This window comes from Alphaproteobacteria bacterium (genome assembly GCA_035625915.1).
Lineage (GTDB): Bacteria > Pseudomonadota > Alphaproteobacteria > JACZXZ01 > JACZXZ01 > DATDHA01.
In genome coordinates, this window is record DASPOR010000013.1 from 1 (window position 1) to 55252 (window position 55252).

The following is a 55252-nucleotide window of genomic DNA, read 5'->3' on the forward strand; positions in this document are numbered from 1 at the left end:
ACCCGCGAGTCTCGACACGGTTCGAATCGCCGTTCAACGCTCACCGCTCAATCTGGACTACTACGCCGACGCGGCTTGGACGGACCGCGTTCCCGCGATGATACAAACGCTGCTAGTCGCGTCCTTCGAAAACACCGGAAAGATCGTTGCGGTCGGGCGCGAATCCGTGGGTCTACGCGCCGACTTCTTGCTCAAGACCGAGATCCGGAATTTCGAAGTCGAGTATGACTCGGAAGGTGTGTCCCCCCGGGTTCATATCGTTGCCAAACTGATCAAGATGCCGGAGCGCGAGATCATCGCGGATCGCACTTGCGACTACAAAGTAGCCGTGAACGGCGACCAGCTTGAGCAGATCGTGGAAGGTTACAATGACGTTCTTGGCCGCTGCATGCGCCGCATCGTGGAATGGACGTTGCGGACGGGCGCCTCCTACAAGCCGGGAAGTTGACGCTTAGCCGCGCGCAAGAATTTTGGGGCGGCCCAAGGGGCCGCCCCATTGAAATCCTGAACCCGCTGGCTGGGATTGCCACTTATCGAATGTGGAATCCGAGGCCGATATTGATGGCCGGTGCTGCGATGACAGGTGCGGGTGCGTACGCGACCGGCCCCGGCACGTAGGCGACCGGCGGCGGAGCGACGACCACTGGCGGCGGTGGCGCATAGACGACCGGCGGGGCCACGTAGCCGTAGACAGGTGCTGGCGCTACGATCACCGGGCCGGGGAAGAAGACGCCGTGAACGTATGCACCATGAACGAATGGGCCGTGAAAGAAATGGCGCCCCTCATCGGCGGCGGCCGGCTGGATCGACGCCGCCCCCAGGACGGCGGCAGCCAAGGCCACCGCGGCAAGCGTCGGCGCGCGATTTTTCAGGCCTAACTTCAGCGACTTCATGACACCCTCCTTTCAGGGCGACTCAATCTCGGTCAACATACGCATTACGGCCAACCGGCGTTGAGCCTGCGCCCTACATTGAGGCATTTCCTGGGCAGGCGGCGTCTGTGCCGCACCGGGTAAGCTAGGCATCGGACGAATCACAGGATTTAACCCGCGATACAGTTTTCGGGAGGAAAAATGAATGGCTGTTAATCTGGTCGAGGCAAGGCAAGACACCCCCGGCGTGACCAATGTGCTCCACTTCAACAATGCGGGTGCCGCACTCATGCCGAGGCCGGTAACCAAGTCCGTTGTCGACCACATCCAGCTTGAAGCGGAGATCGGAGGATACGAAGCGGCCGAACGGCAGCATGCAAAGCTTGAGCATGCCTATGCTGCCACGGCACGGCTTCTGAATTGCGCACCCGACGAAATCGCGATCGTCGAGAATGCCACGCGGGCCTGGGACATGGCATTCTATGGATTCAAATTCGCGGCCGGCGACCGCATTCTCACCGCGGTCGCCGAGTATGCGAGCAATTTTCTCTCCTACCTTCAAGTCGCAAAGCGCACGGGCTGTAAGATCGAAGTCGTACCGAACGATGAAACCGGCCAGCTTTCGCTCGGGGCGCTCGAGCGCATGATGGACAAGCGCGTGAAACTGATTTCCGTGACTCACGTGCCGACCAATGGCGGCCTCGTCAATCCGGCGGTCGGTGTCGGCCGCATTGCCAAGACGTGGGATGTGCCCTTTCTCCTCGATGCCTGCCAATCGGTCGGGCAGATGCCGCTCGACGTCGAGGCGATCGGCTGCGATGCGCTTTCGGCAACGTCGCGGAAATACCTGCGCGGGCCGAGAGGGATCGGATTCCTCTATGTGCGGCGAAGCCTTCTCGAACGCCTCGAGCCGCCGATGATCGACCTTCATGCCGCACGCTGGATCGCCACTGACCGCTATGAGCTTTGCCGCGACGCTCGTCGCTTCGAGAATTGGGAGTGTAATTTCGCCGGCAAGATCGGGTTGGGCGTGGCAATCGACTACGCGCTGGCGATCGGCCTCGATGAAATATATGCGCGTGTCACGACCGTCAGCACCCTCCTGCGCGAACGCCTCGCCGACATACCCCGCGTCGCCGTCCGCGATGTCGGGGCTGAGCGTTGCGGTATTGTGACGTTTACCGTCGAGGGCAGGGACCCAGCCGAAATCAAGCACGTGCTTGCAGCAAAGCGCGTCAACGTCACGACCTCGACCCGGCTATCGACACGACTCGACATGGAAGCGCGCGGGCTCGAATCGATCGTGCGCGCCTCCGTCCACTACTACAACAGCGAGGAAGAGGTAGAGCGGTTCGTGGGTGAAATTCGATCGATCGCCGCTTAGCGTCCAGTCTGCCGCACGCGAGCGGATCAGGACGCGAACGTCGCCTCGGCGCGCATCGCCAAGCCGCCATCGGCGCGCTTGATCCATACGACGGCACCACGGCCGTTGCCATCAGGTATCCCCGTGACGGTGAAAGGCGCTGTATCGAACACAGGCGCCATTGCGCGAAAAGCGAAGCGCGCGAGCGTTGCGTTGGGCGCCTCCCGTCGCACAAGATCCAGGAGAAAAGTGGCGAGAAGCGGACCATGCACGACGAGGCCGGGGTAACCTTCGACGTTCGTCACGTAGGGATAGTCGTAATGGATGCGGTGCCCGTTGTAGGTCAGCGCCGAATAGCGGAACAGCATGACCGGATCGGGTGTCACGACACGGCGCCATGGCCCGTCGGGAGGGGCTTCCTCCGGTGCCGGTGGCGGCCGCGAGGGGTCCGGCGCTTCCCGATAGGCGATGTCCTGCTCTTCTGTCATCGCGACGCTGTCGTCGACTCGATAGAGGCGTCGCACTTTCACGAAAACGAGGGCGCCGCCACGCCCCTCCTTGATCGTGACATCGACAATCTCCGACTCTCGGACGACCGTGTCGCCGACGCGGAAAGGTTTCGTGAAGTCGAGCCGGCTGCCCGCCCACATGCGGCGCGGAAGCGGCACGGCTGGGGCGAAATCGCCCCGCTCGGGATGGCCGTCCGCACCGAGTGTCGATTGCCGGGCCCAGCGCGGCCTGATCAGCCAGTGCACGCCGGGGGGTGCCGGTTCGCCCTCCCGCGGAAGGGCGCCGGTGCGGTCGAGCATTGCCTCAAGTCCCGCGACATGAAGTGGCAGGAGAATGTCGCCGGTCTCCTCGCGCCGGCCGATCCAGCTCCGGAGTCCTTCAAGCTTTGTCCTCTGCGCCGTATCCATCGCTATCCTCTCTGTCCACACCCATTCCCGCCCGCTGCATTCCGAAGAGCGTCAAACGGTCAGCCCCAGAGTTCTGCAGCCGGCGGAAAGACGCGTCCGTCGGCATAACGCAGGCCGTGCGGCCGATCCTCGGCGAGAAGAAGCGGCCCATCCAGATCGACGAAGCTCGCGGCATCGCCGAGGAGTGTCGCAGGCGCCATGGAAAGCGACGTCCCCACCATGCAGCCGACCATGACGCCGAGCTTTGCAGCGCGCGCCGCGTCGATCAGCTTGATCGCTTCGGTCAGCCCACCCGTCTTGTCGAGCTTGACGTTGACGACATCGTAGCGACCGACGAGCTTCTCGATATCCGCGCTCGTGTGACAGGACTCATCGGCGCAGATCGGCACCGGATGGCTCACCCGGGAGAGGGCTTCGTCACGGCCGGCGGGAAGCGGTTGTTCCACGAGCGAGGCACCAAGGCGCGCCATCTCGGGCAGGAGCTTCGGCAGAGTTTCGGCCGTCCAGGCTTCGTTCGCGTCAACGATGAGGCGTGCGAGTGGCGCCTCCGCGCGAATGGCTTCGAGCCTTGCCAAGTCGCCCTCCCCCCCGAGCTTGATCTTGAGAAGTGGGCGATTCGCGTTCTCCCGCGCTGCCTGTCCCATCGCCTCGGGTGATGCCAAACTCAGCGTGAAAGCGGTAACGACGGGCTTCGGTTCCGGCAAGCCCGCAAGACGCCACACGGGCGTCCCGGTTCGCTTGGCTTCGAGATCCCAAAACGCGCAATCCAGGGCGTTCCGTGCCGCGCCGGGCGGCATCGCTTCCTGGAGGCTTCGGCGGTCGAGTCCCGTCGCAATTTCGTCCGTGCGGGCCGCTATTTCCGCGATGACACCGTCGACCGACTCGCCATAGCGCGGGTACGGCACACATTCTCCCCGTCCACGAAGAGCCCCCTCCTCGATTTCAGCGACCACGACGTCCTGGACCGTGCGCGAGCCGCGCGAAATCGCAAATACGCCACGAATGGGAAACCGCTCGTGTCGAACGGAGAGCTTGCGCACGGTCTCAACCCCTCAGCAACGCATCGACGAGGCGGGCGACGCCCGTCCTGATCGGATCGACGGTCGGCAGCTTCAACCGGGACTCGGTCTCCTTGAGAAAACGCTCGGCCGCATCCGGCGTAAGCTTCGAGGTATTGACGCTGACGCCGACGAATTTCACCGCCTTGTTCGTGAGCCGTGCCGTCTTGATGCAGAGGTCGATCGTTTCTTCAAGGCCCGGCATCGGCTGTTTCGGCAACCCGCGCATGTGGGTGCGCGTCGGCTCATGGCAAAGGACGAGCGCATCGGCCTGCGCACCGTGAATGAGTCCCAAGGTGACGCCCGCGAACGATGGGTGGAACAGCGAGCCCTGCCCTTCGATCAAATCCCAATGGTCGGGGTCATTCGCGGGAGCAAGCCATTCAACCGCACCCGGAATGAAATCCGATACCACCGCGTCGATCGACACACCGCTGCCCGCGATGAGAATCCCGGTCTGGCCCGTGGCGCGGAAATCTGCCTTGATTCCTCGGGCGCGCAGTTCCTTCTCGAGCGCAAGCGTTGTGTACATCTTGCCAATCGATGCATCGGTGCCGACTGCAAGGAGCCTCTTGCCCGGCCGCTTCTCGCCGGTGCCAAGGGGAAATTCCTGCTTTGGATGTCGCACGTCGTGAAGCTGTCTTTTGTGCTTATCCGCGGCTTCGACGAGACCGGGTACGGACTCGAGCCGGCTGTGGAGGCCACTCGCAAGGTCGAGGCCGAGATCGACAGCGCGCAATAATGTCTTGGCCCAACTTGGCCCGATGACGCCGCCGCGATTGGCGACGCCGATGATGAGCGTTTTCGCACCCTTTGCCGCCGCCTCCTCGAGCGATAGGTCGGGAAGACCGACAGTCGTTTTGCAGCCGTCGAGGCGCAACTGACCGAGACACCAGTCCGGGCGCCAGTCCTTGATTCCACGTGCGGTCTTTGCCGCGAGATCGTCATGGGCATCGCCAAGGAAAAGCAGGTAGGGTCGTTCGATGTTCACGTCGCACCTCTCTCGTTGTGGGCGCGATCTTATCGGAAACGGCATGGCCCTGCATTATCGAGCGCATGGCTCCGAAGCGACGGTCCGTTGCCGGCCAAGGTGCGCCACCTTATAGTTTCGGCCCGGATCGGTTCAGCCAAGCCCGTTCTGCTCGGATCCCGCTTGGCGGAAGGAGCCAAGGCCAATGTTCACCACGCGTCCCGAGATCAAGGGCGTCTTCGGCGTCGTCTCCTCGACTCATTGGATTCCCGCGAGTGTCGCGATGGCAGTCCTTGAAAAAGGTGGGAATGCGTTCGATGCGGCGGCGGCGGCGGCGTTCACCCTTCAAGTGATCGAGCCTCACCTGAATGGACCGGGGGGAGACGCGCCGATCCTCCTTTGGAACGCCAAAGCAAAGCGCGTCGAAGTCGTCTGCGGACAAGGTCCCAGCCCTCGGGGTGCGACCATCGAGCGCTATCGGGCCCTTGGCCTCGACCTCATTCCAGGCACGGGCCTCCTCGCGGCCGTGGTGCCCGGTGCATTCGGCGCCTGGTTGCATCTCATACGCGACTACGGCAGCGCCAAACTCCGCGACGTACTCGAACCCGCGATCGGTTATGCACGGCATGGCTGGCCGGTGACCCCAAACTTGAGCGATTCGATCGCTGCCGTGGCCCCGCTCTTCAAGCAAGAATGGCAAAGCTCGGCGGCCATATTTCTCAGGGGCGGGTCGGCGCCCGAGGCAGGCCATGCAATGGCGAACCCGACGCTGGCCGATACCTTCGGGCGCATTCTTGGAGAAGCCGAGCATGCGAGCAGCGACCGCGCCGAACAAATCGAGGCTGCACATCGAGCCTATTATCGAGGCTTCGTGGCCGAAGCGATCGACACATTTTGCCGCACCCAACACGTACTCGACAGTTCGGGCCAGCGCCACACGGGTATCCTCACCGCCGATGACATGGCGAGCTGGCGAGCGACGGTGGAAGCGCCCGTTACCTACGATTATCACGGCTACTTGGTTGCAAAGACCGGTCCCTGGGGCCAGGGACCGGTCTTTCTTCAAGCCCTCGCACTCCTCAAGGATTTCGATCTCGCGTCCCTCGACCCGATCGGCGGCGAATTCGTCCACACGGTCGTCGAGGCGTTGAAACTCGCCTTTGCGGACCGAGAAGCTTGGTACGGCGATCCGAACTTCACGAACGTTCCGATGGCGGAGCTTCTTTCCGAGGGCTACAACGCGCCACGCCGTCGCCTCATTGGCCGCGACGCATCCTACGATCTGGTACCCGGCACCGTAGGAAGCCGCGTACCTCGGCTATATCAAGGCGACGTTGACAAGCGCAACCCACGAACCGGCATCGATCGGGGTGCCGGCGAAGGGGAGCCCGATCGTGCGGCAATGGCGCGGGAGCGCGCGCAAAAGGATCTCGCAGCACGGGGTGCCGTGTCCGGCGACACTGTGCATGTGGACGTGATCGATCGCTGGGGCAATATGGTCGCGGCCATGCCGAGTGGCGGGTGGATGCAGAGCTCGCCGGTCATTCCAGCACTTGGTTTCTGCCTCGGCACGCGCGGGCAGATGTTCTGGCTCGAGGACGGCTATCCAGCGAGTCTCGCACCCGGAAAGCGGCCGCGCACGACCCTTAGCCCTACAATCGCGCTCCGCGACGGCGAACCCTATCTCGCCTTCGGCTCCCCTGGCGGTGACAGTCAGGATCAATGGGCGCTCACCTTCTTCCTGCGTCACGCGCACCATAAGCTCAATCTTCAGGAGGCCATCGAGGGGCCGAACTTCCAGTCGACGCACTGGCCCGACTCATTTTATCCGCGCAAGGCGAACCCGGGTGCATTGGCACTCGAGGCAAATTTCCCGCGCGGGACAGTTGCGGATCTGCGCCGGCGCGGCCATAAGATCACCGTCGCCCCCGAATGGTCGATGGGTCGCATGTGCGCAGTCGGCAAGGACGCGGCGTTCCTCAAGGCCGCGGCCAATCCGCGGAACATGCAGGGCTACGCCGTCGGGCGCTAGATGCAGTCGCCAGCACTATCGAAGGAGTGGCATCGGCGCGTCTGGCGATTGGCGGGGCCGATCATTCTCTCGAATATCACAGTGCCGCTCATGGGTGCGGTGGACACCGCCGTCATGGGGCAGTTACCGGACGCCAAATACATCGGCGGGGTCGCTCTCGCCGCGACGGTGTTTGCCTTTCTTTATTGGAGTTTCGGTTTCCTCCGCCTCGGTACGACGGGAATCGTGGCGCAGGCATTCGGCGCCCGTGACGATGTGGAGGTGTTCGCTTCGCTCATTCGGCCGCTCCTCATTGCCGTTTCCGCCGGCGTTATGCTTGTGGCCCTCCAGGCCCCGCTCGCCCGCGTTTCCTTCTGGCTCCTCGACGGAAGCCCTGCATCGACGGCACTTGCGAAGCAATATTACGCGGTCAGGATCTGGGGCGCTCCGGCGGCACTTGCCAACTATGTCCTTTGGGGCTGGCTCCTCGGTGTGCAGCGTGCGCGCGAAGCGTTCGTGCTGCAGTTGGCGCTCAATAGCGTCAATATGGCGCTCGCAATTCTTTTCGTGATCGGCTTCGGCTGGGGCGTTTCGGGTGTGGCATCTGCCACTTTGATTTCGGAATGGCTCTCGGTCGCTGCCGGGCTATCGGTGACACTTGTCGTCGTGCGCCGCATTGAAACCGGTACGCTGCTAGGCTGGCGGCGAATTCTTGACCGCGACAGGTTAGCGGCACTCTTTCATGTCAACGGCAACATCTTTCTGCGCACGCTTTGCTTGATTCTGGCCTTTTCGTACTTCACGGCGCGCAGCGCTCGGATGGGCGATCTCGTACTCGCGGCCAACGCGGTGCTCATGCAATTTCAGCAGTTGATGGGCTATGGTCTCGATGGGTTCGCCTTTACAGCATCTGCCTTGGTCGGCGAGGCGTTCGGCGCCCGCGACCCCGTGAAATTCCGGAATGCGATCGCGGTCACCACCTTTTGGTCGGGCCTTGTGGCGGTCCTGTGCGTCATGGGTTATGCGGCATTCGGAGGGGCGATGATCGACCTCTTGACCGGCCAAGAGCCCGTGCGTGAGGTCGCCGAGCACTACTTGCCGTGGATGGTCGCCTCGCCGCTCGTGTCCTTTTGGGCCTTTCAGCTGGACGGAATATTCATTGGCGCCACGGCCGGCAAAGAGATGCGCAACGCAATGGCTGTATCGCTTGTCGTCTGTGTCGGCGCCGTGTGGATGTTTGTCCCGCTTTGGAACAATCACGGACTCTGGCTATCGCTCATGATCTTCATGGCCGCGCGCGGCGCCACACTCGGTTTTTATTTTCCACGACTAGCGCGGCGCCTGCCGTTGGCGGAACTGCCCGCATCGAGATTCGTCTTTCGCTAATGTGGTGGAGTCGAGGCGCAAACGCCGCGGTTCTTGCTCCGACAGCGAAAATCGCCGAAAAATCCAAGCAGAATGTTCCTGTTGCGTTCGGAAACGTACCGGCTGGAAGAAATGCCTTCCGAGCGGCTAAACCTCAGAGTAAAAGCAGGCGGTGCATTTGCCGTCGAGCACCCGCTCCCTTGGAACGGCCATAACCAACCGATTGGCGCCGTTGGGTATTCTGCGCCATTGAGAGTAGGGATTAGGTCCGCCGCACAATGAGCCTGGCATTGCAGATCTTGACTGTCGCAGGTTACGGAGTCGTCGTGGTATCGCTCGCTTATGCGGCTGTCGCCCTTGTGCGCCTGACGATCCTCTCCCCCCGCATGGCGGGTGCAACCGGTCCACAAGCGCCGATCAGCATCCTCAAGCCGGTATGCGGGCTCGAGCCGCGACTTTACGAAAACCTTCGCTCGTTCTTCGAGCAGGATTATCCACAATTTCAAATTCTCTTCGGCGTGCGCGATGCGAACGATGCGGCGATCCCGACGATCGAGCGGTTGATACGGGAATTTCCCGGGCACGACGCCGCTTTGGTCGTGAATGCGCACGCACATGGCAGCAATTACAAAATCAACAACCTCATCAATATGATGCCACGCGTGCGCCATGACATCGTCGCGATCTCTGACGCCGATTGTCGCGTCGGGCCGAACTACTTGGCCGATCTTGCCGCCGCCTTCGACACCGCGACGGTCGGGGCGGCGACATGCCTCTATTGGGGCGTGCCCGCCTCAAAGCGCCTCGCCGACCGGCTTGGAGCCATGTTCATCAATGAATGGTTCCTGCCATCCGTCCTCGTGGCCCTCCTCTCCGAGCCGCTTGAATACTGCTTCGGCGCAACAATGGCGGCGAGGCGGGAAGTTCTGGAAAAGATTGGAGGAATCGAATCACTTGCTTTTTATCTCGCCGACGATCATATGCTGGGACGCCTTGCGGCAGCCCATGGATACAAGGTAGCGCTGGCGCGGCACATCGTCGAAATCACCGTCGATGAGCCGTCGCTGGGCGCGCTGTTCCGACACGAGCTGCGCTGGGCAAGGACGATGCGCGCGGTTCGTCCGGTCGGGTATGCGATGAGCTTCTTGACCGATACGTTGGCGCTTTCCGTCCTCGTGGGATGTGCGGCAGGGCTGCGGCCGGTTGGGGTCGCATTGATCGGCCTCGCTCTTTTGCTGCGCATCATGACGCACGCGATCGCAGGCGTCAGGCTGGGTGCGGAGAAGGCTTTCCGACCTTGGCTGGTGCCGATCCGGGATGCCATGACGTTCGCGGTCCGTGTGGCAAGCTTTGTCGGACGCGACGTCAGGTGGCGCGAACATGAGTTTTCAGTCCGCGCGGACGGACATTTGGTTGTCAATAATTGAGTGTGCTTGAGGTGCAAGGATGAAAACGTTGTTCCTGAATCCCCCGTCCTTCGACGGCTATGACGGCGGTGCCGGGTCGCGCTATCAGTGCAAGCGCGAGGTCAGATCGTTCTGGTATCCGACTTGGCTTGCGCAGCCCGCGGCCCTCGTGCCCGGCAGCAAGCTTATCGACGCGCCTCCCCGCGGACTGCGCCTCGAGGACATTCTTCACCACGCCAAGGCGTACGAACTGCTTGTCATGTACACAAGCACACCTGCCTTCCAGGCCGACGTCAAGATCGCCGAGGCGTTCAAGCGCGAGAATCCGAAGCTCATGATCGGAATTTGCGGCGCCCACGTCGCCGTCTCGCCGGGACCGTCGCTCGAAGCGTCGGTGGCGATCGACTTCGTGGCCCGGACCGAGTTCGATTTCACCATCAAGGAGATCGCCGAGGGCAAGCCGCTCGCCGAGGTCGACGGGATCAGTTACAGACGCGATGGCGAGATCGTTCACAATCGCGAGCGCGCAATTATCGAGAACATGGACGTGCTGCCGACCGTCATCGAGGTCTACAAACGCGATCTGGTGATCGAGGATTATTTCGACGGCTACCTGATGCATCCTTATATGTCCATCTACACGGGACGAGGCTGTAAATCGCGCTGCACCTTCTGCCTTTGGCCGCAGACGATCGGCGGCCATCGCTACCGCACGCGCAGCGTGCAAAGCGTGGTGGACGAGATCGCGCTCGCCAAGAGTTATTTCCCGCAAGTGAAGGAGTTTTTCTTCGACGACGATACCTTCACGGACAACCTCCCGCGTGCGGAGGAGATCGCACGGGGTCTCGGCAAGCTCGGGGTGACCTGGTCATGCAACGCCAAGGCCAATGTGCCGTATGAAACACTCAAGGTCTTGCGCGAGAACGGCCTCAGGCTTTTTCTCGTCGGTTACGAGTCGGGCAACCAGAAGATCCTTCACAACATAAAGAAGGGGTTGCGCATCGACGTGGCGCGCAAGTTCGCCGAGGATTGTCGCAAACTCGGCATCGTCATCCATGGCACCTTCATCGTCGGCCTCCCCGGCGAGACCCATGAGACGATCGAGGAGACGATCCGCTTTGCCAAGGAGGTCAACCCGCGCACGATCCAGGTCTCTCTGGCCGCTCCCTATCCCGGCACCGAACTCTACCGCCAAGCGGTCATGAACGGCTGGCTCCATGACAACAGCGATAGTCTTGTTGCCGACAACGGAATGCAAATCAGCTCGCTCCAATACCCGCACCTCTCCAACGAGGAGATTTTCGAGGCGGTCAAAGTCTTCTACAAGCGCTTCTACTTCCGCCCGAGCAAGATCGCGGAACTCACCTGGGAGATGGCGAAGAGCACGCAGATGATGAAGCGTCGGTTGCGCGAAGGCGCCGAGTTCTTCCACTTCCTGAGGCAGCGCGAAAATCACGCCTGACCCCGCGGATGGAACGCGAGGTATGGGGCGGCTCACGCGCCCCATATCTCCACTTCGCCGAACGCGGCGCATGCGGCAACGGCCGAAAAATCGAACGTGACGAAATGAAGTTCAGCCTCGGTATCGCCATGCTGGCCGGCTTTGGGCTGGCGGCAGGCCTGATCATCTACCAGGGTGCGGGCCAAGTCCTCGGTATGCTGCTCTCACTCGGCTGGGGTTTCGTTCCGGTCGTCCTCGTCCACGTCATCCAAATGCTGGGCTCGGCACTTGGCTGGCGGGTGCTCATTCCACGGCCTTGGCCGCGCCCGCTTCTCGTCCTCCTCAAGATTCGATGGATCCGCGAGGGTGCGAACGCCCTTCTGCCGGTCGCCCATATCGGCGGCGAAATCATCGGCGCGCGCATGCTCTCCTTCCACGGCGTGCGTGGCGACGTCTCCGGCGCCAGCGTCGTCGTCGATCTGACGGTTGAAATCGTCACCCAGGTTCTTTTCACCGTCGTCGCCTTGGCATTGCTCCTGCTCGCCGGGCACGGAAGCGCCGAGCTTGCCGACGTCGTGACCGGGGTCGCGATCGGTGCGATCGCGATCGGTGGGTTCGTGATCGCTCAGCGTGTCGGCCTGTTCATGCTGATCGAGCACGCCCTCGATCGGATGATGGAGAAAGCCCAATGGTTGTCCATCGCGGGAATTAAGGGATTGCACGATGCGATTCAGGCGATTCACCGCAATCCCAAGGTGCTTGCGGGCAGTGCCGCCTGGCACTTCCTGAGCTGGATGCTCGGCGGCGGCGAGGTCTGGCTTATTCTTCATTTCATGGGTATCGATGTGGGATTGCGTGAGGCTCTCATCCTCGAAAGCCTTGGGCAGGCAGCGCACAGCGCTGGCTTCATGGTTCCCGGTGCGATCGGAATTCAGGAAGGGGGCTTGATGGTTTTTGGCGCCCTGCTTGGCGTCAGCCCGGAGGCGGCACTAGGCCTTTCGCTCGTGAAGCGTTTGCGTGAGCTTGTCCTCGGCGTTCCCGCCATAGCACTATGGCAGTGGGTCGAGGGCAGACGCCTTATCGGCAACGCGCGTACGAAAGCGGCGGCTGGAGAAAACTGACGCGCGAGCGACCCAGATTGTCTTCCCCCACGGTTCCGCTAAAGGCGGGAGGGAAAGACGACAGTCGCCACCCGGTTCAGCCGAATCGGCCGGTGACGTAGTCCTCGGTCTGTTTCTTTGTTGGCCGCGTGAAAATCGTCTCGGTGTCGGCGAATTCGACCAGTTCGCCGAGATACATGAGGGCCGTGTAATCCGAAACGCGCGCCGCCTGTTGAAGGTTGTGGGTAACGATCACGACCGTATATTCCTCGCGCAACTCCTTGATGAGCTCCTCGATCTTTTGCGTCGAAATGGGGTCGAGTGCAGAGGCAGGCTCGTCGAGCAGGAGCACTTCGGGATTGAGTGCGATCGCTCGGGCGATGCACAGGCGCTGCTGCTGACCGCCGGAGAGACTTAGCCCCGAGGCGCGGAGCTTGTCTTTTACCTCGCCCCAGAGTGCCGACTTCGTGAGCGCGCGCTCGACACGCTCATCCATATCGACCGTCGGCAGGCGTTCGTAAAGCCGGATGCCGAAAGCGATATTATCGTAGATCGACATGGGAAAGGGCGTCGGCTTCTGGAACACCATACCCACACGGGAGCGCAGGCGATTGAGGTCGATTTTCGAGCTGAGAATATTTTCGCCGTCGAGGATCACTTCGCCCTCGGCCCGCATGTTCGGATAGAGCTGGTAAATGCGGTTGAGCGTTCGAAGCAGCGTCGACTTACCGCACCCTGACGGTCCAATGAGTGCCGTCACCCGCGCATCGTGGATCTTCATATTGACCGATTTCAAGGCAAGCGTTTGACCGTAATAGAAATTGAGATTGCGAATGTCGATCTTGACCTCCGTCGCTTCGTTCGCCGCGGCGCCCGCGTGCGGGAGGGGGGCCGGTGATCGAGGTGTCAGGTTTCCGCGCGGATCGCGGGGCGATTCTTGGTTGAACATGTTCGGTTCCTCTAGGTCCGCTTCGTCTGCTTGCCGAGGGTCATTCGCACGATGATGTTGATGGCGAGGATGATCGCCGTGATCAAAAGAGCACCCGCCCACGCCAGTTGCCGCCAATCGACATAGGGGCTGTTGGCGTAGTTGTAGATCACGATGGGAAGGTTTGCCATTTGGCGATTGATGTTGATCGACCAGAACTGATTACTGAGCACGGTGAAGATCAAGGGTGCGGTCTCGCCGGAAATTCGAGCAACGGCGAGCAGGATTCCCGTCAAAATGCCCGCTCGCGCTGCACGGTAGGACACCAACACGATGACCTTCCAGCGAGGTGCGCCGAGAGCCGTAGCCGCCTCGCGAAGATCGTTGGGTACGAGCTGCAGCATGTCTTCGCTCGTGCGCACCACCACCGGGATCGCGATGACCGCCAACGCCAGCGCACCCGCCCACGCCGAAAAATGGCGCGTCGGCACCACCGCTACTTCATAAATGAAAAGCCCGATCAAAATTGAGGGCGCTGAGAGCAGGATATCGTTGATGAACCGGGTCGCGTCGGCAATCCTGCTGTTCTTGCCGTATTCCGCGAGAAAGGTGCCCGCCAGCACGCCGACCGGCGCACCGATCGCGATCCCGAAAACTGTCAGGATCGTGCTCCCGACGATGGCGTTCAAGAGACCCCCGGACTCGCCGGGAGCAGGCGTCATTTGCGTGAACAATGCGAGGTTCATTCCGCTTATGCCATAATGCACGAGCGTTATGAGTATCGACGCAAGCAGGAAGATACCGAGTGCCGTCACCAGCACCGACGCGGTCATATTGATTTGATTGACGATCCGTCGGCGGCGATAGATCGAGAGCATTATTCACCGCACCTTGCTTGCGAGCTGGCGCAGCATCAGCTTGGCGATCACGAGCACCACGAACGTTATGACGAACAGCGTGAGGCCAAGCGCGATCAGCGAGGAAGAGTAGATATCGGAGTCGGCCTCGTTGAGCTGGTTCGCGATGGATGCCGAAATCGTGGTCCCCGATGCGAATAGCGATGCGCTGATTCTGTTCGAGTTCCCGATCACAAAGGTCACGGCCATCGTCTCGCCGAGTGCGCGGCCGAGCCCAAGCATGACGGCGCCCACCACGCTGGTACGCGTGTAGGGCAGCACGATTTTCCACACGACTTCCCACGTGGTGGCGCCGAGGCCGAAAGCAGATTCGCGCAGAAATGGCGGCACTGTCTCGAATACGTCTCGCATGACCGCTGAGATGAACGGCAGGATCATCAGGGCGAGGATCAGCCCCGCCGGCAAAATGCCGCCGCCGTTCGACTTCTCGCCGAACAGCACACCAGGCCCGCTGTCGCTGCCGAGCAGGTCATACAGCACCGGTTGGATGTGGTTGTTATAAAACGGCACAAAAACGAAAAGGCCCCACATGCCGTAAATGATGCTGGGAATCGCGGCCAGAAGCTCGACCGCAGTCGAAATCGGCCGCCGCAACCATTCAGGGGCAAGTTCGGTCAATACGATGACGATGCCGAGGCTGACCGGAATGCCGACGAGGAGTGCAATGATCGAGGTGACGATCGTGCCGTACATTGGCGCGAGGGCGCCGAACTTTTGAGTCACCGGATTCCAGGTACTCGTCGTGAAAAAGCCGAGGCCGAACTTGCCGAATGCGGGGGCGCTGCCCTGGACAAGCGAAAAGATGATCCCGCCCAATATGACGAGGACAAAGATTGCGAAGAAGAAGGTGAGGCCAAAGAAGACTTTATCCCCGACACGACCGGTGCCGCGCTCGGTTTCGCCATTATTGCGGGCCTTCATATCGTTCGAGGCGGCTTCGGCGACTGCCATCGGCTTCCTCATTTTGGACCGGCGAACTCTCCTTGGCATCGTCGACTGCGCAGCCGACGACGTTCCTGCCACGGGTCCCGGCTCCGTCGGCGAAGCGCGCTATGGACGCACGCCTCGCACGACCGGAGTTACGCGATCTAGTTCTGCACCATGCTTGCGGTGAATACGGGTTTGCCGTCCGCGGTCTTGATGTCCCGCTCCCATGTCCGCTCGACAAGCTCGATCACGTTGGCGGGCATCGGAATATAGTCCAATTCCTCCGCCATCTTTGCGCCATTGTGGTAAGCCCAGTCGAAGAACTTGAGCACTGCGGCCGCAGTGTCGGGCTTGTCCTGCTTCTTATAAAAGAGGATGAACGTCGCGCCCGTGATCGGCCAACTCGCATCGCCCGGCTGGTCCGTGAGGAGGAGGTTGAACCCCTCAGCCTTCTCCCAATCCGCATTGGCGGCAGCCGCCTGAAATGCCGATGCTTCCGGCTTCACGAATTTCCCTGCCTTGTTTGAAAGCTGGGTGTACGCGAGTTTGTTTTGGAGCGCATACGCATATTCGACGTAACCAATGCCACCGTCGATCTGCTTTGCGGACCCGGCGACGCCTTCGTTCCCTTTTGCACCGACACCGGTTGGCCACTCGACCGACGTGTTGACGCCGACCTTTTCCTTCCATTCCGGGCTCACCTTCGCGAGATAATTGGTGAAGATGAACGTCGTACCCGACCCGTCGGCGCGGTGAACGACCGTTATCGCCTCGTCGGGCAGCTTGAGGTCCGGATTGAGCTGCGCAATGGCTGGGTCGTTCCATTTGGTGATTTTATTGAGATAGATATCGGCCAGCACCGGCCCCGTGAGCTTCATCTGGCCGGCTTCTATCCCCTTGATATTGACGACCGGCACAACACCACCCATCACCATGGGGAACTGCATGAGGCCGGCTTCATCGAGGTCCTTGACCTCGAGCGGCATATCCGAGGCGCCAAAGTCGACCGTTTTTGCCTTGATCTGCTTAATGCCGCCGCCGGACCCGATCGACTGGTAGTTCATGCCAATACCGGTCTTGGTCTTGTAGGCATCTGCCCATTTGGCATAGATCGGATACGGAAACGTGGCCCCGGCACCTGAAATATCGGCAGCACGGGCTTGACCGACGCCAACGAGCATGGCGGCGCCCACCAGGACGCTCATTGTAATGCGTTTCATCTTGGGACTCCCTGCAAGTGACTCGAGCCACCTTCTCGCGCACGATCGGTGAGGGACGAGCGCCGGGATCGTAGGCGGTACTCGTTTCAATCGGGTGGCAAGTCTACTTAGGAAAAATTACGCTTATGCGTCATATTTATGACGATTAGGTCACCTCTGCCGGGCTGCGTAAACCGGCATCCATTCGCGAAAACCCAGGCCATTGCAAGCACTCGCCATCGAGGGCATTGTCTTTTGCATACCAACGGCATAGACGTTTCGGATTGCTATCGGGAAGAATTGGATGCGGATTGCGAAATTTCGGATCGGGCAACTGGTGCGCCACCGGGTCCACCCCTTCCGCGGGGTGATCTTCGATGTCGACCCGGTCTTTTCCAATACCGAGGAATGGCTCTTGTCGATTCCGGAGGACGTTCGTCCGCACCGCGACCAGCCCTTTTACCATCTGCTCGCGGAGAACGCGCAAAGTTCCTACGTCGCCTATGTCTCTGAACAGAACCTCCTGCCCGATGACAGCGGCAAGCCGATCGCCCATCCGCAAATCGGCGAGCATTTCGCCGGCATGGAAAACGGGCGGTACCTGCCTAAGAAAATCGTGCCGAATTGACCTGCCCGCGGGGGTGCGGCCCCCCGGGGGCCGTCACGCGAGGTAAATGGTTCCGTTGTCGGCCAGACGCCGAATTTCTGCGTCGTCGATGCCGTGCTCCGTCAGCACTTCGCGAGTATGCTCGCCGAAGCGAGGAGCGCCATGGCGCGGGCCGCTCGCCGAGGCGGAGAATTTGATCGGCATCCCAAGCGTTTCAAGCGGTCCGAGGCGACTGTGCGTCACTTCGGTCACCATGGCCCGCGCCCGCACCTGAGGATCGGCGTGCATAGCCTTGACGTCGAGGACCGGGCCGGCAGGCAGCCCAGCAGCCTCGCACTTCGCGAGCCATTGGGCGCTCGTTCGAGTCCGGAATTGCCGGGCCAGAATATCGTCGAGGGCCGCGAGGTTGGCCATGCGCCCCGCATTTTCTTTGAAACGCGGATCGCGCACGAGTTCGGGAACTTCAAGTATTTCGACCAAGCGCTTCCAGTTCGCCTGGTTGGCCGCCCCCACGTTGATCCAGCCATCCGCGGTTGGATATGCTTGATACGGCGCATTGAGAGGGTGGGAAGAGCCCATGGGCCCGGGTGCTATCCCGGTCGCGAAGCAAATCGCTGATTGCCAATAGGTGTGGATGATCCCCGCCTCGAACAGCGAGGTATCGACGCGTTGTCCCTTGCCTGTCTTGAGGCGTTCGACGTAAGCCGCCAAGACGCCGAGGGCGGCAAGGATCCCCGCGGTGATGTCCGTTATCGGTGCGCCCACCTTGACCGGCGGTCGGCCGGGCCCTTCCCCTGTGATGCTCATGAGGCCGCTCATGCCCTGGGCGATGAGATCGAAGCCGCCGCGGTCCGCATAGGGGCCCGTCCGCCCGAAGCCGGAAATCTCGCAGTAAATCAGCGCGGGATTGATCGCCGCGAGCCGTTCGTAGCCGAGGCCGAGCTTGTCCATGACGCCGCGACGGTAGTTTTCCGTCAGGATGTCGGCGCCGGCCACAAGACGGCGCAGAACGGCCTTGCCGTCTTCGCTCTTGAGGTTGAGGGCGATACCGCGCTTGTTCCGATTCATCATCATGAACGCGGCCGACTCGCCGCCGATTTCGGGTGGGACCATCCGACGGGCGTCGTCCCCGCCTGGATTGCGCTCAATCTTCACGACGTCCGCGCCGAGGTCGGCAAGCATGAGCCCGCAAACCGGCCCCGCCATCACGTGCGCCAGTTCTAAGACCTTGAGACCGTGAAGGGGTCCCGCTTGCCGGCCCGCCATGGCTCCCTCAAGCTCCTTCCGAGATTGCCTCTGTGTGCGTTCCAGCGAGCGCGCGCTCCGGGTGCATCCAGAATGCGAGCACCGCGCCCGCGAGGAGCAAGCCGATAGAGCCCCAGAACGGCACATGCCAATCGCCCGTGAGGTCTACCAGCCAGCCGAACACAATCGGCGAGACGAAACCCGCGATCGCCGAGCCTGTGTTCATGATTCCGCTCGCCGTGCCCGAGAATCCGGGCGCTATGTCCATCGGCACCGACCAGATCGGACCGATCGTCAACTCGAGGCAGAAAAACGCGCAACCGAGCGCCACCGTTATGATCGTGAGGTCCTTGAGCAGCAGAACTGGGAGAAGAAAGCAAAGAGACGTCAGGAGGCTGACGACAATAACATTTCGCCGCGCGATCGCCAGGCTTCCAGTCTTGCGAAGCAGCCAATCGCTGATGATCCCGCCCACGGTATCCCCAACGGCGCCGAAGGCCGTGACGCCAAAGGTGAAAAGTGCGGTCTTGGTGATTTCGAGGTTATAACCCACGCGAAAGAATGACGGAATCCAAGTGAGATAAAGCCACAGCGTCCAGGCGTAGCAGAAATAGACGATCGTCGTCGGCATCATACGCGCGAGCAATCGGCCCCAGGGCACCGGCTCGGCGTCGACCGCGCGGCCGTCACGGTAGGCGGGAAGCTCAGCAAGCTCGAATTTTGTCATGCCTTTGTGCTCGCGCGGGTCGTCTCGGAAATACCATGCCCAGGACAGCACCCACAGAAGGCTTACTAGGCCGACAACGATAAACGAGCTGCGCCAACCCCAGTTGACGATGAGCCACGCGACGACGAGCGGCGTGATCGCTATGGCGGCCCGCGCGAAGCTGTGGGTGATGCCCTGGGCAAAGGCGCGTTTACTTTTCGTGAGCCAATTCGACATTGCGCGCGTCGCGGTCGGGAATGTCGCCCCTTCCCCGAGGCCGAGCACGAAGCGGACGAGAAGGAGGGAGACAAAGCCGTTCACGAACCCCGTCAGGATGGTCGCGGCGGCCCACACGAATCCGCAAATACTCAATGTCAGGCGTGGACCCAGCCGATCCCCGATCCAGCCGCCGACGATTTGAAAGAGGGCGTAGGCATATCCGAAAGCGCCGAAAGCGTAACCCAGCTGGGTGTTGCTGAGGCCAAGCTCGACCTTGATATCCGTGGCCGCAGTCGCCGTATTTACGCGGTCGACATAGGTGATGAAATACATGGCACAGAGGAACGCCAAGAATATGTTCGTCGCCGTGAACAGCCGCCGCGGGAGCGGCTCTGCCAAGTTCATGTTTCCTCCCTGCTTGGCTACTTCATTGCGGCCGATTGTTCTCGGATTTTTTTACTTCACCTCCGACGCATCGCTCGGTCGTGCGCTCGTGAGACTATACTGTGGCGCCGCCCTGTACCCCTCGCGGGGTTTCATCAGTAGTTGCCTCCAAGATAGCTCAGGGCGGCGGAAACACCGCTTGCCTTGATCGGCACACCTGCCGCTTGCAGGCCCATCTCGACGCCACAGAGGGTCCCGGCAAGCATCAGATCGTTGAAGTCGCCGAGATGGCCGATGCGAAATACCTTGCCCTGAAGCTTGCCGAGCCCGTTTCCGAGCGAGAGGTTGTAGCGTTCGAGAGTTACTTTCCGGAACGCGTCGGCGTCGTGTCCAGCGGGAAGCAGAACCGCGGTCAGCGAACTCGAATATTCCCGCGGCTCGAGGCAAAGGATTTCGAGGCCCCACGCACGCACCGCCCGGCGCGTCGCTTCGGCATGGCGGTCGTGACGCGCGAAGACATTGTCGAGGCCTTCCTCGAGCAGCATCGCAATGGCCTCCTTGAGCCCGTAGAGGAGATTGGTTGCGGGTGTATAAGGAAAATAGCCGGTCGCGTTCGAGGCCAGCATCTCCTCCCAATTCCAGTAGGAACGCGGGAGCTTGGCTGTCTTGCCCGCGGCGCGCGCCTTGTCGCTCACGGCATTGAAGCTGAGCCCGGGCGGCAGCATGAGTCCCTTTTGCGACCCGGCAACCGTCACGTCGACGCCCCACTCGTCATGGCGGTAGTCGATCGAGGCGAGGGAGGAAATTGTATCGACCATGAAGAGTGCCGGATGCCTTGCACGATCGATCGCGGCGCGCACGTCGGCCACGCGGGAGGTAACGCCTGTCGAAGTCTCGTTGTGGACAATGCAGACGGCCTTGATCTTTTTCGCGCGGTCCTCGGCAAGCTTCGCCTCGACCGCCGCTGGATCGACGCCGTGACGCCAATCGCCGGGGATCAAATCGACCTCGAGGCCGAGCCGGCCCGCCATTCGAAACCAAAGGCTCGCAAAATGACCTGTCTCGGCCATCAACACCTTGTCGCCGGGGGATAACGTATTCACCAGTGCGGCTTCCCAGGCGCCGGTGCCGGAGGCGGGAAAAATCACGACCGGCCCGTCTGTCTTGAAGATTTTCCGAACAGCTTCGAGTAGCTCGTGGCCCATGCGGCCGAAAGCGGGCCCGCGGTGATCCATCGTGGGATTGTCGATCGCGCGCAATACGCGATCCGGCACATTGGTCGGGCCTGGAATTTGAAGGAAATGGCGGCCGCTGTGATAGGTCATGAGTTCTCTCGCTCGTGCCAATCAGGCTGAAAAGTTAAGGAGAATTGGTCTCCGTGAGATTATGCATTCAAAATGACAGCTGTCAATTGAATGCTGGTTTGTAGTCAAAGCATTGATAAAATGCAGATTAACAAGAATCCGGCAAAATTCTCGGCTCGCCAAACTTGCTAATTGCATTCAATTTTGGGATCGGCGATGATAATGGAAACGACCCTGCGGAGAGCATGACGGCGCATGGACGAGGCATCGACCGAACGCAAACGCGAGAGTGCCGCGATCACAGCGCATATGCATCGCGCGCTTGGCGGCGGCACCCGTGCCATCAAAACTCGCATTGGGGATCCGGCCCTTGCCGCCCGACTCCGGCAAGAGATCGAGGGCGTGGTGCGCTTCGATCCCTTCACGCGCGGGCGCTATTCGACCGACGCTTCGATCTACCAGATCGAACCGATCGGCGTCGTCATTCCGAGGACCGAGGCCGACATTGTCCGCGTCGTGGAGATCGCTGCGGCGGAAGGTGTGCCGGTGCTGCCGCGCGGCGGCGGCACGTCCCAGTGCGGCCAGACGGTCGGTGCAGCGATTGTCGTCGATGTAAGCCCAACGCTCAACCGTGTGATCGAGCTCGATGCGCCGAATCGTCGCGCCGTCGTCGAGCCCGGCATCGTGCTCGACCGGCTCAATGCCCTCCTGCGACCGCATGGGCTTTTTTTCCCTGTCGACGTGTCGACCTCGAGCCGAGCGACCATCGGCGGCATGACCGGCAACAATTCGTGCGGCGCGCGCTCGATCCGCTTCGGCACCATGCGTGACAACGTGCGCGCAATCGACGCAACTCTTGCCGACGGCACGAGCATGCGCTTTGGCGAGCTTGACGCCGCCGGAGACCCGACGCCGGCGCAAGGCAGGATGACCGCGGCGCTCCTAGACCTCGGACGGCGCGAGGCGGACGAGATCGCAGCGCGGTTCCCGAGCCTGCAGCGCCGCGTGGGCGGATACAATATCGACGCCCTCACCCCGCGCGGCGCCAATGCGCCACCGATCAACTTCGCGCATCTTCTCGTGGGCTCGGAGGGTACTCTTGCCTTTTCGCGCCGGATCGAGCTTCGCCTGCATTCGATCCCGAAGCACAAGATCCTTGGAGTTTGCCATTTTCCCACCTTTTACAAGGCGATGGCGGCAACCAAGCATATCGTCGCCCTCGGCCCCGACGCGGTCGAGCTTGTCGACCGCACGATGATCGAGCTTGCGCGCGATATTCCAATCTTCCGCCCGACGATCGAGCGTTTCGTGCGCGGCGAACCCGACGCCCTCCTCCTTGTCGAGTTCGCGGGTGAAGAACTCGACCCGCAAATTGCACGGTTGCGCGGTCTCGTCGAACTCATGGGCGATCTCGGATTTCCCGGCGGCGTCGTAGAAGCGATCGACCCCGCGTTCCAGCGCGATGTGTGGGAGGTGCGCAAATCCGGGCTCAACATCATGATGTCGATGAAAGGCGACGGCAAACCGGTATCGTTCATCGAGGATTGCGCCGTTTCGCTCGACGATCTCGCCGACTACACCGCGCGCCTTACGGAAATTTTCACCAAGCACGGCACGACCGGCACCTGGTACGCCCACGCCTCGGTCGGCTGCCTCCATGTCCGCCCGATCCTCAACATGAAGGACGCGGAGGGGGCCAGGAAAATGCGCGCGATTGCGGAAGAGGCGTTCGAGATCGTGCGCGAATACAAGGGTTCCCACTCAGGCGAGCACGGCGATGGGCTCGTGCGGTCGGAATTTCACAAGCCGATGTTCGGCTCCCGCATGGTCGCGGCGTTCGAGGCGGTCAAGGACATACTCGACCCGAAGGGTGTGTTCAATCCCGGCAAGATCGTGCGCGCGCCGAAAATGGACGATCGCACACTCTTTCGATTCAAGCCGGATTATGTGACGCCGGCATTCGACACAGCCCTCGATTGGTCTGCATGGGGTGGGTTCGGCGGCGCCATTGAGATGTGCAACAACAACGGCGAATGCCGCAAATTCGACGCGAGCGTGATGTGCCCGTCCTACCGCGTGACGATGGACGAACAGCACGTCACACGCGGCCGCGCCAACAGCCTGCGCCTGGCGATCTCGGGCCAGCTCGGACCCGATGCCTTCGCCTCGGATGCGCTCGCAGACACGATGAAGCTCTGCGTCGGCTGCAAGGGCTGCAAGCGCGAATGTCCGACTGGCGTCGACATGGCGCGCATGAAGACCGAGTTTCTTTACCATTACAGCAAGCGTCACGGACTTTCGGCGCGTGATCGCCTCGTCGCCTACCTCCCCCGTTATGCGCCTTACCTCGCGAGACTGGCGCCACTGGCGAACCTGCGCAACGCTGGTTCGTTCTTGGCCGAGCTGGGCGAACGCTGGTTCGGCATCGCGGCCGCCCGCAGCCTGCCCGAATGGCGGCGCGATATTTTCAACGTCTCGCCAGTGACTTCACCCGGCCGGGACGCACAAGAAGTCGTTCTCGTGGCCGACACCTTTTCGACCTATTTCGAGCCCGAGAATGCATACGCCGCACTCGACGTGCTCAAGGCGGGGGGTTACGGCGTGCATGTCGCCGCAGCGCGAGACGGCGGCCGCCCGCTTTGTTGTGGACGGACCTTCCTCGCCGCCGGTCTCGTCGATGAAGCGCGCAAGGAGGCCAATCGTCTTCTCGATGCCGTCGCACCGTTCGTCGAGCGCGGTGTGCCAATCGTGGGGCTCGAGCCCTCCTGCCTCCTCACTCTGCGCGACGAGATGACAGCCATGCACTTGGGGCCGAGGGCAACCGCCCTCGCGAATTGCGCCAAGCTCTTCGAGGAATTTCTCGCTGCGGAGATGAAGGTCGGAAGGCTCGACCTCCCACTCCGTGCCATCCCCTACAAGAAGGCGATCCTCCACGGCCATTGTCACCAAAAGGCATTCGCCGCCATGAATACCGTCGAACGCATCTTGCGCCTCGTTCCTGGACTCGAGGTCGAGACAGTCGCGTCTTCCTGCTGTGGCATGGCCGGCGCCTTCGGCTTTCAGGCGGAGACCTACGAAACGTCCATGCGCATGGCGGAAGCGGCCCTTCTTCCCGCCGTGCGCAAGGCGGGCGAGGACACCCTTATCGTGGCGGACGGTACGAGCTGCCGCCATCAGATCAAGGACGGCGCCGGCCGAGAGGCCATGCACGTCGCCCGGGTGCTCGCCATGGCGCTATCGCCGAACGAGACCGTCGGTCGAGACGACACGAAGAATGGGTCGGCATCAACCCCGAACGATGGGCGCTGAGGCCATGGCCAGGTCCGATTCCGCCGACTTGGTGCTCGTCGAGGAGATGCCCGCTTCGCCATTCAAGCGCGGCAACTTCGCCCAGGTCGCAGCAGACCGCCTGCGTGAAATGATTGTCGAGGGGGCACTGGCGCCGGGCAGCAAGCTCAGGGAGCGTGAGCTATGCCAAAAAATGGGCATCTCGCGCACGCCCCTGCGCGAGGCGTTCAAAGTGCTCGCGGCCGACGGGCTCGTCGTACTTCACCCAAGTCGTGGCGCAACCGTTTCACGCCTCCGGATCGATGAAGTCGAGGAGATGTTCGCGGTGATGGCGGCGCTCGAAGCACTTTCGGGCGAGCTTGCCGCCGAGCGAATCACGGACGAAGAGATCGCCGAGATTCGTGTCATCCACGCGCAGATGCTGCTTCACTACACGCGCGGCGAGCTCGCACCCTACTTTCAGTGCAATCAACGGATTCATGAGAAAATTTTAGCGGCTGCCCGAAATCCGACCCTCGCCAGCACTTATCGCGCACTCTCGGGCCGAGTTAGGCGCGCGCGCTACATCGCCAACATGTCGCGGGCGCGTTGGGCGCAGGCGGTCGCCGAGCACGAGCAGATACTCGCAGCACTCGTTGCACGGGACGGGGCAAATCTCTCGGCCCTCCTCAAGCGCCACCTCAAGAACAAGGGCGAGACCGTAAGGGAATCCCTTCTCGCCGAGTCCCCACGTCGCGCGGCTGGCGGATTGACTTCTTGAAGAACGCCTCAAACAGAAACGCCGACGTTGAGACACACTTGCGATTGATGTAAGAGCTTTTCACATGAGCTGGTCGAGACATGGGCGCGGTCCTAGCCGGGGCACCTATCACCACGGCGACCTCAAGGAGGCGCTCATCCGTGCAGCGCTGGCGCTGATCGCCGAGAAAGGCCCGGCGGGCTTCACGTTTGCCGAAGCCGCACGTGCGGCAGGCGTGAGTGCGGCCGCCCCCTATCGTCACTTCCGCGACCGGGATGACGTAATTGCCGATGTGGCGCGACGGGGATTCGAGCGATTCGAGTCGGCGCTTGCGAAGGCCTGGGATGGCGGCCGTCCCGACCCGCTCACGGCGTTCCAACGGCTCGGCAAAGCTTATCTTGCCTTCGCACGTGAAGAGCCCGCGTATTATTCGGCCATGTTCGAGGCGGGGATTGCACCCGATGCAGACCCGGCACTTGCGCAAGCGGGCGAGCGCGCCTTCGCCGTCTTGCGCGAGGCGTCGCAAGCGCTTTGCATGCTCGTGCCCACACCACAGCGACCACCCCCGCTCATGATGGCGCTTCATATTTGGGCGCTCGCTCACGGCGTCGCCTCGCTTTTCGGTCGAGGCGACGCCGCACGTCGCAAGCTCCCCATGTCGGCGGAAGACCTTCTCGAAGCCGCGGTACTCGTTTATTTGCGCGGCCTCGGCCTTCATGCGGAGCGGACCGCGGCGCGGTAGAAGGACTACCACCGCCGGATTGCCCTCGGCTCGTCAGGGCTATCCATCCGGACCCTTGACAGGCCATGCCCGCATCGATATCTATGTTAATGTAAAAAACATTAACATGAGGCCACCATGGATATCGCGGCGCGCATGGACGATTTTGGGAAGCCGGCCTGGATCGGTCTTATGGTCTTGGGCTTCATCTTCTTCTGGCCGCTGGGCCTTGCGGTCCTGGCCTATCTTTTATGGAGTGGACGAATGGGACATTGGAGATGCGGACGCGCATATTGGGAGCGTTACCACGCGGAGCACCGCGAGGGCCGGCATGGTGACGACGCGCGCGAGCGCTGGTTCGGTTGCGGACGGCGTTCGGCGTCGAGCGGCAATCGCGCCTTTGACGAATACCGCGCCGAGACTTTGCGACGCCTCGAAGAGGAGCAGCGCGAATTCATGGAGTTTCTCAACCGCTTGCGCTTCGCCAAGGACAAGGCGGAGTTCGACGAATTCCTCGCCGAGCGCCGCCGTGGCGCTCACGGCCCCGACCCGCAGCCGCAAGCTCAAACCTGAACGCACCTCAGTCTTGAGCGCACGCGCCGCGACTTGAAGACGCATTGATATCTCAGGCCCTTGTCCGAAGCGATGAGGGCCTGAGCACATTCAATCGTCCTTGCTGAATTCAGTAGCTGCTTGCCACGCTATTCGACATGCGCTCGGCAAAACAGGCGCTATCGTCAGGCGATTTCGCCGAGATACCACTCGACGAATCGGTTCGTGAAATGCTCCATCGGCGCATAGGGACCCGGCTCGTAATAACGGGAATTGATGCCGAGCTGGTTGTCTTCGACGATGCGCTTGTCCTCCTCGCTCGTCACCTTCCAGAGCCAGGTAAGCCGGCCCGGGTCGTAATCGACGCCCTCGCGTGCGTCGGCGCGCACGAGCCAGATGACCTCCATCTCGCACGTCGCGACGGTGCGAGGGACGAAGCGATAGATAACGCCGTGGTCCGTGTATGAGACAAGGAAACTCGCCGGCCCGAGGTGGATCGACGTGACCCCGCCGTCGAACCCGTTGAAGCGGCCGAGTAGGGGAGCCACGGCCTTGCCGTCCATGCTGCCGGTCTCGACACCGTCATAGAGGGCGTAGCGGAATCCGCGCACGGCCTCCTCGCCGTCGGCCGACGGTACCCAATGATCGTAAGCCGGGATATCGACGCCGAGGGCCTCGGCGCGTTCCCGCATGCGGGCGTTGAGCTTTTCAATGCGCGGTAGCGGCTGCTCGAGCGCATGGAACCTCGAATATTCCGGATGCGAGGGTGAGCAGTGGTAGCATTCGAGATAGTTCTCGACCGCGAGCTTCCAGTTGGCTGCGATCGGATAACGCTCCCGGTGTGCAATTCGCACGCGCGTCCATTCATAGGGGCCGAAGCAGTCGCCGACTGTCCGCTCCATATGGCCAAGCCCTAATGGCATCGCAGCGAAGGATATGAGGACGATTCCTTCGATCACGCGCAAATTGACGGGTTTGAGACCGTGGGTCGATTTGTCGAAATCCGCCGGCATGTGCCGCGCCGCGCGCAGGCCGCCGTCGAGACCATAGGTCCAGGCGTGATAAGGGCAGACAAGATACCTGGCGTTGCCCGACGCCGCCGTCGCGATGCGCGAGCCGCGATGGCGGCAGACATTGGCGAAAGCGCGCAAACGACCGTCCTCCCCGCGCACGACGATCGCCGACTCCGACGCGATCTCCACCACAAAATAATCGCCGGCATTGGGCGCACTGCTCTCGTGACCGGCGCAGAGCCAGTGGCCGATGAAGAGACGCTCGATCTCGCGCGCAAAAACGTCGGGGTCGGCATAAAATGCCTGACGCAAGGCGTGCCCCTGCGGCTGTGCCGCAATCAACGCGGCGATCTTGCCGTTGCCGCTTCCGCTTCGTTCACTCTGCGCCATACGCATCCCTTCCCTTCGATCGGCGCATGACATTAATGGATTCGGCGACACACTACCATGCCCGCCGCACCGGTGCGCCGATGCGGACGCGTGCACTCGGTGATCCGAAAACTCGCCCGTGGACAACCGGAGCCGAGGAGGGCAAGCTCCCTCCCGTTTCATGGAAACGGAGACGCACCCATGCTGACTCTTTACTATTCGCCTGGCGCTTGCTCCCTGGCATCCCACATCGCCCTCGAAGAGACGCGCACGCCTTACGAGCCGCGCCCGATCCTGATTGCGAAAGGCGAGCAGCGGAGCGAGGCATACCTCAAAATCAATCCACGTGGCAGGGTGCCGGCATTGGGTATCGACGGCAAGATCTTGACCGAAAACGTCGCGATCCTGACCTACGTCGCCAAGTGCTTCCCCGAAGCTCGGCTCCTTCCGGTGGATCTTTCCGATGAGGTGCGCTGCACCTCCACGATGGCGTGGTTCTCCAATACCGTACACCCGTCTTTCACGCACATCGTCCGGCCCGAGCGTTTTGCAGAAGATGCAACAGCGCACGGAGCCGTCAAGGAGACGGGGCGCAAGGCATTCTGGGCGAACCTCCAGGAAATCGACGGCCTGCTCAAGAGCAAAGACTGGATGATGGGTGCGCAATATACCGTGTGCGATCCCTATGCGCTCGTCTTCTACGGATGGGCTCTGCGGGCTGAGCTTCCCGTGAATACTCTTCCCGCCTTCACGGCTCTCAAGGAGCGGATGCTGAAACGCCCGGCGGTGCGCAAAGTGCTCGAGCGGGAAGACAGCATCCTCCTCAAGGCCGCGTAGGCGTGGAGCCGCCGCCCGTCCGACCGAAGTGGTGGGAATTTCGCGAGCGAGGGAGCACGCACGGTTGAGGGCCCGAGACATGGTGCTGGCGACGCTCACCTCCGTCGTTTGGGGGTTTGCGTTCGTCGCGACGAAGTTGGGCATTGACGGCTTCTCGGCACCTCAGCTCACAGCCCTTCGCTTCCTCATTGCGTGCCTGCCGGTGTTCTTCGTGCCGCGGCCTCGGATACCTTGGCCAACGCTCATCCTGATCGGCCTCACGCTCTTCACGGGGCAGTTCCTGCTGCTCTTCTTCGCCTTTGCGCACGGCATGCCGCCCGGCCTCGCGGCCGTCACGCAGCAGATGCAGGTGTTCTTCACGGTCCTCCTCTCAGCGCTCTTTCTCCGCGACGTGCCCAGCGCGCGGCAATGCGCGGGCATGGCCGTTGCGTTCGTGGGCCTTGCCCTCATCGCCTCCACGAAGGGCCGCGATCTCTCGTTCGTGGCACTCGGCTTGGCGCTTTCGGGAGCGCTGAGTTGGGCGATCGGCAACGTGCTCGTGAAACGCGCGCGCAACACACCCATCTTTCCTCTCGTCGTCTGGGCAAGCCTTGTGCCTCCGCTGCCCGCCCTCGCCCTCTCGACGGCGTTTCGCGATCAGCACGGCAACCTTTACGAAGCGGTTGGGAGTGCTTCGTGGAGTGCGGTCGGTGCTGTCATTTATCTCGCCGTCTTCGCGACGGTGTTCGCCTATGCCGCCTGGGGGAGCCTGCTTCAGCGCTATCCGGCGGTCGTCGTTGCCCCCTTCGCTCTCCTCGCACCATGCACGGGTGTTGCGTCCTCCGCGCTGATTTTTGGCGAAGCGTTCAGCCCGATCCGCTACGCTGGCATGGGACTCATTTTTCTCGGCCTCGCCGTCATCGTGCTGCCTGCAGGGGTTGCAAGAGTGTTGAGGCCGCTTCGAGGGCTGCGGTCGTGATGCGAGCCTGAAAGACGCAAACGCGGCAAATGACTTCGAAGGCGTTCGACTGTATTCGTCAGCTCCGGCAGGTTCACTTCCGTCCGCAGCACTTGCCGCCCGATGGGTGGCATATCCGCATGATGAGGAGATCATATGACGCGCATATTGAGCTACCCCTTCGTTTTCGCGGCCGGCTGGCTGTTCAATTTTGTCTTCGATATCCATTTTGCGGCCGGGTTCGCGAGCGGCTGGCTGGCCCACACCTGGCTCGGCGGGTTTTTCAACTAGCGCATGCCGCGAGGCTTGGGGCGATGCGCGGCCCGAGCGCGCACGCGTCGTTTCATCTTTTACGAGCCAACGCGCCACGATTTCCTTGCCGCCGCGGAGCGATCTGCTAAGTTTGCCGGTGTAAAAATAGCGTTTCGTGAGGCTGTTTCGACGCCCAAGTCTTCCCCGATAGCGGCCAGCAACCGCTGCAGAAAATTCCCGAATATTTCGCCGCAAGCTCCGAAGGGTCGTTCTCGATGCTTCTTTATCAGGCCTATCGTGCGCAACAATCGCTGCTCGAGCCTTGGCGGCAGCTCGCCGATTTGGCGCGGCCCTTTACGGTCCAGCCCTGGCCGATCGATGCGGCCTTTCCCTTCCTCGACTATATCGGCGCCGCTTTCGAGCTCGTCGCCGAGACAAAAATCCGCCACGAGCGACCGGCCTTCGGCATCGATCATGTTTTGAAGAACGGAGAACCGACTGCCGTCGAGGAAGTCGTTGTCTTGAGGAAGCCGTTTTGCCAGCTCCTCCATTTCAAGAAAGCCCATCCTGTCGAAACCCCACGCGTTCTCGTGGTGGCGCCGATGTCGGGCCATTTCGCGACTCTCCTACGCGGAACGGTCGCGGCCCTCCTCGCAGACCACGACGTCTATATCACCGATTGGGTCAATGCCCGCAATGTGCGGCTCTCCCAAGGTCGGTTCGATCTCGACGACTATATCGACCACGTGATCGAGTTCACGCATCTGCTCGGACCCGACCTGCACGTCATCGCCGTGTGCCAGCCGGCGGTTCCCGTGCTGGCCGCGACCGCGATCATGAACGCGGACAACGACCCGTTGGCGCCGCGCTCGATCACACTCATGGGCGGGCCAATCGATCCGCGCGCCAATCCCACGAAGGTCAACGCGTTCGCCATGAAGCGCTCGATCGAAACCATCAAGCGCACCGTGCTCACCCACGTGCCGCTTCCCTATGCCGGCTTCATGCGCCGTGTTTTTCCGGGGTTTCTGCAGCTTTCGGGGTTCATGGGCATGAATCTCGGCCGGCATCTGCGCGCCCATTCGGACATGTTCCGGCACCTGACCAAGGGCAACGGCGACGATGCCGCCGCGATCCGCCGCTTTTACGACGAATATCTCACGGTGATGGACATGACGGCGGAATTCTATCTCCAGACCGTCGAGACGGTGTTCAAGCGCTTCGACTTGCCGCAGGGCCGCATGATCTCACGCGGCAGGCCCATCGAGCCACGTGCCATCGTGCGCACGGCCCTCATGACCGTCGAGGGGGCCGATGACGATATCTGCGCGCCCGGCCAAACCTTCGCGGCGCAAATCCTGGCAAGTGCCCTCGATGCGGACAAGCGACGCCATCACCTTCAGGAGAAGGTGGGGCATTACGGCGTCTTCAACGGCCGGCGCTGGCGCGAGGAAATCATGCCGCGCATGCGCGACTTCATCCGCGAACACGACTCACGTCGGCCCCGATCAAGTTAGCGGTAGCCGCCCTTCCTCCACCCCGTGGCAGGCCACGAGCACACCGTCGGCTGGGCGCAGCTCCGGCCGCTCCCGCTTGCAGCGCTCGTTCGCGAAGGGGCAGCGCGGGTGGAAGCTGCATCCGCTCGGCGGGTCGATGGCGCTCGGTACTTCGCCGGCAACGGGCGTGCGCGCCCGCCCCGAAAGTTCGAGATCGGGAATCGTGTCGACCAGCATACGCGTGTAGGGATGGCGCGGCAGACGAAAAAGTGTTTCGGCATCCGCCAATTCGGCGAGGCGGCCGAGATACATCACGCCGACCCGGTCGGACATATGGCGCACAACCGCGAGATTGTGCGAGATGAAGAGGTAGGTGAGGCCGAGCGTTCGCTGGAGATCTTTCATGAGGTTGAGGATTTGCGCCTGGACCGACACATCGAGTGCGGAGGTCGGCTCGTCGCAGACGAGGAACTCAGGGGTACTCGCGAGTGCGCGCGCGATCGAAATGCGCTGGCGCTGGCCGCCCGAGAACTCATGGGGATATTTCTCGCCGTCGACCGCGGCGAGTCCGACCTCGCCAAGCAGTTCCTCGACCCTCGCACGTATCGCCCCTTGACCCTGCAAGAGTCGGTGCACGCGGATCGGCTCCGCCACGATATCCCGCACGCGCCAACGTGGATTGAGGCTTGCATAGGGATCCTGAAAAATGATCTGGAACCGCCGACGAAGGGCCGCGATCTCGGCCCTCCCCTTGATCGCCGAGATGTCCCTTCCGTCGAACTCGATCGAGCCGCGTGTGGGGACGTAAAGACCGACGACGAGCCGGGCCACCGTCGACTTGCCGCAGCCCGACTCGCCAACGATGCTCAAGGTCCGGCCACGGGCAATCTCGAAATCGACGCCATCGACCGCGTGAAGCACGCGGCGCCCCTCGCCGGCCAAGAGGCGATTGAGGAGTGGTGCGGAGGCGTCGAAATATCGTGCGAGCGCCTTGACGCGGACGAGCGGGTGGACCGGGACGGAACGGGTCGATCCCGTGCTGGCGCTTTCAGCCATGACCAGCACTCCCGGTCCGAGAGTCGAACAGCCAACAGGCGACTTGCGACGGCCCATTCGTCATCAGCTCGGGCCGTTCCGACATACAGCGCGCGAATGCCTCATGGCAGCGCGGATGAAAGGCACAGCCCGCCGGGATGCGGTTGAGGCGCGGCATGCTGCCCTCAATCTGGGTAAGGCGCTCGGCCTTCTCCCGGATCGATGGTATGGACCCCATGAGACCGACCGTATAGGGATGCCGCGGGTGCTTCACCACTTCGCGCAAAGGCCCAACCTCGACGATGCGCCCGGAGTACATTACCGCCACCCGATCCGCCGTCTCCGCAATCACGCCCATGTCATGCGTGATCAGCATGATCGCCGCACCACGATCCCGGCAGCGCGCTTTAAGGACTGCGATGATTTGCGCCTGGATCGAGACGTCGAGTGCCGTCGTCGGCTCGTCGGCGATGACAAGGCGCGGATTGGCGCAAAGGGCAAGCGCGATGACGACCCGCTGGCGCATCCCGCCCGAGAACTGGTGAGGATAATGTTCCATGCGTTGGACGGGCGACGGGATTCCGACTTCGCCCAGGAGTTCGATCGCGCGCGCACGTGCGTCCGCCGCACTGAAGTCGGCATGGGTGAGGATCGTCTCCGTCAACTGTCGCCCGATCGTGTAAAGCGGATTAAGACTCGTAAGCGGGTCCTGAAAGATCGTACCGATACGCTTGCCGCGGATATGGCGCAGCTTCTCGTAGGGCAAGTCGTCAATCCGGCTGCCTTCGAAATAGATTCGCCCGCCCGCAATCCGCCCGGGCGGTTCGATTAAGCCAATGATCGCGGACCCCGTGATCGATTTTCCCGCCCCCGATTCGCCGACAACCCCAAGCACCTCGCCTTCTCCAATCTCGAAGGAGACGTTATCGACCGCGGTAAGCGTGCCACGCCGCGTGGGAAACTCGACTCGCAATTTCTCGACCCGGAGCAAGGGCCGGCGGTCGGGAGGCGTTTCAGCCATGACCGCATCCCTCGTCATCGGAGCTTTGGATTGAGGGCGTCGCGAAGCCAGTCGCCCAGCATGTTGACCGCCAGAACCAGGATCACGAGAGCGATACCCGGGAAAATCGAGATCCACCATTCGCCCGAAAAGAGGAAATCGTTACCGACCCGGATGAGCGTGCCGAGCGAAGGCTCCGTCGGTGGAACGCCCACGCCGAGGAAGGAAAGTGTGGCCTCGGTGATAATTGCGATGGCAAGCGTGATCGTTGCAATCACGAGCACAGGCCCCATCACGTTCGGCAAAACATGGCGCAACATGATCGCGACCGGATGCCGCCCAATCACACGAGCCGCCTGGACGTAATCCTTGTTGCGTTCGACCATGGTCGAACCACGAACGGTGCGCGCGAAATGCACCCAATAGGAAAGCCCGATCGCGAGAATCAGCACATAGACCGCGACTTGATCCTGATACTCGCGCGGCAGCACGCCGCGCATGATACCGTCGACGAGGAGTGCGATGAGGATTGCGGGAAAGCTCAGCTGCACTTCGGCGATGCGCATGATTACCGTATCGACGAAGCCCCCGACATAGCCCGACACGAGGCCGAGGACCACGCCCACGGTCGCGGCAAAGATCACGGAACAGAATCCCACGACGAGGGAAAGGCGCGAGCCGAAGAGGATCGTCGAAAACACGTCGCGCCCGAGATTGTCGCTGCCGAGCGGGAAGTCCCAGCTTCCGCCCTCGCTCCACACCGGCGGATTGCGTGCATCGAGAAGGCTGACGGAGGCAAGATCGAAGGGATTGTGGGGGGCGATCAAGGGTGCGAATGCAGCCCCGCAGAATATGACGAGCGTCGCCACCGCACTCGCCACAGCCACGGGCGAATGGCGAAAACTGTAGGCAAGATCGCTGTCCCAGGCGCGCGCCAATGCCGAACTTCGACGGCTGGGCTCATGCGCGCCCAACCCGGCATCGTTGCCGAGTGCGGGCTCAGCCATACCCGCCCCCGGCGATGGCTCGGTCGACCCTGAGGCGCGGATCGACGACGTAATAAAGAATGTCGACGACGAGATTGATCGCCACGAAAAGGAAGCCGACGAGCACCAGATAAGCCGCCATCACCGGAATGTCGACGAAGGCGACCGCCTGGATGAAGAGGAGCCCCATGCCCGGCCACTGGAAAACCTGCTCTGTGATGATCGCGAACGCAATAATCGAACCAAGCTGAATGCCGGTAATGGTGATGACGGGTACGAGCGTGTTTTTAAGCGCATGGCCGAAATTGATCGCGCGGTTGGAAAGGCCGCGCGCGCGCGCAAACTTGATGTAATCGGTTCGCAGGACCTCGAGCATCTCGGCACGCACGAGACGGATAATCAGCGTCATCTGGAAGAATCCGAGGGTCACCGTCGGCATCAGGAGCGCGCGCAGGCCCGAGACGGTGAGAAGTCCGGTTGTCCACCAGCCGAGGCGGACGACCTCGCCACGGCCGAAGGCGGGCAGCCAGCCCAGTATGACCGAGAAGAGCAGGATCAGGAGTATGCCAATAAGGAAGGTGGGCAGCGATACGCCCACCAACGAAAGTCCAAGAAACAGCTTGCTCTGCCATTTATTGCGGTTGAGCCCCGTATAGACGCCGAGTGGTACGCCGATAACGAGTGCGAAGATGGCCGCGGCGAAACTGAGCTCGAGTGTGGCCGGCAGACGCTCGGCAATGAGGGTCGAGACCTTGCGGCCTTGGCGGTAGGAGACGCCGAACTCGCCTTTCACGGCGTTGCCCGCGAAGCGCGCGAACTGCACGACGAAGGGATCGTTGAGGCCGAGCTGCTGGCGCAATGCTTCCCGGTCGCGGTCGCCCGTATCCTGGCCGACCATGTTGTTGATCGGGTCGCCCACATAGCGGAAGAGACCGAACGCGACGAGGCCGACGACCAGCATCACGCCGATCGACTGGACGAGTCGGCGGAGGATGAACGCAATCACGCCGCCCCCGTGCGTGTACTGCGACGCGAGCCCGCCGCGATTCCGACGAATGCAACGGTCTTGTCCACCAGGATCGTGCCCCGACCCGGCACCCTATTTGACTTGCACCCAGTTCCAGTTGAACACGTTGTCCGGTAGCTGAACCAGGGTCACGTTATCCTTGACACCCCAGGCGAGCGCTTGCTGGTGGAGCGGGATGTGCCCGAACTCCTCCTTGTGGATCTTGAAGGCTTCGCTGATTTCGGCCTGGCGCTTCTTGGGATCGACCTCGCCCTGGATTTGTCCGGTCAGTTCGTCGACCTTGGCATTGGAATAGCTGCCGTAATTGAAACGACCCCGGCCGAGCGCCTGGTCATGGGTGCCGATCAAGTTCCACAGCGGATTCCATGAATCGTATGTGTCGGGCGTCCAGCCGAGCATATAGAAGCTCCGCTGATAATCCTGAAGCTTGGCGAAATATTTGCTCTTGGTTTCCGCGAGGAGGTTCACTTTGACGCCGACTCGCGCAAGCATCTGCGCCACCGCCTGGCAAATCTGCTCGTCATTCACATAGCGGTCATTCGGGCAATTCATTCCGACGGTGAAGCCGTTCGGATATCCGGCATCGGCGAGAAGTTTTTTCGCCTCGTTCGGATCGTAGGCGTAGCGGTCGTTGAGCGACTTGTCCCAGCCATTGACGGAGGGTGCAACCATCAGGCCGGACGGCGTCGCAGCCCCGCGCATTACCTTGCTCACGATCGCATTCTCGTCGATTGCAAGATAGAACGCCTTGCGCACCCGCACGTCCTTGAAGGGGTTCTTGCCCTTGACATCGGAGTCGGTCAGTTCGTTCAACGTCTGATTCATGCCGAGAAATATCGTGCGCATTTCTGGGCCCTGGAGAACCTTGCGGCCCGGCGTTTTATTGATGCGATCGACGTCCTGGATCGGCACCGTGTAGACCATGTCGACTTCGCCCGAAAGAAGGGCCGCGACGCGCGTTGCGTCCGACTTGATGACGCGGAAATCGACGTCGGTCAGGTCGTGCTCGACTTGACCCCACCAGTCGGGATTTGGGACGGCGACCGTGCGTACGTCGGGCTCGCGGGACTTCACCATGAAGGGACCGGTGCCGTTCGTGTGCAGGATGGCGTAGTTCTCTTCCTTCGAGCTTGCGGTCGTCGCCTTCACCGCCCCGTTCTTCTCCGCCCATGCCTTGGACATGATGTACCACTGGGAGAACTGGCCAGGCAGGAGAGGGTCTGGTGCCTTGGTGATGAAATCGACCGTCATCGGATCGACGATCTTGACCTCGCGCACGGAACCGAGCTTGCCCTTGAGGTCGGAGCCGTCCCCTATCACGCGCTGATAGGAAAAGAGCACGTCGTCCGCCGTGAAGGGCGAGCCATCGTGAAATTTGACGTTGGGGCGCAGATGGAAACGCCAGGTCGTCGGATCGGTCTGCTCCCACGAGGTGGCGAGTTTCGGCACCATCTCGAGGCCCTTGCCGCGCCCGACGAGCGGTTCGTATACGTTGCCGAGAAAGCCGAGCAGGAACGTTTCGTTCAGATAATAAGGCTCCATCGCCGAGACGTCGCCGTCGTTCGCCCAAGTAAGTGTCGTGGCAGACGCTGTTCCGAAGAATCCACATGCGAGCGCCGTAGCAAGCGCTACGATCCTTGCCTTCCCTGCCATCGACGCCTCCCAGACCGCTTATTCGGTTGTTTGGATAGTGCCCTGTTCGCCTGCCGACAAAATGCGACGAATGAGCCTTCTAACGGCCGCTCGTCGCGTTTCTCGGTTCCCGAGAAAGCCTAGGCGGTTACAATTTTTTGTGTCAACTGGTTTCGCGCCGCGTTAAAGCGCGCCGGCGGCGATCAAGCACCCTTCGCGGCCAAGCCTTCCGGGATACGTGCCGCACCCTCATCGAGGCGGGCGATCGCTTCCGCACTCGACATCACGTCGCCGAAAGCGCGGATGAATGTCGAATAGGTCACGAGATTGTCGAGATCGGTGCGTGCTGCATTGGCGTCCGAGACCATGATGGTCTTGAAGTCAAGAAACGCCGCCTCCCGTGCAGTCGATTCGCAACAGACGTTCGTGACAGTGCCGGCAATCAGCAGCGTGTCGAGTCCATTGTCGCGTAGCAGTCTTTCGAGCCGGCCCTTGCTTCCGCAGAACCCGCTGAAGCGGTTCTTGGACACAATGGCCTCACCCGGCCGAAAATCGAGCAGCGGCCAGATCGCATGACCTTCATGGCCTTCGGTGAGGACATCGCGAAAATGTCCGCCCGTCTCCGGTCCCATCACGTGATCGAACAGGACTTGCCACCGGTCGGCCTCGTCGGGTCCGTAGGTCGATACGACCCATATAATCTTGCCCCCCGTCCGGCGCACCGAATCGGCGAGGCGGTTGATCGCCGGGACCACGTCGCGCGCCGGATCCAATGCGGTCGGCCAACCTTCTTTCAGGAAGGCCGTTTGCATGTCGACGACGACCAATGCCGTGCGTCGGGGGTCGAGCCGGTCATAGCAGTGAAGCCTGCCGCGACGCGCCGTGATGCGTGCGACGAGTTCGGCGGGGAACGGATATCCGGTTATGTCGTTGCCCATTTTCGCCGAATTCTATTCGAAGAACTCGGTGACAAAGTACTTGACCGTTTCGCCGCCGAGGACACGCGGCCGATGGCGGTGGGTGGATCCAGCCGGAATGTGGACAATGTCGCCCGGTCCTGCCTCGACCACGTTATCCGCAAATTCGTAGCGGATGCGGCCGGAGACGATATAGGCCGTGTGACCCGCCTCGCACCAATGGTCGCCATCGTGGCCGGGTTTGCGCTCTTGGTAACGCACGATGAGGCCATCCGGCATGCGCGCTTCCTTGCCGAGAACCCCGGGGGAGAGTGGACGAAGTGGCGCACTGCTTGCGTGAAATACGTATGGACTGTCGGCGGCCGCGACATCGCCCGGCATTGCTTCCTCCCTCGACCATGATGTGCGCGGTGTCATAGCAGGGGTACGGTCCCGCGTACAACCCGAATGAAGGACCGCTCAATCGCACTTGAGCGCGATCGTCTTCCAGGCGGCCGTAACCACGAGGGCAAGGGTTGCGGCGACGAGCAATAGCCGGCCAACGGTAATTGCAACGGCGAGGTTTTCGGAATGGGAACGCGCAAACCTGGAAAACGGAAAAGCTGTTCAAAAAATACGATATTTTTTACATTAGCCGTGATAGATGTTCGGCGGATCGGACGCGTCGCGCCCGGGCTGCGGATCAGGGGATAAACTATTGGTTTCGAACGGCTCGATGAACGGGGCTGGCGCTGTGCGCGGGCTCGGGGCAGCTGTTGCGCGCCTCGGCCTGGCCTCGTTTTTCATCCTTGCGAGCTGCTTTTTTGGGCTTGGCTGGGCGCAATCGGATGGGCCGGCGGCCGCGGATGCGCTCGCGCCAATCATTCAAGCGATGCTTGCCAGCGACTCGCCACCGGCCCTCGATGCTCGGGGCCTGGATATCCCGGCCCTCCGCCGCTTTTACGACGCACGCAACGACGCACCCGCTTGGACGGGAAGTGTCGAGGCGCAGCAGGCGGCAGCACTTCTCCTCGCAGCACTGGATCGGGCGGGCGACGACGGACTGGACCCTGCCGACTATCACGTCTCGGCACTCACAGCGCACGCCGCAGCGGCCGACCCGACGACGACGGCCGAGCGGGAATTGCTATTGACCGACGCGTTTCTCCATTATGCCCACGATATGCGCCTCGGCCGGGCGACGCCGGACGACGTCGATGACGAGATCGCACTGCCCGTCGAGCACTACGATGCGGGGGCGGCCCTCGCCCTCGCGCTCAAGGAGGGTAGCCTCGCGGCGCTTATTGCGGATCTGCCGCCGCATTATGCCGAGTACACGGCGCTCAAGACGGCACTCAAAGCCTATCGCGAGCGCCTCGCCGCGGGGGAATGGCCGCAGGTCCCAGATGGCGACGAGATCAAGTTGGATGGCAACGATCCCCGCCTGCCTGCCCTTCGCAAGCGGTTGGCGCAGGAGGATCCGGCACTCGCCCCGACGCAACAGGCGGCCAGAAAAGGCGATCTCGCCGAGGCGATCAAACGCTTCCAGGCGAGAAACGGCCTCGAGCCGGACGGCCGGGCAGGTACCAGAACCCTTGCCATGCTCAATATCTCGATTACCGAGCGCATCGCACAGATCGTCGCGAACATGGAGCGTTGGCGCTGGATGCCGCGCACGATCGAGAACAGCTACGTCATGGTCAACACCGCGGACGGCACGCTCCGAGTCGTCGAGGATGGGTCGGTTGTCCTGACGTCCAAGGTCGTCGTCGGCGATGAGAAGCATCCGAGCCCGATCCTGCGCGCCGTCGCACGCAGCGTTACGGTCAATCCGCCCTGGAATGTGCCGATGTCCATCGCGGTCAAGGAAATGTTGCCGAAGCTCAAACACGACCCGACATATCTCATGGGCGAGGAAATTGTCGTACTGAACGGACCCGATGGCGATCCCTATGGGGTCAACGTCAACTGGCGCCGATATTCGAAAAATCATTTCCCTTACGTTCTACAGCAGCTTCCAGGGCCCAAGAACGCCCTCGGCCAACTCAAAATAGAGTTGCCGAATAGATTCGACGTCTATTTGCATGACACGCCATCGAAGAAACTCTTCGCACGTGCCCAGCGCGACTTCAGCCACGGCTGCATCCGGGTCGAGGAAGTCATGGGGCTCGCCTCGTTGCTATTGACGGGGAACACGGACGATGCGGTGGAGGATCTCAAGTCGAAAATCGAGGACGGCGCCACATATCACCTCCCCGCCAAGCACCCGCTCCCCGTCTACGTCGTCTATTGGACCGTCGTCACCGACGCGGACGGTGCAATTTCCTTTCGGCCCGACACCTATGGCCGGGATGCGCGCGTGATATCGGCGATCGCCTCGCGTGTTCGGCTTTCGATGCCTGGCCCAGGGCAAGTGTCGCATGGCGTTCGCCAAGGCAACGGTTGAGCGCGTGCCGGCGAGTGTTGGTCATGTGACGAACAGGACGATACCGGTAAGGACGAGCATGCCCGTCCAGACGATGTCGAAATTGATCCAGCGCTTGCGGAGTATATCGACGCCGAGCCGGTCATAGACGACGAGCGCCACGGCACCGGTGACAGCCAGCGTGGCAAGCGTATGTACGCCAACGGCCGCAAGCGAAATCGCCAGCGCACTTTCGTAAAGGCCCATGGAATTTGCGCATAACGGAAGGAGAGCCGGCATCAGCATGAGCCCTGCGCCGTGTGCGCTCGCCATCAGGAAAGACCAGACGAGCAATCCCGAAAGACCGGTCGTCATGCCGATGCGCACGCGATGGCGATGGCCGTAAAGCGCACGATAGAGCGCCCAACCGATCAAGATCGCGCCGGCGACAGGCCGCAGAGCGGATGAATCGATCTCGGCGCCCACCACCACCGCGGCGGCAATCATCAGGATCGACAGCGCGTGGCCGGCCGCGATCGGGATGAGCGAGACTATGACGACTCGGCGGCTTCGGCGATGCAAGCCGAGGGCCACGGCGAAGAGCCAACCCATCGCCGGATTGAGACCGTGGAACGCGCCAAGGCCGACGAGCGCCATCCAAGGCCATATCGTCGTCACGGCCGGGACTTACGTTCAGCCTCGCATCCCGAGGCCAGTTCGCACCTCAGGGATAGCAATAGGAGTCCGAGGAGCAGTCCCCGCCTTCGAGCCGCACTTGGTGCGGCCGATGGCTCTCCGGCCATGCGATGAAGAATTTCGGATCGAAGGCAATCCCGCCATCGGACCCGGCATCGAGCTTCACCATCCAGCCGTCAACGCCTTCCGGATAGAATTGCTCGTCGATCGCGCCGTATAGCGAATTCGTGAAGTAGACCCGGCGACCGTCGCGGCTGATCTCAACCATCTGCGGCCCGCCGTTGAGCTTGCGGCCGGCGGCACCCGGGTGGGTCGACTTCGACACAATGCCGCCAATCTTCACCTTGCCCGAGAGTTTTGGCGAGAAGGGATCGGACACGTCGTACTGACGAAGCTCCCCCGTACCCCAACACGCGACGTAAAGAAAGCGATCGTCCATCGAGAGGTCGATATCAGTGACGAGGGGCGGCACGGCCTTGAAACCCTTGAGCATGGGCGGCAAATCGTCCGCACTCGCGGGCTCCGCGGGAATTTCAGCGACCTTCTTGACCGCCCACTTGTCTCCCTCGCGATGCCATACCCAAATTGACGACGAAAGGTCCTTGAGGCTAACCACGCAATTCACGAATCCGTATGCCTTCGTGGGATCGTGCGCGGGGCGAAGCTCGAAAACCAGTTGGTGCTCCGGGCCGAAATCGATCTCCTGTCGATGCTTGCGCCCATGGAGGTCCCAAAAGTGCAGCTTTCGCCCGTATCGACTGCCAAGAAGGACCTCGGGTACCAGGCCATTCTCGAACGTCGCAGGCAGACCCCATTCGCTCGTGATCAGCGTGTCATGGCCGAGATGCCACCATACGTCGTAGGCGAGCTGCTGAGGTCCGCGGTCGATTTCCCATCGGCCGCGAATGTCGAAACTTTCCTGGTCCATCAGAAAGACCCCGCCGGGCGCCTCCCCTTTCCCATTGGCAAGTGCCGCCACGTAGATTCCTTCGGGTCCACAGTGAATCGTGTGCGGCCGCGTATAGCCCGCTTTGTCGGCGACTTCGTCCGGCTCGAGAACGCGGACGATTTTCGGATTGCGCGGGTCAGCCTTGACATCGAGGATGTGAATGCGGGACGAGCGCAAGCCGGGCACGATTAGGTAGCGTCGCTCCATATGTGCGTGCGGAGCGTTGGGGCAAAGACAGGAGCTGCAGGCATTCCAGCCGAAATGGTGCAATTCGTCCCCGACATTGGGCATCGTCACGTTGCCGACGATGCGCCCGTAGTTTGGCGAGCCTCGATCGACGTCGACGACCGATAGGGCGTCTGGAACCTTTCGCCGAGGATCGAAGCTCGCGACGTATGCCAGGGTTTCCGCCGGCGCCTTCATGGCCGACCGTGGCGAAGGATAAAACGAGGGATCGGGTCTCCAGCTTGTCATGTCCGGATCCTTTCGTTGAGCCTGTTGACGAATCGCCTGCCGGCGTTCTTATGCCGCAACCTCGTCGATCGAGTTATCCGAACCAGGCTTGCAGGGTATGCCGCGGCGAACGCGGAGTCCACAGATGCGCCAAACGGCGTTATGTTTGGGCGTCACGTCGGCGCGCATGGAATACCGATGAGGAATGCGCGATGCGTAAGATCGTTGTCCTTATTGCCATTTTCATGTTTGGACCGCTCGAGGCAGCACTTGCAACCGGAAGTGCCCAGGCAGCACCTTCGATCACTCAGGCCGAGCAATTCGTCCATCGAGTCGGTGACGAAGCACTCGACCTCCTCGCACGCTACAACAACCGACCGAATCCGCAATATCGCGACCGGCTAAAGGCGCTCATCAGCGAGAACTTCGATCTCGAGCGCGGGACGAAATTCGTTCTAGGACGATACTGGGACTCGGCAACTCCCCAGCAGAAGAATCAGCTCGTGGCGTTGCTACCCGCTTACGCGCTCGAAATCGCCACGCGAACTTTCTTCGCATTGCGCGCGCGCGATATTCAGGAATTCACCGTTGTCGGCGCCACACCTTCGGCCGAGACCGACGTTCTTGTCTTGACGCACGTTAGTGTCGGTGGCTCACCACCGCTGAACATCGGATGGCGGGTGCATGAGGCGAACGGCCGGCTCAAGGTCGTCGACGCAACCGTTGAGGGCATTAGCGTCGCGATCACCTTGCGCGACATGGTCGGCGCCGAGGTCGCGCAGAAAGGCATTGCAGGTTTGATCGCGGACGTTAACACGAAGCTGCGCGAATTGAATGCGGCAACCGATTGAGGCGGCCGACGTCATTGGTTGTCTGACCCTCCTTATCGCGCCGTCTCCTGCAAACGAAAGAGAGGAATGCATCGCGTTGGCGAGGCAATGCCGAGTCGCTTCGGATTCGAAACGCGATTTATTGCGAGGACGATCGCAGTGCCGAGAGCCGACCGATTGCGCATGCCGCCCTCTCTTGCCCGCCGTTATCGCGAGGTCCTTCGCCGCGGCGACTCGCGTTTGGCCGATAGGCGGGTCTCGTGTGGCGAATCCGAAATTCGCCACATCTGGGTGCGGGGCTGTCAGCGAATTTCGGATTCAAAGCACAATACTGCGTCGTGTACGACGAATAATTCCGAACTTCTCCAATCGTCATGCCCGGGCTTGACCCGGGCATCCACGTGCTGCCGCCCAATCGCTGAAAGACGTGGATGGCCGGGTCTCGGCCTTCGGCCGGCCCGGCCATGACGTCAAAGGGAACGAACTCTCAGACTTGGCGCAATCACAAGAGGCTGTATCTCGTGTGGTATTCGGATTTGAAGTTCCTAAACGCGGATGCCACCATACTGTTAGGAATTTCAAATCCACCACACTCGTATCGAATTTTCACACGGGAGGCAGCGCGATTTTTGCGCGAGAATTGGCGTAAACGATGAGGCGGAAGTCCGGCTGGAAGATTGCAATTACAGGCGTCGCCGCCTTGGCCGTTTTCGGCGTTTTCGGCATGTGGCTGATTTCGTTCATCGCATTCAATACCCGTGTTCCGCTGCCCGACGACCTCGACCTAACCCCGCCAGCGAAGGATGTTCTGCCAGAGCTTGCCGCATTTGCGGGCGTCTGGGCCGGCGACAGGTGGGATGGCGTATTGCCTCATGCAATGGTCGTCGAAAAAATCGACGCCGACGGCTCCGCCAAGGTCGTCTTTGCTTGGGGTACCGACCGCCGGTCGCAAACGACCCATGAGTGGGTGCGTCTCAATGCCCGCGTGATAAGCGGTCACCTGACCATGACCCTGCCAAATCGCAACGTCGCGGAATACACGATCGCGGCGAACGGCAATTTACTTGGCCGATACACGACCCCGGCCGGATGGCGCGGCTACGTTATTCTTAAGCGCCTTGTAGCGGCCAATCGTGCGGCCCTGATCGAAGAGGCTGGCAAGCGGTCCGAACCGCTTTGGCAGGAGATCGATATTCCCGAGCGCTCCCGCATTGGTGAAGCCGCCGGCGAATCGTTCACACTCCAGACGACAGTCTACCGCGCCGACTATCCTGGCCAGCACCCGCTCATCATTCTTAATCACGGCACGGCCGGCACGTTGAGCACCGACGAAACTTATCGCTACGAGCCGCAGGCGCGCTTCTTTCTGTCACTCGGCTATTCAGTCGCCATCCCAATGCGCAAGGGTCGCGGCGATTCGGGCGGCCCGCTCTTGGAGGGCGAGAGTTTCAAGGGACCGCCTCAGCTCGAGATCGATTCCGGGATCGAGGACATCGACACGGTGGTGGAATACATGAAGGCCCAGCCCTACGTCGATCCCACGCGCATCGTCGTGGCCGGACAACAGCGCGGCGGATTGCTGGCCGCCGTGTACGCCGCCCGATATCCGGAAAAGGTGTCGGGCGTTATAAATTTTTCGGGCGGCTGGTGGCCGGAGACGATCCACGGTGGATCGATCAATACAGAGATGTTCGCCCTCGCCGGCCGCGGCGCCAAGGTTCCGATGCTTTGGCTTTACGCGGAGGGAGATCCTTACTATTCCGAGACGCATATCGAGCGGAACTATGCGGCCTTTCGAGCGGCCGGCGGTCGCGGCCGCCTCGTCATCGTGCCCGATCCGGGTGCGGTCAAGGCCTACGGCAATGACCTCTTCGAGTGGAGTGCGAAGTGGGAAGACGATGTGCTGGATTATTTGAACGGGGACACTCGCCCCGCATGGGATGCCGGCCTGAAGCTCGTCTCTTTCGACGACCCGGTCGATCAGGGTCCGATGGAGGGTGCTGTCTTTTATCCGACCTCGGCACCCGCTGGCACGACCGATGTGGGCATCTGGACTCTCGATGCGCGGTCGGACGTGCCACCCGCAGACGGGCGCTTTCCCTTGATCCTCGTGTCTCACGATTATGGCGGGAACCGGTTCAGTCACAACGATAGTGCGGCTTACCTCGCGCGCCGTGGCTTTATTGTCTTGGCCATTACCCACCCTGGCGACGATGCGCGCGACCGCAGCGGCTGGTGGACCGATCGCGCGCTCATCGGCAGGGAATACGACCTGCGCAAAGCGCTTGATGGAATCCTCTCGGATGCTGCGTTCGGCCCCCACATCGATACGGGCCGGATCGGCGTGGTCGGCCATGGTCTCGGCGGCGATACCGCGCTCATTCTTGCTGGAGCAAAGCCCGATTTCGATCGTCTCAGGAGCTTTTGCCGCGATCCGTCCGCAGTCGATGCAACATGCGCTGCGGAACGAGGGCCGCTCGCGGTCCGTCCTGGGCTCAGCGTGTTCCACGATCCTCGCGTCAAGGCGGCGTTTATCATGGCGCCTTATCCTGCCTATTTGTTCGACCGCGATGGCCTGGCCGCGGTGACGATACCGGTTCACATCGAAGAGCCGACCGCCGATCAATATTCAAAGCCCTCCTCCGACGAGAATCGACTTCGCAATCTTCTTCCAAAGTCACCGGAATACGTCCGACTCGCCGACGCCGGACACGACATTTTCGTGGCCCCTTGCCCAGAATTGCTCAGCGCCGGCGCTCCGGAAATCTGCGTCGATGCGCCGGGACTCGACCGGGTGGCTCTCCATCTGCAAATCAATGCCGACATGGCTGGCTTTTTTCGGAGGGCGCTGGGGGTGCTGTAGGAAAGACTGCAATCCACGAATTCGACAGGGTCGAGGGTCCCGAGACTGCCATCGGAAAACGCAAAAAATCGACTCGGGCCGGCTCGACGATGGCGACTCGGCCGCGAGTATCTCAAAGTTTAGAATTACTTGAAAAGAGCCAAATTTGCTCGCATGCTCTAATGCGTTGATTTTATGGATATATCACAACCATACCGTTCGCAATTAAGCATATTTTCTTGATTTTCGTTCCACGGTTCTGTTAAGAGAGTCTCAATCAATACTGATCATAACAATAAATGTGGGGGCAGATCCGATGTGGGAGCCGACCAATCCAGGCCGACGGAGATTCGTGTGCGCGGGCGTTGCAGCGGTTTTCAGCGCTGTCGCCGCACCTGCATTCGCCGCGATACCGCGCCATCAAGTCAGGACTGTGAGCTTCGATAACCTTCATACCGGTGAGCGGCTCAAGGTCGATTATTGGGTCAACGGCCGCTACCTGCCTGATGCGATGGGTGCGGTCGAACAGGTTCTGCGCGATCATCGCACCAATGAAGTTCATGCCATCGACCCGCAACTTCTCGATTTGCTCGATGCGTTGAGCCGTCGGCTTTACACCCGCGTTCCCTATCAAGTGATCTCTGGATACCGTTCTCCCGCGACGAACGCGATGCTGCGTGCACAGAGCGATGGGGTCGCCGCCCAAAGCCTCCATATGGAGGGCATGGCGATCGACATTCGCGTCCCCGGCCGTACGCTTCGTGCAGTCCACAAGGCTGCTTTGCAGCTCGAACGCGGCGGCGTCGGCTACTATCCCCGTTCCGATTTCGTGCATGTCGATGTCGGACGCGTTCGCCGCTGGTAGCACTCGCGTGAGTCCGAAGCGATAGCCCTACGGCGCATCGACGTCCTCATCGACCCGCCTCATGCCGCACGCGGCTGTTTTCACGCAAATTCTATCGTGGGCTTTCGCTTCCCCGTTGGCACGGGTGTACGCGGCTTGCCCTAAGTTCGACGTCCACCTCGCGCGCGACGGCGTGCGCAAAGTCTATTTCGGATTTTGACAGGTTTCACCGGCGTCACGTTCCGGTCATCGCACCTAACGACTAACGCATCGCCGTCGACCCTCAAAGAGTGACGGGCCATCGTTCCCCAACGACGGCCCGTCAGCCCTTAGGCGACCCGCCCTCCCAAAAGGAGGGGTCGCACAATGGGTCGCTTTCGAGCAAGACAAGCTCCCCCGCGGCGAGCTGTGGTTATCAACTCCTGCGCGTAGCGACCAATTTTCCTACAATCAATCCTCAACGTCCGTTTCTGTCAACCCATCTAATTTTCCAATTCCTAATATCACTTTTCGGTGACGAATTGCCAGGGCTACGAACAAAATGTATACAATCAGACAATGGCATGCGCGGGTAAATCGGCGGGGCGGGGCGTCCTAAGTATCTTAAAAGTAATAAGTAAGTGACTTACAAGCAACTTACAGAGAATTTTGATCACAATTATGTGTTGTATGGAAAAAATATGAATACGTCGGGGTTGAATCTCGTTCGGACACGCAGCCTCGCAGACCAGGTCGCCGACTCGATCGTTGACGGCATTGCTACGGGCAAGCTCAACCCTGGCCAGCGCATCGTCGAGGCCGACCTGAGCAGCCAGCTCGAGGTTAGTCGGATACCGGTGCGCGAGGCGATCAAGACGCTCGTAGCGCAAGGCATCTTGGAGGTAAGCCATCACCGCGGTGCTCGCGTCATTGCCGTCGACGGGATTTGGGTCGGGCGGACGCGTGAGATCCGCGCCGCGCTCGAAAAGCTTGCCGCACGCGATGCGCGCCGGGCGTACGCCGCCGATCCCGAAACGTTGGCGCCACTCGATGCCGTCATCGAAAGAATGGCGCGCGCCGCCCGTGAGGGAGATCGACTCGCAGTCGACAGGGCTGACATCGACTTTCACCGAGAGCTTTGCCGCGCATCGGGCAACGATGTCGTGACGATCCAGTGGAATGCGCTTGCAAGACACGCGTTCATCATTCTCGCGCGGGAAAAGCTGGCCGACGGGGATCTCCACGAAGTCGTCGATGTTCATCGCAAACTGCGCACGGCGATCGCACTCAGCGACGAGCCCTTGGACAAGATCGTCGATCGGCATATTCTCGATCGCGACCACATGGCTTTGCGCGGATAAATATCTCGTCTCCACGAACCTTCCCCAACCGGTCGACCGAAGGAGTGCCGATCCCGTGACAAATCCCGAACGCTTTTCCCTTGCCGGCAAGACCGCCCTCGTGATCGGAGGCTCGAGCGGTATCGGTCGCGAAATCGCACTCGGATTTCAGGAGGCCGGTGCTCATGTCGCGGTGGTCGGCAAGACGCCCGCCAAGGTCGATGCCGTGGCGAGGATTTTGAAGGCGAAAGACTCGCGCGCGACGGGCTATGCCGCCGACGTGACCGATCTCGGCCGGCTCAAGTCGATCGTCGACGAGGTCGCCGAGCGCTTCGGCAGGCTCGACACCGTCGTCAATTCCCAGGGCACCACCGTTATCAAGCCTTCCGAGGAATTCACGCCGGAGGATTACGATCTCATCTTGGGAACCAACCTCAGAAGCGTCTTTTTCGCGTGCGTCGAGGCCGGCCGGCATATGCTGGCGCGAGGCGAGGGATCGATCATAAATATCGGCTCGATCGCCTCGCTCGTCGGCCTGCAGAAGGCCGCACCCTATACGACCAGCAAGCATGGCGTGCTCGGCCTGACCAAGGCGCTTGGTGCCGAGTGGGCGCCGCGCGGCGTTCGCGTGAACGCGATAGCACCCGGTTACTTTCTGACCGATCTGACGCGCGAGAGGATGAGCGCCGAACGAAGGGCGCTCGCGACCCGGCGCACGCCCATGGGTCGCTTCGGCGAGTTGAGCGAACTCGTCGGCGCCGCCATCTTCCTCGCCTCGCCATCGGCAAGTTACATCACGGGCGAAATTTTGCGCGTGGATGGCGGCTTCCTTGCTGCGGGCCTCTCCTGAGGGTACCGGCAGCGCTCATACTGCGGAAAATGTTCCTCGTGTGGCTTTGCCGTCGTTTTCGCCAAGCTTATGCGCCAAGGATCGCGCCCGCCGCAATGCCGGCCTCGTTCGCGGCGATTTTTTTACCGTCCTCGAAGCGGCAGCGCAGCACCTCGATGAAGCCGCCCTGGCCGTGGATCGTGATGCTCGCCGCACCGGTTGCCGAAACCTCCCCGATTTTCTTGCCCCGCACTTCGCCGAAGGTGCGTACAACGACCTTTTTGGCGTCGTAAAGGTAAAGTTTTCTGCCGGCGAGCGTGGTCCACGCGCCGGGCTGGGGATTGCAGCCGCGGATGAGGTTGTAGGTCTGATCGATCGGCGATGCCCAGTTGATTCTTGCCTCCGCCTCGCGCACCCAACCTTCGTAGGTGGCCTTCCTCTCATCCTGCGGAACGGGGTTCGCCTTTCCCGCCACCACGAGATCGGCGGCCTCGACAATTGCCTTCACGCCGAGTGGAAAGAGCTTGTCGAAATAGATCGAGCCGAGTGTGTCGTCGGGGCCGATCGTCACCTCTTTCTGGAGCAGGATCGGACCTTCGTCGAGACCGTCCGTCGGACGAAAGATCGTCAATCCCGTCTTGGTGAAGCCCTTGATGATCGGCCAATTGATTGAGGATGGCCCGCGATGGAGCGGCAGCAACGACGGATGATACTGGATGGTCCCGTGCTTTGGGATCTCGCAAAAGGTCCGGGGCACGAAGGATAGCACATAGGCCATGATGCCGATATCGGCCTCGAGGCCACGGAGTGCGTCGTGGGCGGCACGCTCGGCGAATTTTGCGATTTGCAGGACATTGAGCCCCTTCGCCTCGGCGGCAGCCCGCAGCGGGTCCGGTCGGGCGCCCGGCTTTTCGGGGGCCACGAAAACGCCGGCCACTTCGTCGCCACGGGCAAGAAACGCCTCGAGGACTGCCTTGCCGAAATCCTGCTGGCCAATAAGCGCAATGCGCATGCCGCCTCCCCTCGTGATTAGTGCCGATTTTTTCGGATCGGAGATTAGGCAGGAGCATGCTTGAAGGCAAAGCAAAATCGTCGACACTTCGGCTCAGTAACATCCTCGTGCGCGGGCCAAGTCCCGATTGCGCGGGCAAATCTTTTGGTCGATCCTGCCGGCAACGGGCGACCTGATCGCGCGCCCGTTCGATCCCGCAGAGGACGCATGGCGAGCTTCAGCTTCAAGGTCAATGGCAGCGCGTGGACAGTCGAAGCCTGGGACCCGGATGAGCCCCTTCTCTACGCTCTGCGAAATCAGATTGGCCTGAAAGGACCCAAGTTCGGCTGTGGCCTCGGCCAATGCGGCGCATGCACCGTGTTGATCGACGGCGAAGCCGCACGGTCGTGCTCGGTCACCGTAAGCGACACGGTTGGGAAGTCGGTCATCACGCTCGAGGGTCTCGGCACGCCCGAAAAACCGCACCCCGTCCAGGCCGCGTTTATCGAGGAACAGGCGGCGCAATGCGGGTACTGCACGAACGGAATGATCATGACGGCGAAAGCGCTGCTCGACCGTACCCCCAATCCGAGTCTCGACCAGGTGAAAGACGGTCTTGCCAGCAATCTCTGCCGCTGCGGCACGCATACGCGCATCCTGCGTGCGGTGATGCGCGCAGCAAAGACATAGGAGCGGCGTCCATGGATTCATTCCACGAACGGATGCTCGCGCGCCGCGATCTCCTCAAGGCGGGTGGTGCTCTCGTCGTCTCAGTCGGCCTTGCCGGCTCGCCCCTGAAGCGGGCCTTCACGCAAACCGTTGCCGGTGCCGAGATAGATATCGGCAAGCCTTTGGCGCCCGATGAGGTCGACAGCTTTCTCGCGATCGATGGTAATGGCGGCGTTACGATCTTCACCGGCAAGGTCGATCTCGGCACGGGATTGCGGGTGGCGGTGCGTCAGATGGTCGCGGAAGAGCTCGACATTCCGATGGCGCGCATCGCACTTGTCGAAGGGGATACGGCTCTCACGCCGGATCAGGGCCCGACCGCCGGGAGTACCGGCATCACGCGGGGTGCGGTTCCAATCCGCCAAGCGGCGGCAACAGCGCGTCAGGCGCTCCTCCGGCTCGCCGCGGAAACACTGGGGCGCTCGGTGAGCGATCTTGTCATCGAAGACGGCGAGGTACGTACACGCGACGCAGGCGCCAAGGTCGATTTCGGCAAGCTCGTTGGCGGCAAGCGGCTCTCGCTCAAGGTCGACCCCAAGGCCCCGCTCAAGGATCCGGCCGGCTACAAGGTCGTCGGCAAACCGGTGCCGCGTCCTGACATGCCGGCGAAGTGCACCGGAACGCACATCTATGTTCACGATTTTCGGCTTCCCGGGATGCTTCATGGCCGGGCCATTCGTCCGCCGGCGATCGGCGCCAAGCTTCTCGCCATAGAGGAGTCGTCGATTGAGACGATCCCTGGCGTACGCGTCGTTCGAATCCAGGACTTTCTGGGCGTTGTCGCCGAAGACGAGTGGGCGGCGATCCGTGCCTCCCGTGCTTTGAAGGCGACCTGGAGCGAATGGCGAGGCCTGCCCGGAAATGGGGATCTCGCGCGGGTCGTGCGCGAGTCGCCCGTTGAGGAAGACGAAGTGGTTGCGGAGCACGGATCCGCGAATGCGACAGTGCCCGGCGCCGCGAGGCGCTTCAATGCTACGTATTTTTGGCCGACGCAGACTCACGGGTCGATCGGGCCGTCCTGTGCTGTCGCCGATGTCCGCGCGGATGGCGTCACCGTGTGGACAGCGTCGCAAGCCACGCACAAATACCGCACCGCCTTCGCCAAGATGCTCGACATGCCCGAGGAGAAGGTCAGGCTCATTTATCTGGACGGCGCGGGCTGTTACGGCATGAACGGCCATGACGACGCGGCGGCGGACGCGATCCTGCTGTCCAAATCCGTGGGGCGGCCGGTGCGCGTGCAGTGGATGCGCGAGGACGAGCATGGCTGGGACCCCAAGGGACCGCCGCAGCTTCTCGACCTCAGCACCGCACTCAGCGCCGACGGCGACATTGTCGAGTGGCAGACCGAGATGTGGCTGCCCGCCGCGACCAAGGGCTTGCCGAATATTCCGCTCATTGCCCCCGAGGCGGCGGGCCTTCGGCAACCGCTTGGACGCGCCGCGGGGCTGCTTTCCCAAAATGGCGACCCACCTTACGCGGCGTCGAGCGTTCGGGTGGTCGCTCACTGGCTCAAGGACACACCCCTTCGCCCTTCCAACATTCGAGCGCCTGGCAAGGTCGCCAACACCTTCGCGGTCGAAGGCTTCACCGATGAACTTGCGGCGGCAGCCAAGGCTGACCCGCTCGAATTTCGCCTGCGCAGGCTGAGCGAGCCGCGCGGGATCGAGGTCTTGAAGCGCGTTGCGGAGATGTTCGCGTGGAAAGCGCGTCCCTCACCCAATCCCAATGCAATGCAGGGCGGCGTTGCAGTCGGGCGCGGCATCGCCTACATCCATTACAAGCACGCCGAAAATTTCGTCGCGATGGCCATGGAGGTCGACGTCGATCGCGCGTCGGGTGAGGTGCGTGTTCAGCGCGTTGCGTGCGCCCACGATTGCGGCCTCGTCATCAACCCGGATGCCGTCAGGAACCAGGTCGAGGGCGCCATCGTGCAGACATTGAGCCGCACCCTGCACGAAGAGGTCACCTTCGACGATGCCCGGGTGACGAGTGTTGATTGGTCGAGCTATCCGATCCTCACCATGCCAGAGGTGCCGCAAATCGACCTACAGCTGATCGACCGCCCAAATCTACCCCCGATGGGAGCCGGCGAGGCGGCGGCGACGCCGGTGCCGGCGGCACTCGCGAACGCGATCTTCGATGCGACCGGCGCGCGCTTGAGAACAGCACCCTTCACGGCCGAACGCGTCAAGGCGGCAATCGTCGGACATTGAGGCTTCATTTGATATCGCTTGCAAGGCTCCACCAAGACGAACGCGCACCATCGATTGACGCGCGCCGGAAATCGGATTTCACAGCAATCAAATTGGCGCTTCTCGCGATCAGCTTCATCCTGTCCGCGACGGCGGCCGGCCGAAGTGCGGAGCAGGCGAGTGCCGCGGATGTCGAGCGGATGACGAGGCTCGCGGCCGCGGACGAGATAGCGTCTTACAACCAGCTCGGCGTGCTCGAATATTGCAAATCTCTCGGCCATATCGACGACCACGCCATCGAGAACCAGAACCGGCTGATCGCGTTTTCCTATGGTCAGGACAGCAAAGTGGCGGCGGACGACAAGGCATTGGCCGAGCGCGTCGGTCGCTCGGGAATCGCCATCGTCGGTGAAGCGCCGAGCTATGGGGCCGAGTCCCTCGCCGATATCGCCGCGAAGGATCGCGGAACCGTTGCCGCGGTCTGCCAGAGCATGGCGAAGACCGTCGATCAGAGTGCCGCGTTCATTTTCAGATAGGCGCCTCGCGCGCCGTAGGGGGTTTCGTCCCTAATCGCGCCACGCGGGCGGCAGCGGGTCCGCAGGTGCCAGCGTTACCTGCCCTTTTGGGCAGGCGATGCGCGCCGAGATCGAAATGCGCCCGCTGGCATTGAGCTCGGCGTCAATCTCGAATGCATCGAATATCCGCAAAACCTCCTCGGTCCTCGGGTGGGAGATCGAGAGGCCGTTCAAGTCGCACGCAGCGTCGTTGCCCATCGACGGGTGGTGGCTGTCAAGCCAATCGATGAAGAAAGGAATCACGGGTCCGAGCCCGTGGCGCGAGAGGCGCAGGACGTTCCAGCGCAAAACTTCGCCCCCGACCGTCTTGCGCGACATCGTAAGAACACCGCTCGTCCGGATGCCGAGCAGGCGCGCCTTGGGTAGCAGGCGATCGAGGTCGCGCACGCCGACCGCCCAGGTGACGAGGCCGGGTCGTTCGAGCTGTCCCATCCACGTCGCCGGGGTGTCCAGCGCATTTTGTCGCGGGTCGGGTGCAATGATTTCGAGATAGCACTGCCCACCGAGCGAGACGAGAGCGTTGCGCGTCCCGCCGCCAGGATGAACGCCACCTTGCAGCGGAACGACGCCGAGCATGTGTTCGATCGCCGCCATGCCGTCGTCCAGATCGGCGGCTGCCCAAACAAGATGGTCGATCGGGTTCATTTCGATCAGCCTCGGCCTTAGCGCCACACCACCAACAACGACGTTATCGTAACGCTCGATTCGCACGAATGCGAACGGGGAGGATCGGCGGTCGCCTCACCGAACGCCCCGCGAAAAATTGAAATCATCAGATAAGGTGCCTGCGCGCCCCTCATCGGCTGCCTTATCGATCTCAACCGGATGCCGGCTCTGCTTGCCGCGAGTTCATGGCGAGCTGGTCCGAATAACGTCCGCGGAGTTCGATGGGGCCCACATGAGAGACGTACTCCGTGACGAGGCACGGGATGGGCTTTCCGTTCGTCTTGAGCCATCGTGCGCAGAAGGAACGGTCTTCGCCGATCTGGCGACCGCCTTCGAAGATGTAGTCGAAGAAGCCGTAATAATTCGGCGGAAACTCGCCAGCCAGGTACTTCGGGGCGGCATTGCTTTGGACGATCGTCTCGAGTGCGCGCCGAGCGATAAGGAACAGCGCGGCGCCGACACTGCGTGCGTTCAAGAATCCGTTCTCGATCACGATCCTATTGTCCGTAATGACGGGATCGATGTTGTACTTGAACAGCTCGCTGAGCATCGCGCCGACCGTCTTGTCGGCGACGGCTTTCCGCTGGAATGGCATTTCGCGATAGGGGCAACCGCAGCCGACGACGGGCTCGTCCCTGGCGAGCATCGCGGATACGACGGAGGGATGGAAACCGATATCCGTGTCGAGGAACAGGAGATGGGAGCAGGATCGGTCCGACAGGAAATCGGCGCAGATAAGATTGCGCGCAACGTGGACAAGTGTGCGGGCCTTCAAATTGAGGGTGTATTCGATGCCTTTCGCACGCAGGCTTTCGACGAGGGCGAGCACCGACGTCATGTATTCCTTGCGCACGCTGCCGTCGTAGGACGGCGACCCAATCATGATTTTCATCCCTCGGCCTCATGCAAGCACGCCGCGAAATATGCAGCGTGCGCTTGGCCGCGAGGATAGGAGATTTTGACGCGCGCGAAAATGACGCGCTTGTCGTGCCGGCTATTCGGCGGTGAACGAGAAGATGACGGGAGGAAATATGCAGCTGACATAGAAGGACGTGACGGGATTTGTGTTTGGGTAAAGAGGTATGCGTTTGGAGGGCCTGGCGGCGACCTACTCTCCCGCGTCTTGAGACGGAGTACCATCGGCGCAGAGGGTTTTCACGGCCGAGTTCGGAATGGGATCGGGTGTTCACCCCTCGCTATGGCCACCAGGC

General features: G+C 61.6%; 49 protein-coding genes and 1 rRNA gene. 25 read left to right on the forward strand and 25 right to left on the reverse strand.

All coding sequences use genetic code 11. The features are described 5' to 3' along the window. A partial coding sequence (locus VEJ16_01230; protein ID HYB08274.1) for an ABC-type transport auxiliary lipoprotein family protein occupies positions 1 to 448 on the forward strand: 448 nt, incomplete at its 5' end. An 82-nt stretch (positions 449 to 530) separates the two neighbouring features. On the opposite strand, the gene VEJ16_01235 is transcribed toward VEJ16_01230, so the two are convergent. Then, the gene (locus tag VEJ16_01235) at positions 531 to 893 is read right to left on the reverse strand and encodes a hypothetical protein (protein HYB08275.1); all 363 of its coding nucleotides are present in this window, start codon (positions 891 to 893) and stop codon (positions 531 to 533) included. Positions 894 to 1077: 184 nt separating this feature from the next. On the opposite strand from VEJ16_01235, the gene VEJ16_01240 reads away from it, so the two are divergent. Next, positions 1078 to 2256: an aminotransferase class V-fold PLP-dependent enzyme gene (locus VEJ16_01240; GenBank protein HYB08276.1), complete on the forward strand. Its 1179-nt coding sequence runs from the start codon at positions 1078 to 1080 to the stop codon at positions 2254 to 2256. Positions 2257 to 2282: 26 nt separating this feature from the next. On the opposite strand, the gene VEJ16_01245 is transcribed toward VEJ16_01240, so the two are convergent. From VEJ16_01245 to dgcN, 3 genes are read right to left on the reverse strand one after another with little or no spacing between them, the layout of a single operon-like run. Beyond that, on the reverse strand, positions 2283 to 3152 hold the full coding sequence (locus tag VEJ16_01245) for a MaoC family dehydratase N-terminal domain-containing protein (protein ID HYB08277.1): 870 nt from the start codon (positions 3150 to 3152) through the stop codon (positions 2283 to 2285). A gap of 59 nt (positions 3153 to 3211) precedes the next feature. Further along, a complete protein-coding gene (gene dgcA, locus VEJ16_01250; GenBank protein ID HYB08278.1) occupies positions 3212 to 4192 on the reverse strand; it encodes an N-acetyl-D-Glu racemase DgcA in 981 nt (326 codons plus the stop codon). 4 nt (positions 4193 to 4196) lie between these two features. Beyond that, complete coding sequence (gene dgcN / locus VEJ16_01255; protein HYB08279.1) at positions 4197 to 5201, reverse strand: N-acetyltransferase DgcN; 1005 nt, start codon at positions 5199 to 5201, stop codon at positions 4197 to 4199. Positions 5202 to 5385: 184 nt separating this feature from the next. Here dgcN and VEJ16_01260 point away from each other — a divergent pair, with 184 nt between their 5' ends. The 5 genes from VEJ16_01260 (at position 5386) to VEJ16_01280 (ending at position 12524) form a co-directional block, all read left to right on the forward strand. Continuing rightward, a complete protein-coding gene (locus VEJ16_01260) occupies positions 5386 to 7212 on the forward strand; it encodes a gamma-glutamyltransferase family protein (protein ID HYB08280.1) in 1827 nt (608 codons plus the stop codon). After that, positions 7213 to 8577, forward strand: a complete 1365-nt coding sequence (locus VEJ16_01265) for an MATE family efflux transporter (protein HYB08281.1) — start codon at positions 7213 to 7215, stop codon at positions 8575 to 8577. A 257-nt stretch (positions 8578 to 8834) separates the two neighbouring features. Continuing rightward, positions 8835 to 9983 carry a bacteriohopanetetrol glucosamine biosynthesis glycosyltransferase HpnI gene (gene hpnI / locus VEJ16_01270; protein ID HYB08282.1) on the forward strand — a complete coding sequence of 383 codons (1149 nt, stop codon included), beginning with the start codon at positions 8835 to 8837 and terminating at the stop codon, positions 9981 to 9983. A 19-nt stretch (positions 9984 to 10002) separates the two neighbouring features. Beyond that, positions 10003 to 11424, forward strand: a complete 1422-nt coding sequence (gene hpnJ / locus VEJ16_01275) for a hopanoid biosynthesis associated radical SAM protein HpnJ (GenBank protein ID HYB08283.1) — start codon at positions 10003 to 10005, stop codon at positions 11422 to 11424. A 104-nt stretch (positions 11425 to 11528) separates the two neighbouring features. Further along, positions 11529 to 12524 (forward strand): lysylphosphatidylglycerol synthase domain-containing protein, encoded by a 996-nt coding sequence (locus tag VEJ16_01280; protein ID HYB08284.1) that lies wholly within the window; start codon positions 11529 to 11531, stop codon positions 12522 to 12524. Positions 12525 to 12600: 76 nt separating this feature from the next. Here the strand turns inward: VEJ16_01280 and pstB are convergent, their stop codons facing one another. The 4 genes from pstB to pstS all read right to left on the reverse strand — a co-directional run bounded on the left by pstB (position 12601) and on the right by pstS (position 16495). Beyond that, positions 12601 to 13452, reverse strand: coding sequence for a phosphate ABC transporter ATP-binding protein PstB (pstB, locus tag VEJ16_01285; protein HYB08285.1), 852 nt, complete (start codon positions 13450 to 13452; stop codon positions 12601 to 12603). A gap of 11 nt (positions 13453 to 13463) precedes the next feature. Continuing rightward, the gene (gene pstA / locus VEJ16_01290; GenBank protein ID HYB08286.1) at positions 13464 to 14309 is read right to left on the reverse strand and encodes a phosphate ABC transporter permease PstA; all 846 of its coding nucleotides are present in this window, start codon (positions 14307 to 14309) and stop codon (positions 13464 to 13466) included. A 3-nt stretch (positions 14310 to 14312) separates the two neighbouring features. Next, positions 14313 to 15299 (reverse strand): phosphate ABC transporter permease subunit PstC, encoded by a 987-nt coding sequence (gene pstC / locus VEJ16_01295; GenBank protein ID HYB08287.1) that lies wholly within the window; start codon positions 15297 to 15299, stop codon positions 14313 to 14315. 137 nt (positions 15300 to 15436) lie between these two features. Beyond that, a complete protein-coding gene (gene pstS / locus VEJ16_01300; GenBank protein ID HYB08288.1) occupies positions 15437 to 16495 on the reverse strand; it encodes a phosphate ABC transporter substrate-binding protein PstS in 1059 nt (352 codons plus the stop codon). A 283-nt stretch (positions 16496 to 16778) separates the two neighbouring features. Here pstS and hspQ point away from each other — a divergent pair, with 283 nt between their 5' ends. Continuing rightward, positions 16779 to 17102, forward strand: a complete 324-nt coding sequence (gene hspQ, locus VEJ16_01305; GenBank protein HYB08289.1) for a heat shock protein HspQ — start codon at positions 16779 to 16781, stop codon at positions 17100 to 17102. Positions 17103 to 17135: 33 nt separating this feature from the next. On the opposite strand, the gene VEJ16_01310 is transcribed toward hspQ, so the two are convergent. From VEJ16_01310 to VEJ16_01320, 3 genes are all read right to left on the reverse strand, one after another. After that, positions 17136 to 18347, reverse strand: coding sequence for a CoA transferase (locus VEJ16_01310; GenBank protein HYB08290.1), 1212 nt, complete (start codon positions 18345 to 18347; stop codon positions 17136 to 17138). A gap of 7 nt (positions 18348 to 18354) precedes the next feature. Next, positions 18355 to 19656 carry an MFS transporter gene (locus VEJ16_01315; protein HYB08291.1) on the reverse strand — a complete coding sequence of 434 codons (1302 nt, stop codon included), beginning with the start codon at positions 19654 to 19656 and terminating at the stop codon, positions 18355 to 18357. A gap of 134 nt (positions 19657 to 19790) precedes the next feature. Then, positions 19791 to 20960, reverse strand: a complete 1170-nt coding sequence (locus VEJ16_01320; GenBank protein HYB08292.1) for an aminotransferase class V-fold PLP-dependent enzyme — start codon at positions 20958 to 20960, stop codon at positions 19791 to 19793. 288 nt (positions 20961 to 21248) lie between these two features. Between VEJ16_01320 and VEJ16_01325 the strand changes: the two genes are divergently transcribed. From VEJ16_01325 to VEJ16_01340, 4 genes are all read left to right on the forward strand, one after another. After that, a complete protein-coding gene (locus VEJ16_01325) occupies positions 21249 to 24248 on the forward strand; it encodes an FAD-linked oxidase C-terminal domain-containing protein (protein ID HYB08293.1) in 3000 nt (999 codons plus the stop codon). 4 nt (positions 24249 to 24252) lie between these two features. After that, positions 24253 to 24987, forward strand: a complete 735-nt coding sequence (locus VEJ16_01330) for a GntR family transcriptional regulator (GenBank protein ID HYB08294.1) — start codon at positions 24253 to 24255, stop codon at positions 24985 to 24987. Between the two features lie 64 nt (positions 24988 to 25051). Then, a complete protein-coding gene (locus VEJ16_01335) occupies positions 25052 to 25708 on the forward strand; it encodes a TetR/AcrR family transcriptional regulator (protein ID HYB08295.1) in 657 nt (218 codons plus the stop codon). Positions 25709 to 25825: 117 nt separating this feature from the next. Next, positions 25826 to 26260 (forward strand): DUF2852 domain-containing protein, encoded by a 435-nt coding sequence (locus tag VEJ16_01340; protein HYB08296.1) that lies wholly within the window; start codon positions 25826 to 25828, stop codon positions 26258 to 26260. A gap of 164 nt (positions 26261 to 26424) precedes the next feature. On the opposite strand, the gene VEJ16_01345 is transcribed toward VEJ16_01340, so the two are convergent. Then, positions 26425 to 27642, reverse strand: coding sequence for an aromatic ring-hydroxylating dioxygenase subunit alpha (locus VEJ16_01345; protein HYB08297.1), 1218 nt, complete (start codon positions 27640 to 27642; stop codon positions 26425 to 26427). A gap of 180 nt (positions 27643 to 27822) precedes the next feature. On the opposite strand from VEJ16_01345, the gene VEJ16_01350 reads away from it, so the two are divergent. The 4 genes from VEJ16_01350 to phaZ all read left to right on the forward strand — a co-directional run bounded on the left by VEJ16_01350 (position 27823) and on the right by phaZ (position 31164). Next, positions 27823 to 28458, forward strand: coding sequence for a glutathione S-transferase N-terminal domain-containing protein (locus tag VEJ16_01350; protein HYB08298.1), 636 nt, complete (start codon positions 27823 to 27825; stop codon positions 28456 to 28458). A 64-nt stretch (positions 28459 to 28522) separates the two neighbouring features. Next, positions 28523 to 29416: an EamA family transporter gene (locus VEJ16_01355; protein HYB08299.1), complete on the forward strand. Its 894-nt coding sequence runs from the start codon at positions 28523 to 28525 to the stop codon at positions 29414 to 29416. Between the two features lie 135 nt (positions 29417 to 29551). Next, positions 29552 to 29686 carry a hypothetical protein gene (locus VEJ16_01360; GenBank protein ID HYB08300.1) on the forward strand — a complete coding sequence of 45 codons (135 nt, stop codon included), beginning with the start codon at positions 29552 to 29554 and terminating at the stop codon, positions 29684 to 29686. 236 nt (positions 29687 to 29922) lie between these two features. Then, positions 29923 to 31164 carry a polyhydroxyalkanoate depolymerase gene (phaZ, locus tag VEJ16_01365; protein HYB08301.1) on the forward strand — a complete coding sequence of 414 codons (1242 nt, stop codon included), beginning with the start codon at positions 29923 to 29925 and terminating at the stop codon, positions 31162 to 31164. On the opposite strand, the gene VEJ16_01370 is transcribed toward phaZ, so the two are convergent. The 7 genes from VEJ16_01370 to VEJ16_01400 all read right to left on the reverse strand — a co-directional run bounded on the left by VEJ16_01370 (position 31156) and on the right by VEJ16_01400 (position 38121). Further along, positions 31156 to 32199: an oligopeptide/dipeptide ABC transporter ATP-binding protein gene (locus VEJ16_01370; GenBank protein HYB08302.1), complete on the reverse strand. Its 1044-nt coding sequence runs from the start codon at positions 32197 to 32199 to the stop codon at positions 31156 to 31158. The two genes, phaZ and VEJ16_01370, sit on opposite strands and share 9 nt — an antisense overlap. After that, positions 32192 to 33199, reverse strand: coding sequence for an ABC transporter ATP-binding protein (locus tag VEJ16_01375; GenBank protein HYB08303.1), 1008 nt, complete (start codon positions 33197 to 33199; stop codon positions 32192 to 32194). Before VEJ16_01375 ends, VEJ16_01370 begins: the two co-directional genes overlap by 8 nt. A 14-nt stretch (positions 33200 to 33213) precedes the next feature. Continuing rightward, entirely contained in the window at positions 33214 to 34185 is a 972-nt protein-coding gene (locus tag VEJ16_01380; protein ID HYB08304.1) for an ABC transporter permease, read from the reverse strand. After that, positions 34178 to 35170 carry an ABC transporter permease gene (locus VEJ16_01385; GenBank protein ID HYB08305.1) on the reverse strand — a complete coding sequence of 331 codons (993 nt, stop codon included), beginning with the start codon at positions 35168 to 35170 and terminating at the stop codon, positions 34178 to 34180. The genes VEJ16_01380 and VEJ16_01385 overlap by 8 nt, the downstream gene beginning before the upstream one ends. A gap of 93 nt (positions 35171 to 35263) precedes the next feature. Beyond that, positions 35264 to 36844, reverse strand: coding sequence for an ABC transporter substrate-binding protein (locus tag VEJ16_01390; protein ID HYB08306.1), 1581 nt, complete (start codon positions 36842 to 36844; stop codon positions 35264 to 35266). A 182-nt stretch (positions 36845 to 37026) separates the two neighbouring features. Next, positions 37027 to 37761, reverse strand: a complete 735-nt coding sequence (locus tag VEJ16_01395) for an isochorismatase family cysteine hydrolase (GenBank protein HYB08307.1) — start codon at positions 37759 to 37761, stop codon at positions 37027 to 37029. Between the two features lie 12 nt (positions 37762 to 37773). Next, a complete protein-coding gene (locus tag VEJ16_01400) occupies positions 37774 to 38121 on the reverse strand; it encodes a cupin domain-containing protein (GenBank protein HYB08308.1) in 348 nt (115 codons plus the stop codon). A 334-nt stretch (positions 38122 to 38455) separates the two neighbouring features. Between VEJ16_01400 and VEJ16_01405 the strand changes: the two genes are divergently transcribed. Beyond that, positions 38456 to 40165, forward strand: a complete 1710-nt coding sequence (locus VEJ16_01405; protein ID HYB08309.1) for a L,D-transpeptidase family protein — start codon at positions 38456 to 38458, stop codon at positions 40163 to 40165. Between the two features lie 21 nt (positions 40166 to 40186). Here VEJ16_01405 and VEJ16_01410 read toward each other — a convergent pair whose 3' ends face one another. Then, the gene (locus tag VEJ16_01410; protein HYB08310.1) at positions 40187 to 40780 is read right to left on the reverse strand and encodes a hypothetical protein; all 594 of its coding nucleotides are present in this window, start codon (positions 40778 to 40780) and stop codon (positions 40187 to 40189) included. Between the two features lie 67 nt (positions 40781 to 40847). Next, on the reverse strand, positions 40848 to 42242 hold the full coding sequence (locus VEJ16_01415) for a selenium-binding family protein (GenBank protein HYB08311.1): 1395 nt from the start codon (positions 42240 to 42242) through the stop codon (positions 40848 to 40850). A 191-nt stretch (positions 42243 to 42433) separates the two neighbouring features. Here VEJ16_01415 and VEJ16_01420 point away from each other — a divergent pair, with 191 nt between their 5' ends. From VEJ16_01420 to VEJ16_01440, 5 genes are all read left to right on the forward strand, one after another. Further along, complete coding sequence (locus VEJ16_01420; GenBank protein HYB08312.1) at positions 42434 to 43072, forward strand: ABC transporter substrate-binding protein; 639 nt, start codon at positions 42434 to 42436, stop codon at positions 43070 to 43072. Between the two features lie 631 nt (positions 43073 to 43703). Next, on the forward strand, positions 43704 to 45914 hold the full coding sequence (locus VEJ16_01425) for a dienelactone hydrolase family protein (protein HYB08313.1): 2211 nt from the start codon (positions 43704 to 43706) through the stop codon (positions 45912 to 45914). A gap of 295 nt (positions 45915 to 46209) precedes the next feature. Next, complete coding sequence (locus VEJ16_01430) at positions 46210 to 46758, forward strand: DUF882 domain-containing protein (GenBank protein HYB08314.1); 549 nt, start codon at positions 46210 to 46212, stop codon at positions 46756 to 46758. 659 nt (positions 46759 to 47417) lie between these two features. Next, positions 47418 to 48077, forward strand: a complete 660-nt coding sequence (locus VEJ16_01435; GenBank protein HYB08315.1) for a GntR family transcriptional regulator — start codon at positions 47418 to 47420, stop codon at positions 48075 to 48077. A 55-nt stretch (positions 48078 to 48132) separates the two neighbouring features. Continuing rightward, positions 48133 to 48906: an SDR family oxidoreductase gene (locus VEJ16_01440; GenBank protein ID HYB08316.1), complete on the forward strand. Its 774-nt coding sequence runs from the start codon at positions 48133 to 48135 to the stop codon at positions 48904 to 48906. 67 nt (positions 48907 to 48973) lie between these two features. Here VEJ16_01440 and VEJ16_01445 read toward each other — a convergent pair whose 3' ends face one another. Further along, positions 48974 to 49897 (reverse strand): methionyl-tRNA formyltransferase, encoded by a 924-nt coding sequence (locus VEJ16_01445; GenBank protein ID HYB08317.1) that lies wholly within the window; start codon positions 49895 to 49897, stop codon positions 48974 to 48976. A gap of 207 nt (positions 49898 to 50104) precedes the next feature. Between VEJ16_01445 and VEJ16_01450 the strand changes: the two genes are divergently transcribed. Genes VEJ16_01450 through VEJ16_01460 form a run of 3 tightly spaced genes read left to right on the forward strand, consistent with a single transcriptional unit; the run spans position 50105 to position 53336 of the window. Next, positions 50105 to 50566 carry a (2Fe-2S)-binding protein gene (locus tag VEJ16_01450; protein ID HYB08318.1) on the forward strand — a complete coding sequence of 154 codons (462 nt, stop codon included), beginning with the start codon at positions 50105 to 50107 and terminating at the stop codon, positions 50564 to 50566. Between the two features lie 11 nt (positions 50567 to 50577). Beyond that, on the forward strand, positions 50578 to 52821 hold the full coding sequence (locus VEJ16_01455; protein ID HYB08319.1) for a molybdopterin cofactor-binding domain-containing protein: 2244 nt from the start codon (positions 50578 to 50580) through the stop codon (positions 52819 to 52821). An 8-nt stretch (positions 52822 to 52829) separates the two neighbouring features. Next, a complete protein-coding gene (locus VEJ16_01460; GenBank protein ID HYB08320.1) occupies positions 52830 to 53336 on the forward strand; it encodes a hypothetical protein in 507 nt (168 codons plus the stop codon). Positions 53337 to 53366: 30 nt separating this feature from the next. On the opposite strand, the gene VEJ16_01465 is transcribed toward VEJ16_01460, so the two are convergent. From VEJ16_01465 to rrf, 3 genes are all read right to left on the reverse strand, one after another. Continuing rightward, a complete protein-coding gene (locus VEJ16_01465) occupies positions 53367 to 54020 on the reverse strand; it encodes a VOC family protein (GenBank protein HYB08321.1) in 654 nt (217 codons plus the stop codon). Positions 54021 to 54192: 172 nt separating this feature from the next. Then, positions 54193 to 54924, reverse strand: coding sequence for a hypothetical protein (locus VEJ16_01470; GenBank protein ID HYB08322.1), 732 nt, complete (start codon positions 54922 to 54924; stop codon positions 54193 to 54195). Between the two features lie 212 nt (positions 54925 to 55136). Beyond that, positions 55137 to 55251, reverse strand: a 5S ribosomal RNA gene (gene rrf, locus VEJ16_01475). Position 55252 lies beyond the last annotated feature (1 nt).

Excerpts from the sequence above, each read along its gene's own strand:
- VEJ16_01335 (HYB08295.1), top strand. The coding sequence starts at position 25,052 with ATGAGCTGGTCGAGACATGGGCGCGGTCCTAGCCGGGGCACCTATCAC.
- VEJ16_01390 (HYB08306.1), bottom strand. The coding sequence starts at position 36,844 with ATGGCAGGGAAGGCAAGGATCGTAGCGCTTGCTACGGCGCTCGCATGT.
- pstA (HYB08286.1), bottom strand. The coding sequence starts at position 14,309 with ATGCTCTCGATCTATCGCCGCCGACGGATCGTCAATCAAATCAATATG.
- phaZ (HYB08301.1), top strand. The coding sequence starts at position 29,923 with ATGCTTCTTTATCAGGCCTATCGTGCGCAACAATCGCTGCTCGAGCCT.
- VEJ16_01450 (HYB08318.1), top strand. The coding sequence starts at position 50,105 with ATGGCGAGCTTCAGCTTCAAGGTCAATGGCAGCGCGTGGACAGTCGAA.
- VEJ16_01245 (HYB08277.1), bottom strand. The coding sequence starts at position 3,152 with ATGGATACGGCGCAGAGGACAAAGCTTGAAGGACTCCGGAGCTGGATC.
- VEJ16_01430 (HYB08314.1), top strand. The coding sequence starts at position 46,210 with ATGTGGGAGCCGACCAATCCAGGCCGACGGAGATTCGTGTGCGCGGGC.
- pstC (HYB08287.1), bottom strand. The coding sequence starts at position 15,299 with ATGGCAGTCGCCGAAGCCGCCTCGAACGATATGAAGGCCCGCAATAAT.
- VEJ16_01240 (HYB08276.1), top strand. The coding sequence starts at position 1,078 with ATGGCTGTTAATCTGGTCGAGGCAAGGCAAGACACCCCCGGCGTGACC.
- VEJ16_01370 (HYB08302.1), bottom strand. The coding sequence starts at position 32,199 with ATGGCTGAAAGCGCCAGCACGGGATCGACCCGTTCCGTCCCGGTCCAC.
- VEJ16_01345 (HYB08297.1), bottom strand. The coding sequence starts at position 27,642 with ATGGCGCAGAGTGAACGAAGCGGAAGCGGCAACGGCAAGATCGCCGCG.
- VEJ16_01465 (HYB08321.1), bottom strand. The coding sequence starts at position 54,020 with ATGAACCCGATCGACCATCTTGTTTGGGCAGCCGCCGATCTGGACGAC.
- VEJ16_01455 (HYB08319.1), top strand. The coding sequence starts at position 50,578 with ATGGATTCATTCCACGAACGGATGCTCGCGCGCCGCGATCTCCTCAAG.
- VEJ16_01420 (HYB08312.1), top strand. The coding sequence starts at position 42,434 with ATGCGTAAGATCGTTGTCCTTATTGCCATTTTCATGTTTGGACCGCTC.
- VEJ16_01470 (HYB08322.1), bottom strand. The coding sequence starts at position 54,924 with ATGATTGGGTCGCCGTCCTACGACGGCAGCGTGCGCAAGGAATACATG.
- VEJ16_01400 (HYB08308.1), bottom strand. The coding sequence starts at position 38,121 with ATGCCGGGCGATGTCGCGGCCGCCGACAGTCCATACGTATTTCACGCA.
- VEJ16_01445 (HYB08317.1), bottom strand. The coding sequence starts at position 49,897 with ATGCGCATTGCGCTTATTGGCCAGCAGGATTTCGGCAAGGCAGTCCTC.
- VEJ16_01360 (HYB08300.1), top strand. The coding sequence starts at position 29,552 with ATGACGCGCATATTGAGCTACCCCTTCGTTTTCGCGGCCGGCTGGCTG.
- VEJ16_01320 (HYB08292.1), bottom strand. The coding sequence starts at position 20,960 with ATGACCTATCACAGCGGCCGCCATTTCCTTCAAATTCCAGGCCCGACC.
- VEJ16_01410 (HYB08310.1), bottom strand. The coding sequence starts at position 40,780 with ATGGCGCTCGTCGGCCTTGGCGCGTTCCACGGTCTCAATCCGGCGATG.
- pstS (HYB08288.1), bottom strand. The coding sequence starts at position 16,495 with ATGAAACGCATTACAATGAGCGTCCTGGTGGGCGCCGCCATGCTCGTT.
- VEJ16_01330 (HYB08294.1), top strand. The coding sequence starts at position 24,253 with ATGGCCAGGTCCGATTCCGCCGACTTGGTGCTCGTCGAGGAGATGCCC.
- hpnI (HYB08282.1), top strand. The coding sequence starts at position 8,835 with ATGAGCCTGGCATTGCAGATCTTGACTGTCGCAGGTTACGGAGTCGTC.
- VEJ16_01350 (HYB08298.1), top strand. The coding sequence starts at position 27,823 with ATGCTGACTCTTTACTATTCGCCTGGCGCTTGCTCCCTGGCATCCCAC.
- VEJ16_01395 (HYB08307.1), bottom strand. The coding sequence starts at position 37,761 with ATGGGCAACGACATAACCGGATATCCGTTCCCCGCCGAACTCGTCGCA.
- VEJ16_01425 (HYB08313.1), top strand. The coding sequence starts at position 43,704 with ATGAGGCGGAAGTCCGGCTGGAAGATTGCAATTACAGGCGTCGCCGCC.
- VEJ16_01280 (HYB08284.1), top strand. The coding sequence starts at position 11,529 with ATGAAGTTCAGCCTCGGTATCGCCATGCTGGCCGGCTTTGGGCTGGCG.
- VEJ16_01435 (HYB08315.1), top strand. The coding sequence starts at position 47,418 with ATGAATACGTCGGGGTTGAATCTCGTTCGGACACGCAGCCTCGCAGAC.
- pstB (HYB08285.1), bottom strand. The coding sequence starts at position 13,452 with ATGTTCAACCAAGAATCGCCCCGCGATCCGCGCGGAAACCTGACACCT.
- VEJ16_01235 (HYB08275.1), bottom strand. The coding sequence starts at position 893 with ATGAAGTCGCTGAAGTTAGGCCTGAAAAATCGCGCGCCGACGCTTGCC.
- hpnJ (HYB08283.1), top strand. The coding sequence starts at position 10,003 with ATGAAAACGTTGTTCCTGAATCCCCCGTCCTTCGACGGCTATGACGGC.
- VEJ16_01265 (HYB08281.1), top strand. The coding sequence starts at position 7,213 with ATGCAGTCGCCAGCACTATCGAAGGAGTGGCATCGGCGCGTCTGGCGA.
- VEJ16_01375 (HYB08303.1), bottom strand. The coding sequence starts at position 33,199 with ATGGCTGAAACGCCTCCCGACCGCCGGCCCTTGCTCCGGGTCGAGAAA.
- VEJ16_01380 (HYB08304.1), bottom strand. The coding sequence starts at position 34,185 with ATGGCTGAGCCCGCACTCGGCAACGATGCCGGGTTGGGCGCGCATGAG.
- VEJ16_01310 (HYB08290.1), bottom strand. The coding sequence starts at position 18,347 with ATGGCGGGCCGGCAAGCGGGACCCCTTCACGGTCTCAAGGTCTTAGAA.
- VEJ16_01315 (HYB08291.1), bottom strand. The coding sequence starts at position 19,656 with ATGAACTTGGCAGAGCCGCTCCCGCGGCGGCTGTTCACGGCGACGAAC.
- VEJ16_01405 (HYB08309.1), top strand. The coding sequence starts at position 38,456 with ATGAACGGGGCTGGCGCTGTGCGCGGGCTCGGGGCAGCTGTTGCGCGC.
- VEJ16_01340 (HYB08296.1), top strand. The coding sequence starts at position 25,826 with ATGGATATCGCGGCGCGCATGGACGATTTTGGGAAGCCGGCCTGGATC.
- VEJ16_01260 (HYB08280.1), top strand. The coding sequence starts at position 5,386 with ATGTTCACCACGCGTCCCGAGATCAAGGGCGTCTTCGGCGTCGTCTCC.
- hspQ (HYB08289.1), top strand. The coding sequence starts at position 16,779 with ATGCGGATTGCGAAATTTCGGATCGGGCAACTGGTGCGCCACCGGGTC.
- VEJ16_01415 (HYB08311.1), bottom strand. The coding sequence starts at position 42,242 with ATGACAAGCTGGAGACCCGATCCCTCGTTTTATCCTTCGCCACGGTCG.
- VEJ16_01325 (HYB08293.1), top strand. The coding sequence starts at position 21,249 with ATGCATCGCGCGCTTGGCGGCGGCACCCGTGCCATCAAAACTCGCATT.